Source organism: Pararhizobium sp. IMCC3301, assembly GCF_030758315.1.
In the GTDB taxonomy this organism is placed as follows: domain Bacteria; phylum Pseudomonadota; class Alphaproteobacteria; order Rhizobiales.
This window is the reverse complement of record NZ_CP132336.1, coordinates 3,051,646-3,108,820: the sequence shown is the minus strand read 5'-3', so window position 1 is coordinate 3,108,820 and position 57,175 is coordinate 3,051,646. Positions and strand designations below refer to the sequence as shown.

Here is a 57,175-nt window from a genome sequence, read left to right as displayed (position 1 = left end):
AAACACCCCTACAAGACCGATCAAAAATCCCACGAGCATGGACTTTTGCGTTTTGCTCGCCTCGGCGTTTTGCCCTTCAACATCGAGCATGACGCCGGGATAGCGCTCCAAAAGCTGCGGCACAAAACGCGTCAACGTATCGCTGACAATTGCATTTGCATTGGCGACACGGGTATCGATTGTGCCCTGTACGGTGACAGTACGTACCCCGTCTTCACGGTTGATACGGCTAAAACCCTGACCCATTTCAACATCAGCAACCACAATCAGCGGCACAAACGAACCATCGGCGCGCGCAACAATAAAATCGTCAAACTGGCTGAAACTGCTTCGGTTCTCGGCGGTGAATTGCGCGGTGATTTCCAACAATTGGCCCTTCACCTGCATTTCACTGACCGTGGTGCCAAAATAGGCTGCCCGAAGCTGGTCAGCAACCATTGCAGCAGTGATACCCATGGGGCCGGCCGCGTCATTGAGCCGGATGCGCAACTCGCGTTTGCCGGGGCGCAGATCGTCAAGCACAGAGGTTACGCCCTGATACTGCCAGATCCAGTCCTGCAACTCGACCGACGCGGCCTTGAGCGCTGTCAGATCATCGCCCTTGAGGCGCATGTCGATGGCAATGCCCGCCGGGCCGATGGTTGCCTCGGCAAATTTCAGGCTGAGCACGTCCGGCACCAACCCTACTGCCATGCGCCAACGCTCCATGATCGCGTCCGGGCGGCTGGTGCGTAGCGCCGAAGGCAATAGATCGACGCTGATCGTCGCCACATGAGCGCCCGTTTCAAACGCATCGCGGTTCACTCCATAAAGAACCGACACATGCCGGACCAACACCGCCCCGCCTGGTTGACCAGGGGTTAGCTCGGCGTTCACCGTTTCCAGGCCTGCCGCCAAGGTTGCAACGACCTCCTCGGTCCGTGACAATGGTGTCCCCTGCGGCAACAGAACCCGCGCTACGATGGTGTCGCCGTCAAGCTCCGGAAATGCAGTAAATTTCAGATAGCCGCCCGCGAGCATGGCTACCGCCACAAAGAGAACGGCAAAACTCAACCCCGCCGTGGCATAGCGCCAGCGAATTGTGAAATCGACAAAAGGCCCTACGACGCGGTCTTTCAACCAGTTCATAGCGGTTTCGACACGTGCCCGCATCCCATGCGGCTTCATTGGCCTTTCAAGGCTGTGAACGAGATGATGCGGCAGGATCAGGAAGGCCTCGACAAGCGACACCACCAGAACTAAAAGCATGACGACCGGCACTACGCGAAGCACGGCCCCCAGATCACCGGACAAGAAGGCCAGGGAGCCAAAAACCATGGCCGTTGTGGCAAAGGACGCCAGCACATTGGGAAACACTTGGGTGGCACCCTCAACCGCAGCTTCAAACGCGCTCAGACCCTTTTCACGTAACCGCGCAATATTTTCGGCAATAACGATGGCGTCATCCATCAGCAACCCAATGACAATCAACAGCCCCAGCGTCGTCATCAGGTTCAGCGAGTAGCCGACCAAACCCATCAGTGCAACACCACCCATGAACGCCACCGGCAGTCCCATGGCGACCCAGAATGAGAATCGAAACCCGAAGAACAGCCACAGCACCAGAAACACAAGACCGAGCCCCTGCAAACCATTCACCACAACCAGTGTCAGACGTTCGCGCACCACCGAGGCGGCATCGGAGGTTATCTCCAGTGTTACACCCTGCGGTGACTGTTGGCGCTCAGCTTCCAGGAACCCATTCAGCGCATCGACGATACGCAGAGAGTCCTCAGCGCGTGTCTTGGTGACATCCAACACGGCAGCCAATTGTCCATCAAACAAAATCCTGTCGTCGTCCTGCGCGAATTGCTCGGTAATCTCTGCAATATCACCCAGTCTGACCTGCCCGCCTGTGGCAGAGGAGCGAACAACCAACGCTGCCAAGTCGCTGCGTTCCCGGCGTTCGTCATCAACCCGTATCAACAGGGTCTCCATTGAGGTTTCAATACTACCAGCGGGTAGATCAAGGCTGTTTGCCTGAACCGCTCGGCTGACGTCCGACACGGATATGCCAAATTGCTGCAAGGCTGCAGCGTTCAGTCCGATCCGCAACTCGCGTGTGGAAAATCCGGTGATGTCCACTTTCGGTATGCCCCCCCAGCGGAGCATCCGCGTGCGAACTGCCTCGGCGTAGTCCTTAAGATCTGTCCGTGTCCCGGGGCCGGTTATGGCGACGGAGGCAACAAAATCGGTTTGGCCGAGTGGCTTGATCCGAGGTGCCTCGGCGCGATCCGGAAAATCAGAAATCGCTTCAACTTCGGATTTCACATCAGCAACAAAAGCCTGAAATTCTTCACCTTCGCGCATCGTGATGACGACACGAGCTGATCCTTCACGCGCCTCGCAGGATTGCCTTTCAAGACCGGTCACAGCATCAAGGGCGCCCTCGAGCCGCTCGCAAAGTGCGCTCTCGACATCTTCCGGTCGAGCGCCGGGATAAGGCACCGTCACTTCAACCTCGTTCAAACCGGCACGCGGAAATGTTTCCCGCAACAAGCTGGGACCGACGAAGAGCCCCACTGCCAGAAACAGGATCATCAAAAGGTTGGCAATCGTTGGATGGCCGGTAAAAAACCTGATCATTCCATGTCACCGGTGGTCGCCAGATGCGCCATCAGCGCAGCATCCTCGGTCACTGCCAGCAACATCCCCGCCATAACCGGACTTGGCGCGCTGACAATGACGCGCTCACCGGGTTGCAGCCCATCGGAGATCACAGCAATCTCACCCTGCACAAATCGTGTGCTGACATTGACCAATTGCAGCCGGTCATCAGCGTCGGCGAGCATTAATTGTTCGTTCCGCAGAGCACTTCGCGGCACCACCACCCCTTCAACGGGCGGCGCAGTCATTGCCACTTCAACAAACATTCCTTTGGTAAGCGGCGGGCGACTACCCGGCTCTGCGCTGGTATAGGGCGTGTCCACCCGCACGATCATCCCGAGCGTGCCGGTTTTCTGATCGATCGTGTCACTGATACGGTCAACTGTCGCGGGCCACTGCAGAAATTCCGACCCCAAACGCAACCTCACTTTTGCGGTGAGACCAAGTCCCCGCATGACCTCCGTCATCGCAGACGGATCAAGAGCAAAAGCCTGCGTGTCAGGTTGGGTTGACTGCACAAGAGTTCGCAGTTCGGCGACTGATACCTGCGCATCAATTTCAGCCGCCTCAATCCCGTCGAGCAGCGCAGCGGTTTGGCCCGCGCGCACGAACTGCCCGACTTCTACGGAGACTGACGCAACCCGTGCTGCGAAGGGCAGTGAGAGTTGTGTGCGCTCCAAATTCAGCCTGGCTGTATCGAGATTGACCTGATAGACCGCGATTTGTTCGGCCTGAACGGCATGCTGCGTTGGCAACAATGCAAGCGAACTTTCCACCGACAGCACCTTTTGACGCTGCGCCAGATGGGCCGCCTGTGCGGTGTCCCGAGAAGATTGCGAAACCGTACCGCCTGCGAACAGGGTTTCAGCCCGCTCCAGATCAGCAGTCTTCAGGGCCAGCGTTTCCTTTTCGATGGCAAGCGCCGATGATAGATTTTCCCGGGATACAGAGAGTTCTGCCAGTTTTGCTTCAGCAGCGCGAATATTGGCCTGAATCTGGGCGATTGCGAGATTGAAATCCGCTTGCGCCAAACGCAGAAGAACCGAGCCTGCGGGAAGAATGGCACCTTTTTGCAGCGCAGGATTCACATATTCCGCGGTGCCGCCAACCTGGGCAATCGCCTCATAGGTCCTCGCTGGATGGACAATCCCAAACCCCGTCGCCAATGGCGCTACCGCTTGGCTCCGAGCGATCACCACCCGTACCGCGGTCGCCCGCTCGGCTAATTTGTTGCGCTCTGGTGCCGGACGATAGACCAGAACAAGGGCAACAACAGCCACGCCGAGCAAAATGATAGGCAGCGTGACCAAGAGCAGCTTCAGGCCATTTTTCATGCATTTCCCTCCAATTGTGCGAAGCCCGATAGCAGTAAATTCAACAATCGTTCTCCATCTTGCATCAGCACCTCCGGATCACGTGTCAGCAACATTCGCAGTACCAGGCTTTGGATTATTCCCAGAATGAGCGTGCTCGCATCGTTCGGATTCAAGTCGCGGCGAAATATCCCTTGCGCCACTGCCGCTGCTACATTGCGGGCCAATACTTTGCGGAAGTCGGCCATTGTGGTTAGCATCTGCGATCGCAATGCACCATGCGCGTCCGTCTTGGCACGCATGACCATGATTTCCGGCAATGCCGGATTATCCCGTACCAACTGCAGGTGCTCCATGACCAGCAAGCGCAGACGAGCATCGGGGGTGAGCTTTTCCGTTTCGGCATGGGCAATATTCTTTGCGACACGGGTGGACAGATTATCGGTCACCGTCAGCCAAATATCCTCCTTGCGGGGGAAATGCTTGTAGACGGCGGGTTGCGTCAGCCCCATTCGATTGGCAATCATGCCTGTGGTTACCTGATCGGGCCCGACCTCGAATGCCAGATCCAAAACAACCCGCGAAATCTCCGCCTTCCTGTCCTGCGCTGTTTTCCGCATGCTCATGCATTGCGCTTTGAACGGCACAAGGCAAAGGCAATCGCCGCCCAGAAGCCGGTACGAAGCACAAGCGCGCCAACTGTACGCATTTCAAAAGGTCCGCCGGCGAAAACGTGAAACGCAAAAGGAATGGCCATCAGTGCGGTCGCCAGCGCAATAAGTCCAGAAAGGTGACATGCCCACCTGTAACCCTGCCAAATACCTATCGCCGCAGCGATATACAGAAATCCGGCGGCGAAATTGAACCAGACGATGTAATCCACATAGGCGCCTGCCATTTCCTGAGACATGACAGGGCCGAAAAGAACACTGCCGGCCGAAAACAGTGTCATCAAGCCAAAGATCAGCGCCACAATGGAGGTGATCCTAAGTCCAATTGAGGTATCAGGGCTGTGTGCTGGGTGAGCGTTCATGATCTTTGTACTCCGCAGGGTCAGTTGCTGGTGATATTTTAAGTTATAGATATATAACCTATTATTGACATCGCAAGTACGCAATTTGAAAGTTCGTCGCAATTGTGCAGATTTCGATCCTTCTGCTCCGGTCTAAATCGGCGCGTCGAATGCAGGGCGTTTTCTCTTCCTACCAGATCGGGAGGGGTTTGATCTCCACGGAGCCCGCCGATTCAATCGAGATTTATCATTTGTGCGGCCACACGGAACGTCGCTTCAGCATCGGGAGGAAATCTGAAGGTGGTGAGAAACTGATCGACGCGAAAGCTGGGCAGCGTGTTGCGGATTGAAGCCGCGATGATTTTTGCCTCTTCGACGCGGCCGGCAAGCGCCAGGCAATGCGCCGCAATCGCCAGGATCATGATATGGGCATTGGGTCTTGCGGCGGCTTTGAGGGCCCATTCCGCAGCCTCATCAAAATCACCGAGACGGACATGTGCCAGTGCCCGCGCGCCGAGCATTCCAAACAGCAACGGATCGAACGGGCTGAGATTGCGCGAATGGTCGGAGGCGGCAATCGCGGTCGCCGGATCTCCCGACTGCGAATGCACAAAGGACAGCGCATAGTGGCCGAGGGCAAAATTGGGACTGAGATCCACCGCCTGCTCCAGTTCGGCAATCGCCTGGTCCTGATATGGGCGCAGCCACATCGCCCGCCCCATCGCCCAATGCGCAGCCGGGTCGCGATCATCGGCAAGAAGGCTGCGTGCGGCGGCCTCATAGGCAAGGTCTGATTCCCGCTCGCGATCCGCCCAATTCTGGAAGGCATTTTGCCAATGGGTAAAAGAGATGCCCGAATAGGCTCTGGCAAAGGTCGGATCCGCCTCGCTCGACAGCCGGAAATAGTGCTGCGCCCGTTCATTTTCGGCCTTGGTGAACCGATACATGTGCCACAATCCGCGGTGATAGGACTCCCAGGCATTCAGGGAACTGGGAGGTTTCAGGATCGCGCGGTTCTTTTCAGCGGTCTCGATCTCACTGGCGATAGAAGCGACGATGGTGTCGCCGATCCTGGTCTGAATCAGGAACGCCTCTGCCGGCTTCAGGTCAAATTCGTCCGCCCAGACGATCCGCGCCGTGCGCGCTTCGACCAGTTCGGCGGCAACAATGATGCGGTCCGGATAGCGGCGCACGACCCCGCTGGCGACATAATCGACATTCAGGCTTTTTGCCGCGTCTTCAGCACCGATCCCCCTGGCCGACAAGGCAAACACTGAACCGCGCGCAATGACGAACAGGCTGCGCAATTTGGCCAATCGGGTGATGATGTCATGGGTCAGTCCTTCCGCCAGACCGACGCTGTCGTCGTGTCTGCCAGGTTCCTTGAACGGCATCACGGCGAGTGACGCGCGCTGAGCCTCACGAGTGTCCCGTTGAGCGCTGCGGTCCGGCTGCTGAAGCGCTGCGGACAGCAGCGGCGTTGCGGCCGTCGCGCCTGGAAATGTGGCCGGCTGGGGGCACATTTCGCGCCAGGCCCGGCGGATCGGCTCGAACTCCAGATCCTCAGTTTCGAAAAGCCGGGCAACGGCGCTATAATGCTGGTCGGCCTCGCCGGGTTGATCGCTTTGCATCAGTGTTCTGAGAAGCAGGATCTGCGCACGCGGATCAAACGGCGCAAGTGCGGCCCACCGTTCGACGGCTGCGCCGACTGCTTCGTCGCCCTCGGGAAGCTGCTTGACCAATTGTTCCAGCATAGCGGCATGGCAGACCCGGTAGCGCCTGCGTTGTGCGGTCAGCCAGTGGTCCAGTTGCGCTGAGCGGTGCAGATCGAGGCCTTCGAGGAAATCACCGCTGAACAGCTCGCAAAGCTGGTGCAACCGCTCCGCACCCAGCGTGCCGAGACCGGCCTGCGTCGCCGTTTCGATCTGCACCGCGTCCACGAACCAATCGCGGAGATCGAGCGCGATCGTATCACCCTGTGCTGTCACGCTGCGACGCGTGGGATCGTCCAGCACTGATCTGAGTTTGCTGAGATACCAGCGCAATTCGCCGCGCGGATCGCTGGCCACATCGCCCAGCAGTTCACACAGCCGGCTGCGGCCAACTGGATGCGGAGCAAGGGCCAGATAGGCCAGCAGCCCACACAGCTTGCGCGAGCGCGGCAGTGTTATCTTCGAACCACCGCGGATAAGCCGCAGCCGGCCCATCATCAGTATCGTCAATCCGGCGGATGGCTCGCCGGGAGGTCCAACCAGAGTTTCCATGCGCGTTTCCACGGTTCCTACAACCTGCCTGCCCATGGAAGGAGCATAGCACATCACTCGACCGGCACCGTCCGGTTTCCTGCGCCCGCCTCGTCTGCGCAAGAAGCAGATCGGCTCCTGCCATGAGGTGCGGGGACATAAAAATGGTTCAGAAATGGAGAAAATCATGACTAAATTTCACAATCGTCGGACAGCCTGGCCGGTCCTGGCCGGCATGCTGGCAACCACGGCCCTGCTTGCCACATCGGCATTGCCCGCCTTCGCCGATGGCGACAAACCTATGGTGGTCGCGGTTGACGAGATCACGTTCACAGACGGTCCACCGACATTGCCGCAGGGCGCGCAAATTGCGGTTCTGCAGGGCCATCCCGGGAAGGAAGGCGCGTTCGTCATCCGGCTGAAATTTCCCGGCGGTTACAATATTCCACCGCACCGGCATCCCGAAGAGGAACATGTCACGGTGATCTCGGGCGGTTTTGGGATGTCCGTTGGCGACGTGCATGACCGCAGCGCTGCGGGGCTATTGGCCCCTGGCGGTTTTGTGCGTATTCCCGCCGGTCAGCCCCACTACGCCTGGAGCGATGCGGAAACGGTGGTCCAGATCAATGCCATGGGCCCGTTCGGAATCGAATATATCGACACCAAGGACGATCCCCGGATCAAGTAATTTGTGTATGATCGGACTTTATGTGCTGTCGCCGCACCACCAGCATTTCCTGCAATGCGGCGACAGCGCACCAGATTGGACACTGGCATCTTCATCAACTTCAACAAGAAGGAAGCTCCTCATGCATTCCAATACACAGATCCGTTCGACAGTCGGCAGAGGCCGCCTGTTCGGCGACATACTGGACACTATCGGTGACACGCCGGTGGTCCGGATCAACAATATCGGCGTCAGCCATGCCGAGATCTATGTCAAGGCCGAGTTCTTCAATCCGGCCGGATCGGTCAAGGACCGCCTGGCGCTGAACATCATCGAGGATGCCGAGCGCAAGGGCGTGCTGAAGCCGGGGCAGACGGTGATTGAAGCGACCAGCGGCAATACCGGAATCGGCCTCGCCATGGTCTGTGCGCAGAAAGGCTATCCGCTTGTGGTCACAATGGCCGACAGCTTCTCGATCGAACGCCGCAAGCTGATGCGCTTGCTCGGCGCGAAAGTGGTGCTGACCCCGCGCGCAGAAAAAGGTTTCGGGATGTATCAAAAGGCGGTTGAACTGGCCGAGGCCAATGGCTGGTTCCTGGCCCGGCAATTCGAGACAGAGGCCAATGCCGCGATCCATGAATCAACCACCGCACGCGAGATCATCAATGATTTTGCCGGCTCCCGCCTCGACTGGTTCGTCACCGGATATGGCACCGGCGGCACCGTCACCGGCGTTGGCCGGGTGTTGCGCCGCGAACGGCCCGAGACACGCATTGTGTTGACCGAACCCGCCAATGCGCAGTTGCTGGGCAGTGGAAAAATTCAGGAACGAACAGATGATGATGCACCGGCGGCCAGCCATCCGGCATTCGAGCCGCACCCGATTCAGGGCTGGACGCCTGACTTTATTCCATTTGTCCTGCAGGAAGCAGTCGACGCCGGACTTTACGACGAGGTCGTCCCGGTGGCGGGTGCCGAGGGCATAAAATGGGCCAGGGAACTGGCAATGAAAGAAGGCATATTCGCCGGAATTTCTGGCGGCGCGACCTTTGCCGCCGCGCGCCGGATCGCCGAAACTGCTCCGGAAGGTTCGGTCATTTTATGCATGCTTCCAGATACCGGCGAGCGTTACCTTACAACGCCGCTGTTCGAAGGTATCGAGGCCGAGATGGATGCCGAGGAGCAGGCGCTGTCGCGCTCGACCCCCGGCTTTCAGTTTGCTGCGTAAACCCAATACAGGCGGACATTGCCATGAACGATCTGCCAATGGCTCCGGCGGAAAGTCTCGACCCGGCTGATTGGACGGAAGTTGCGGAACTTTCCCATCGCATCATCGACGACGCCATCGCCCATTCGCGTGACGTCCGCAAACGCCCTCCCTGGCAGGAGATGCCGGAACAGGTGCGGCAAGGTTTCGATGGTCCCTTGCCGCGCACACCGCTTCCTCTTGCGGACGTTTATGAGGAGGTCGTGCATAGCGTGATGGCCTATCCAATGGGCAATGTGCATCCGCGATTCTGGGCATGGTTCATGGGATCGGGCAACTTCACTGGCGCGCTGGCAGACTTTCTGGCGGCGGTTCAGGGCTCCAATCTTGGCGGCGGCAGTCATGCCGCCGTCCTTCTTGAAAACCAGGTTATCGCCTGGTGCAATGAGATTGTTGGATTTCCGGCGACCGCCAACGGAACCCTGGTCAGCGGCGGTTCGATGGCAAATCTGATGGGCCTTGCCGTCGCGCGAAATATCAAGGCCGGCGTCGACGTTCGCACATTGGGGGTCGCGGCCATCGCCAGACCGTTGCGCTTTTACAGTTCCGACCAGGTGCATGATTGTCACCGAAAAGCGCTGGAGGCGCTTGGGCTTGGCAATTGCTCGCTGCGCCGCATTCCTACGGATTGCGACTTTCGCATCAACATTGCCGCGTTGCGGTCAGCGATCGCAGAGGACCGTGCTGCCGGTTTTCAACCCGCCTGCCTGATCGGCAATGCCGGCACGGTGAATACCGGTGCCATAGACGACCTTGAGGCTTTGGCGACCCTCGCCCGGCAAGAGGATCTGTGGTTCCACGTCGATGGCTGCATCGGCGCCCTGCTGGCAATTGCGCCAAAAAATGCGCACCGGGTGGCCGGTCTGCAGCGCGCCGATTCTGTGGCGCTCGATCCCCACAAATGGCTGCATGCTCCGTTTGATGTCGGATGTGTTCTGGTCCGGGCCGGCACAGCGTTGCAGGATAGTTTCGCCACCGCCCCGGAATATCTGGAATCAACCCAGCGCGGACTTGCTTCGGGCAGATGGCTTCACGAATCCGGGCTGCAGACCTCACGCGCTTTCAGGGCGCTGAAGGTCTGGATGGCGCTGAAACAGCATGGCATCGAGAGATTCGGCCGGCTGATCGACCGCAACATAGATCAGGCGCAATACCTCGCCGGGCTGATCAGCGCCCATCGGCAACTCGAAGTCGCGGCCCCCCCCCCGGCAGCGGTATAGTCTGCTTCCGATTTAACCCCGGCACCCGTTCCGCCGCCGCCCTCAAGGCGCTCAATGTGGAGCTCATGCTGCGGCTTCAGGAAGAGGGCATCGCGGTGATCTCCGACACCACGCTGAACGGAAAACACACACTCAGAGTGGCGATCTGCAATCACCGGACCCGCTTTGAGGATCTGGATATTCTGGTCCGCGAAACAGTCCGGATCGGACAAACACTGGCAGACGACCAGGCATAGGCTCATTCCCGGATTGCCGATCCTGCCAGATTGCAAAAGGCGTTTTTGCATGTCCGGACATTCCGATACCTGCCTTCCGAGCCGTTCTGTTGGTCCCTGTTAACTTGAATCACCGTGAATGATCCGCTTTCGATTCAGATCATTTGATGTTTCAATGTAGGCATGAAACGCCCTCCAGGGCGCGGGAAGACTTCCCGCCGGGCGAATTTTACCGCTCAAACGAAATGGTTTTTGTATCTCACTTCTTATTGTTTTGTGCTTTCGATTTTACGCAGATAAAGTTTGGCCCAATGTGACTTTCCTGACGACCATCCGCGTTGTCGGGACCAAGGCAGTTGAGGGGGCGTTGGGAGCAGAATGGACGCAATCAGCTTCCTTGATTTTGAGGTGCGGCCGTCGATCCGCCAACTGACCAAGCGAGGCCAGTCTGTCGCGATTGGCGCCAGAGCCTTTGATTTGCTTTTATGTCTGATCGAAAACCGTGATCGCGTGATGGGAAGAGACGAGCTTTTCGCGCTGGTCTGGGAGGGAATGGCTGTCGGCGACAACAATTTGAATGTGCAGGTGTCGACATTGCGCAAACTGCTCGGCGCGGCTGCAATCGTCACGGTTCCCAAGCGCGGCCTTCGCTTCGGGATGGACGTTATTCATGAACCTGCTGAAAGGTTCGGGCCGCAGTTTCCTGCATTGCCGGACAAACCTTCCGTCGCGGTACTGCCATTTCTTGATCTTGGCGACGATCCCAGTTTCGGGCAGTCATTATGCAGTTGAGCCATTCGGTTCACCGCCAACAGCACACTGGACAGGGTATGACCAAGCCTCCGGCTCCTTCAACTGTCGATGACGCCATCGGCGATCGGTGCACACTTAGTCTGTGAGCTGCCGCCCAGGGGCCACTGATGTGGCATCCGGCATATTCAGGGCATTATTTGTGCTGGACCATGTTAATGAAGTGTGTTCGGCAACGCGACCAAATTGGAACGCTTGATGACCACTCTACCTGACCCATTCACGCACCTTCCCGAGTTGCGCGACAAGATCAACGATCCCTTCAAATCCTTTTTCCGCGATTTCAAAGTCAAGGAGATTTTTGAGCGTCATCCTGAACTGCTCTGGGTTCTTGATGAACTCCACACCGATGCGCAGCGCGATGTGTCACGCAAAGACATTCTCGATGCGCATGGCAACGGCGATCTGTGGATTTTTGCCTATGGCTCGCTGATGTGGGACCCCGCCTTGCAGTTTGCCGAAGTGCGCCGTGCGGTGGCTCCGGACTATGCCCGCCGCTTCATCCTGAAAGACATATGGGGCGGACGGGGAACGCGCGAAATCCCTGGCCTGATGGCAGCGCTTGATACCGGACAGGGATGTGAAGGCCTGGTCTATCGCGTGACACATGACAACATCGAAACCGAAACCGAAATCCTGTGGCGGCGCGAAATGATCGGTCCCGGCTATCTGCCGCGCTTCATAACCGGGCTGGTGGATGACAGGCCGGTTCGCGCACTTGCCTTTGTAGCGGATTATAGCGCTGAAGCCATGAAACCTGAGCTGACCCGCGCTGAGCAGATCGCCTATTGCGCCACCGGGACTGGTGTACTCGGCACTAGCCATGAGTATCTGCAAAACATCGTCAAGCAGTTCGCCGTTCTTGGCGTTGTCGATGAGCATTGCACAGCGCTGCTGCGTGACGTTGAGGATTTCATGCAGGCCGATTCAACGATGGCGACGGAGCTGCAAAATGACAGATCAAATCCCGTTCTTTGATGGTCACAATGATTTCCTGTTACGCCTGATGTTCACGCCGGGGCCGCGCGAAAAACTGGTGCGGTCAGAGGCTGGCACCGGCAGTTTTGCATAGGTCCCGACGGGCGTTTTCGTGGCAATTCTGCGGTGCCGGGTCGCATATACGAACTAATCGCAGAGCGTCTGGAGCAATTGGCCTGATCCGGGGCTGATGCTCCCACAAGCGGTGCAGAGAATGCCTTTGCTGTCCATGGTTTCATCATCGCTGTTTCGAGGCCTGAAGGCCTCACACCGGATCTGCAACGATCTAGCTTTTGTGCAAAATGCGATCGATGTCGCTGCTGGCGTTGCCGACCAGCTTCAGCGCTGCCGCGCGGGCCTGATCCGGCTGGCGGGCAATGATGGCGCGGCAGAGATCCCCGTGCTCCTGGATGGCGCGCGGCCGGTGCGAACCCGTTGCGGCGATTTCAAACATCTGGCGCAGACCGATGCTGAACAATTGTCCGATCGGCCAGAAAAACTCGTTATGGGTGGCAAGATAGATCGAACGGTGGAAGGCAAGGTCGGCCTCGACCCAGGCCGCATCGTCATCGCCGGCGTCGACCATGGCCTGGAAATCGGCCTCAAGACCGATGTGATCTTCCGCCGTCGCCGCCTCAGCTGCAATCGTCGCCGCTTCAGGTTCGGTGGCCCGGCGCAACTGAAACATCTTGCTCAGATAACTGTCGACATCCGACACCTCGATGCGCCAGCGCAGCACATCCGGGTCAAGGTGGTTCCACAGTGTCTCGTCTCGGACAAGGGTACCGCGTTTGGGCCGCGGATCGACGAGCCCCTTGGCAGCAAGACCGCGCACAGCTTCACGCATCGCCGTGCGGCTCACACCCAGCATCTCGCAGAGCTGGAGTTCGGCCGGCAACGCCTCACCGGGGGCAAGATCACCGCGCACGAGCGCCAGACCAAGCCGGTCATGGACGCGCATATGAGGGTTGAGATTGGCGATACGCAGCCCCGAGGAGGAAGCCGGTTTTGTGACTGCTTTGTCGATCTTATGCATCCTCTTTACATGCTGGGGTGTTCATCATCTATCCCAAGTCGGCGTTTGTGTCACGACGAAGCGCCGCAATTTGCAGGTCGATTCCTGTCTGATCTGAGCCAGCTGATACCCCTGCCAAAATTGCGCTTGACAATAATTGTCTTATTGTATGAGATATTATTGTTAATTGCAATCCAAGGGAGGATGCCATGCTGAAGACCTTACTTCTGGCAGCTGCGGCTGCACTGTCTCTGAGCCCGGCGCTGGGACAGGACGTCACCACCATCAAATTCGGATTTTCGTCAGTCGCTGATCTGGAAAACGATAATGGCGCTGCGGCGCTGCTGTTCAAGAATTATGTCGAGAGCAAGAGCGACACTCTGGCCGTCGAAATTCAGGGCTCGTCCGGTCTGGGCAGCGATGCTGACGTGATCCAGGCGCTGCAACTCGGTGCCGGGGCTACCATGTATATTGGCGGCACCGCCACGTTCAACACCTTCATTGCCAAGATCGGTGTCCTCGACCTGCCCTTCTTGTGGAGCGACTATGCCCATGTCGGGCGCGCGCTGGATGGCGAGGTGGGCACAAGCCTGAAGGCCGATTTCGAGGCAGCGGGCTTCAAAACACTGGGTTATGGCTTCAGCTGGGGTTACCGCAATGTGGTGACCAAGGGCGTGGCGGTGACCGAGCCTGAAAACCTGGCCGGTCTGAAGCTGAGAACCATTCAATCACCGATCTATGTTGCGGCGATCAACGCCATGGGCGCAAATGCCACTCCGATGTCGTTCAATGAAGTTTACACCGCGTTGCAGACGGGTGTGCTTGACGGCTTCGAGCACGCCGCATCAATGGTCTATTCGGCCAAACTCTACGAGGTCTCGGACCATCTGGCACTGACCCGGCACTTGTTCGGGCCGACCGCAATGACGTATTCGCTGGCACAGTGGAACCAACTGACGCCGGAGCAGCAGAAAGTTGTGCAGGAGGGAGCTGATTTCGCTCTGACGATTGCCCGCGCGATGGCACCCGGCCGCGAGCAGGAAGCATTGCAGAAGCTGGAAGCGGTGGGTATGACCATCACCGAAGTGGACACTTCGGAGTTCAAGGCTGCGGCACAACCGCTGCAGGATGAATTGGCCGCAGGTATCGGTGCCGGAGATTTGCTGGCGGCGATTCGCGCTGCGCAATAGACTGCGACCGGCGGGCGGCTCGATATAGCCGTCCGCCCGGTTTGCGATGGAGCGCGCCATGAAACGTTTGATGGGCTGGATCGACCGCGTCGTCGAGACGGTGGTGATTGGACTGTTTGCGGCGATGATCGCAGTCGGCACAGCCCAGGTCTTCAACCGCTATTTCCTCAATATGTCGTTGAGCTGGAGCGAAGAATTCCAGCGCTATGGACAGATCTGGCTGGTGTTTCTTGCGATCCCTATCGCCTATCGCCGCGGGATGCATATGGGGATTGAAGGATTGCGCTCCTATCTGGGCGAGTCCGGGCGGCTTTGGTTCGCCCGGTTTATCGATAGTCTGTGGCTCGTCCTGGGCGGATTTATTGCAGCTGGTACATCCCAGTTTCTGGGCGTGCTCAGTACCCAGCGCAGTGCCGGTCTGAACCTGCCGATGAACTGGGTCTATATGGGCGTGCTGATCGGGGCGCTCTACATGATCCTGATTGGTGTCAGGCGGCTGGCGGCCTCGTTCGCAGATGATGCCGCCATCAATTCTGCAAGCGAAGGCTGAAGCCGATGCTGCTCATCATCTTTGTCATCCTTTTGATCATGATCTTCGCCGGATTGCCAATCATACTGGCCATGGGCCTGGTCGGACTTGCCGGCTTTTTGACGACGCCGCAACTGGTGCTGCCGCTGTTCCCGCAGAAAATGTTCACGACGCTGGATTCCTTCAGCCTGCTGGCGCTGCCCTACTTTATTCTTGCCGGTGAATTGATGGCAAAGGGTGGCATCAGCCGAAAACTGGTGGATTTCGCGACGATTGTCGTCGGGCATCTGCGCGGCAGTCTGGCCCACGCCAATATTGTCGCCTCGATGGCTTTTGCCGGGATTTCCGGCTCCTCGACCGCGGACACGTCGGCCATCGGCGGTGTGCTGATCCCGGCGATGAAGGAGCAGGGCTACAAGCCGGGTTATGCCGCCGCAATCACCGCCACATCATCGACCATCGGGGCAATCATTCCGCCCTCGATGACCATCATCGTCTATGGCGCGCTGGCGAATGTGTCGATCGGGGGCCTGTTTCTTGGTGGCATTATCCCCGGCTTTCTGGTCGGGGCTGCGCTGATGAGCGTGGTTTATGTGCAGTCGCGCAACGCGGTGAAATATCCCGAAATGCAGGGCCGTGGTCGATTTCATCTCAAGGCCGCGCTGCGCTCGCTGGTTGCGGTCTGGTCGGCTTTACTGGCGCCATTGATCATCGTTGGTGGCATTCTCGGCGGCATCTTCACTGCCACTGAGGCGGGGGTTGTCGCCTGTGTCTATTCGTTTCTGGTCTCGGTGGTGTTCTACCGGACCATCAAGCTGAGCGATCTGCCGCAAATCCTGCTTTCAGCCGCGCTGACGACGGCGATGGTGGCTGGCATTATCGGCATTGCCGGGAGTTTTGGCTGGTTGCTGGCCTATCTGAATTTCAACCGGATGTTACTGACCTCGATCATGTCGTTGACAAGCGAGCCGCTGCTGGTGTTCGCCATGCTGGTGTTCGCCATGCTGATCCTGACGATGTTCATCGATTCCATGGCGGTGCTGATCATCGCAGTGCCGATTGCCGTATTCATCGGCCAGAGCCTGGGCATCGACCAGTTCCAGCTCGGCATCGCGCTGGTGATGGCAACGCAGATTGGCTCAACCAGCCCGCCAGTGGCGGTGCTGCTGTTTGTCGCGACGTCAATCGCGCAGTGCCGATATGCCGATACCATCCGATATGTCTGGCCTTTTATCTTCGCCGAAATCGCGATATTGGCGCTGGTGATGCTGTTCCCCCCCATTGCCGCCGCGATCCCGCAATGGGTATTCGGCTAGCAGCGGATTTTCAACCCCGGCATGGTGCCGGCAAAAGCAGGACAATTTTCATGTATGACATCGACGGCAAATCCGCCCTCATCACCGGAGGCACCCGCGGCATCGGCCTCGGCATCGCCCGCGCCGTACTCGCGCGCGGCGGCAAGGTTGTGCTCAACGGCCGGGAAAACACAGCAGACGCTGATGCGCTGGTCGAGGAATACGGCGCTGGCCGGGTTGCGATAGAACTGGCGGATGTCTCGGTACCCGAGCAGGCCGCCGATCTGGTCGGGCGCGCTGCGTCGCGCTTCAACCGCATTGACATGCTGGTCCACGCCGCTGGCGGTCCGGCACCTGGCACGGCTCTTGATCTGTCCACCGAAAGCTGGATGCAGGCCTTCGCCATCCACGTCCATGCGGTGTTTCACCTGTTCCGGCAGGCGCATCCCTTTCTGGCGAAACAAGGCGGTGCCGTTCTGCTGGTGTCCTCGGTTGCCGGTCTGCGCGGCTGCCCCGGTACGGTGGCCTACCAGACGGTCAAGGGCGCGCTGCTGCCGATGGCCAGAGCCCTGGCCTTTGACCATGCGCATGAAGACATCCGCGTCAACGTCATCGCTCCGGGGATCATTCGCACCCGCTTTCACGATGCCATGACCGACACCGCCAAGGCCCACAATTTGCAAAACCGAATTCCGCTTCGGCGCGAGGGCACAATCGAAGACGTCGCAACCGCAGCGCTTGAACTGATGTGCAACCCCTTCATTACCGGGGAACTGATGACCGTTGATGGCGGCATGTCGATGCGCATCACCGGATAGAGTGAAAACCCGTTAAAGGGTTTGCCAGGGCGGCCATCCTGTTGCAGATGGAACCTGTTCAGATCGTTGCATGAATACATTGCTCCATGAAACGATCTGGACATCACAGCCAATGCTCAGCTGACTGTCAGATTGCTCCATCCGCCATCAAGCAGTTCAGCGCTCATATGCAGGTCTTCCTCTTTGAAGCGGCATACGGATTTGATGAAATCGACGATGTATTTGGGATGGTGACCGGCAGGAATGGCTTTTCCATTGGCATAATGGCGGTCAAAAAACGCTTCAAATATATCACTGTCAAACGGCACTTCGGCGGCGGCGGCGACATCGCGGAAAATGACCCGGAAATCATCTTCTGACGGGGTCGGAATCTGGATTTTGTAGTATAACCGCCTCAGGGCCCCCGGATCGGCCAGTTCGTCCGGTGGTATGTTGGTCGAAAAAATTGCCAACTGGTCGAACGGCACTGAAAACTTCTTGCCGGTATGAAGGGTCAGAAAATCATAGCGCCGTTCCAGCGGAACAATCCAGCGGTTCAGCACCGCCTGGGGATCCGTGCGCTGCCGGCCGAAATCGTCGATGACAAACACGCCGCCAATGGCTTTCAGATGAATGGGAGCCTCGTAGAAGCGCGATACCGCATTATATGACAGATCCAGCATGTCGAGGGTCAGTTCACCCCCGGTCAGCACAAAGGGCCGTTTGCACCGGCGCCAGCGCTGGTCAAATGTCGGTTTCGAAACCAGTCTTGACTCTTCTTCTTCATCCGGTGTGTGCAAGGTCGGGTCAAACAGATTGATAATCTGGCCACCGACCTCAAAACAATGCGGAATGAAAATCCGGTCACTGAAAGAATTTCCAATGGCTTCGGCAATACTGGTCTTGCCATTGCCCGGCTTGCCGTAAAGCAGAACGGATTTGGCGGAATTGACTGCAGGGCCGAGCAGCGTGACGATATCATCCGGCAGGATGAGGTGGGACAATTGCTTTTTCAAAGCATCCCGTGTGACATGATCATCGGCAATCGTCTGCTGACGGATCTGCGCAATCCAAGCTTCGAGGCTGACCGGTGCCGGGCCGACATATTGTGACTGGGCATTGGCCCGTGCCGCAAAATGAATGCCATCGCCGCCAAGTGAATATCTGACCTCCGAACGCATGTCGTGACCGGCCAGTCCCTTGGATTCGACAAATTGAAGGCGCTGCAAATCTTTCAGAAGCGACAGCACGATGCCGGTGGGAAGGCGCATTTCGCGGGCGATCTGCGAGGGTGCCAGAGTGCCGTGAACCTGGAGGGTCTTCGCCACAAGTTTCATCAGCAGATCGCGACTGACTCCGGTGTCTTCAACCGTCGATGGCACTGGCGGTTCAGTGATGGCCATTATATTCCCCTTGCAAGATTTTGTCGCGTCGAGGTTGTAACGCCATAAATCTTAACACTCCCTAAGCTTTCGATTTAGGGAGTGTTAAGGACTTCGGTCCATGATGAATGCGTAAGAGGTGAATCTTGTATCTTGTACCCTCGCAATCTGTAGACCCGTGGGATTTTCCCACCCGTTCCCGTATGGAACGCGTCTTAGAAAATGGTACAAGTCATGGTCGCAAAACTTCTCATTACTGTTTCAATCGTCAGCCTGCTCAGTGGCTGCGCATCGGTGAGCCGGCAGCTCTCCTCATTCGGCGACAGCGCAGAATCTGTCGATGATCTCGCTTATGTCTCCTACTACGCGACCGATCAGTTGATCAAAGAGGGCAAGGTGCAATTCCGCGAACGTAATTTCGGAAAATCCTATTCCCTGTTCAAGAAAGCGGCAACGGTCTATCCCAATGATCCGATGGCGTGGCTCGGCTACGCAGCGTCAGCCGATCATCTGGCGCGGTTTGACAATGCAGACCTGGCCTATAAACGGCTATCCTCGATGATACCGGATCGCCCCGCATATCTCAACAATGTCGGATATTCCTATCTGCTTCGCGGGAACCTCGTCCAGGCGCGGCGCTATTTCCTGCGGGCCTACGAAATCGATCCGGCGAATGAAACCACCGCCAACAATCTGGAACTGTTGCGCGGCAGCACAACGACAATCCAGCGCGGGTGATGCGGCACAGATTCTGACTGCTTCACGGGTTGATCGAGACCTTGAAGCGGTCTGAACCGCCTCCACAAAGTTTTTTTGGGCGGCAAGCCAGACAATTGTTATTTGTAGTTAACAGACAGTAACGCAAATAATGCCATTACCATTATGACGCCATAGGGCACTTTCCCGGTTTTTCTGATTTCATCAAGACGCATGCCCGGCCATGTGTTGCCGAGGCCGTAAGGCAGAGGCAGACGCAGCAACAGCGTCGCCAGCAGAGCAAATCCGATAAGAAATATCGCATAGGCCATCAGGTTGTTCCAGCCGATAAACAGGCCTACCGGAAACATCAGCTTAGCGTCTCCCGCACCTAAGAGCTTGAATTGCCACAATAAAAACCCTGTCAGAAACAGCAGTGCGCCGGCCCCCAGAGCGCCTGGCCACGAGACAGGAAGCAGCATCGCACCGGGGCCACTGGCGGCTGTTAAAGCATACAGCACGAACAGGACAATCAGCCCTATGACGGTGTGATTATGGATCTTCCAGGAGACGAAATCCGTCACCGCTGCATAGATGAAACACAGGCCCGCTGCTGCCAGAAAAAGGGCTGCCAGAACGCTCATCATGAGATGTGTAAAATTTTAAATATGTGCAACATAACTATTATACTTCTGTGTGGCTATTGTTACGCCAATGGACATTTTCATCCTTCCAAAATGGCATATCCAAAATCTTATGTCTTTGGAAATATCCGGTTGTTAGGGTCCAGTTATGGTGGGTTTTGTCGAAGGAGTTCGAGCTGCAAAAAGGCATTCCGGTTCCGGCTTTTCGACGTCTTTGATGTCGCAGAGCCACATGGCAGGAAAGCCTCAGAACAGTTTCGGCACAACCAACCGCCCTGATGTTTGGGTGCAATGTATATAAAGGTGTAACATGAAAAGTATTCTGAAAAATTTCCGCGTTTTCGCAGCCGAAGAAGACGGCGTCGCTCTGACCGAATATCTGATCCTGCTGGGTCTGCTGGTTGGCGGCGTGATTGCAACGGTCGGGCTTGCAGGTGAAAGTCTGGATGGTGCCTGGAGTTCATGGTCAACTTTCTGGGGTGGTCTGCCAGGACCTGGCGGCGGCGGTGACACCGGCGGCGATACTGGCGGCACAGGCGGCACAGGCGGCACAGGCGGCACAGGCTAGAGATCGGTCACTGATAAATACATTCGCGACGACGCCATCGTCATTACGACAGCATCGTCGCGAATTTTCACCAGATAAGGCAGCCGGTTGCGACCGGCCGCCAAATGGAAGGACATTATGAACAGATCTTCATTGGTAAGCCTGCTGATTGCCTTTGTTCTGGCAATTGTCGCAGTTGTTGGTGTGCAATCCTATTTGCGCAGCCAGCAGGCCGCTTTACTGGCGGTAAAAGAGATTGATGTCGTTCCCAAAAATACCATTGTCGTGGCGGCCCAGCCGCTGCGATTTGGCAAGATTATTGAACCCGGTGGCCTTCGTCTGATCGACTGGCCTTCCGAAGTGGTTCCCACTGGCGCGTTCCGCACAATCGCCGATGTCATCGGTGAAACCGGAGAGCCGCGCTACGTCATGTCATCCGTTGAAACCGGCGAGCCATTGCTCAGCAGCAAGATCACCGGTCCCGGACAGAGAGCTACCTTGTCGGCAGTCTTGTCTCAGGGCATGAAAGCCGTTTCAATCCGTGTCAATGATGTGTTCGGTGTTGCCGGATTTGTCCTTCCCGGCGATCGGGTGGATATCATGCTGACACGCAATTTTGACAATGCGTCCTCAGCCGACGGAAAAGCATTCACTGATGTTCTGATGCAGGGCGTCAAGGTGCTTGCAATTGATCAACTGGCAGATGACCGGGCGGATAACCCCGCTGTTGTAAAGACAGTCACTTTTGAAGTCTCCACGCCTGAAGCGCAGAAGCTCACCCTGGCGCAATCCATCGGCACACTGTCTCTGGCACTTCGCAATGTGGCCTCGTCAGCCGTTGAAACCGTTACGCAGGTGAATATCGGCGATCTGAGCGGCGAGGCCAGCAAAGAATTGATTGCGACCCAGACAATACAAGCAAAGCCGGTCAGGAAACGCGCACCTATGGCGAAGGTGGTGGTTTACCGCGATGCGGAGCGAACTGAATATAACGTCATCAACGAGGTTAAGTGATTATTAACCAATAAAGTGCGATTTGTTTAACAGGACGTAAAGGGATTCGGAGCTGTTAAACAAATGCCGTTGTTGGACAAAAAGCTGAATGTGGGCAGCCTTCGCAGAAGCTTTTTGGCTTTTACGCTGGGTCTGGCGTTGGTCAGTGCAGGACTGCCCACCCCCTCGGCGGCGCAGGAAATGCGTATTACCCTGAATAATGGCACGCCCACACACGCCACCATTCGTCCGGGCACTTCCACCACCGTTATCACAAACAGAAGCTTTTCAGATCTGGTGATCGGCAACCCCGCTGTTGCCGACGCTATTCCCCTGTCGAATTTCTCTTTCTATATTCAGGGCATAAACACCGGGTTCACCAACGTTTCGATCTATGATGACAACAAAAACCTCATGGGTGTGGTGGATGTCAGAGTAGAACGCAGTTCCGACGATATCCGCAGAGCTGTCAGAGCTGTCGTGCCCTATGCCGATATCAGTGTCACCAACCAGGGCGACCGGATTCAACTTTCCGGGATCGTCGCCAATGGTGCTGATCAGTCGCGCGCGCTGAAAGCTGCACAACAGTTCTCCGAAAAACCAATCATCAATGCTTTGAGCATATCAGACGTCCAGCAGGTATCTCTGGAAGTGCGTGTGCTGGAAGCAAAACGCTCCGTCGGCCGTGATCTTGGGATCAAGGTCCGTGGCAGCACCAAAAATTCGGTGTTCGGTTCAGGAGGCGGGGTGTCAGTCAATGCTGACGGGTCCGGCGGTGTGGCAACCTATCTTGAAAATGCGACGGCAGGCTCAAACCGACTGCTCTCGGGAAATACCCCGTTCGGCACCCTGGTAGCCAATGTGCTGGAGAGCGCCGGGGTTCGTATCGATGTGATCATCGATGCGCTGGAGCAGAAAGGCCTCGCCCGGCGTCTGGCACAGCCTAACATCACCACAATCAGCGGAGAACCCGCCAGATTTCATGCAGGTGGCGAGGTTCCGGTTCCCTCAGGCTCCAGCGACGGCGGGGTTTCCTACACCTACCGGCCCTATGGCGTTGTGCTTCAGTTTATCCCTACGGTGCTGGAAGATTCAAAGATCAACATCCGCGTGATGACAGAAGTCAGCGAGTTGGACCGGACCTTGCAGGTCAACGGGTTCCCCGCTTTCACCTCTCGCAAGGCCGAAGCAGTGATGGAATTGCGCAGCGGCCAGAGTTTTGCCATGGCCGGTCTGCTGCAGGTCGTCAATGAGCGGGAAATCGAACAACTCCCCTGGCTTGGAAACCTCCCGATCCTTGGTGCCCTGTTCCGCTCCACAAGTTACCAGAAACAGGAAACCGACCTTGTCATCGTAGTGACACCGCGTCTGGTGCGGCCCTCTTCTCCCGATGAGCAACTTTATTCGCCGCTCGACCAGACGCGTCCGTCCAACGATCCGGAAATGTTTCTGCTCGGTCTGATGGAAGTCGACAAGGATATGCTCCGGCGTTTCAAATCCGGCGAAGGCGTTATCGGCCCGTATGGCCACCGTCTTGACCTTGAATTCGGGGATTCCTATGCCGTCAAGAAATAGAGCCAGATCCGGATTGGCGCTCATCAGTCTGCTGGTTCTGGCTGGGTGCGCCGACTACATGAACAATCGCGACAGCATCACCCTGGGTGCCGGTAATGCGAATGAGGCCAATATGGGTATTCATACGGTCAAACCGTTTCCTGCCAATGCGCATGATACACGGATCAATGTGGAGGCTGAAAAGACCGAACAGGCGCGACAGCGCTATCTGATCCCATGTGATCCCGATGTTGTGCCGTGCGGCACAGCTGGTGAGGGTTCAGTAACCACGTCTCAATAATTCTGTTTGATCGCCGCAAAAAAAACGCTGCGCTTTGTTGGAAATTAATCATAACGACACGGCCAGCCTGTATTCTCGGGAAACCGGCCAGCACAGAGGCGGGATCAGGAAATGATACGAGATGATAACAGGAGCCAAGCACTGTAAACATAGCCCGACGGGCACCCTCTCCCGGCTGGCCCGCGAGCAGGAAGGCTATGCGCTTGCGATGACGCTGGTGGCCTTGCCGCTGGTACTTGCAGTGTCGGCATTTGTCATCGACGGCTCCCGTGTCGCAAACCTTCATACCGATATTCAGAATGCAGTTGATGCGATGGCTCTGGCCGGAGCCCGTGAACTGGATGGCGGCGATGATGCCATCGCCCGTTCTCAGGCGGCAATTGCCGCCATGAATGGCAATCAGGCCTGGTTCGGCGACAATGGCACAGCGCTTGGAATGGGCACCAAAGTCAATCTCACTTTCAGCAGTGGCGACGGTGCAAGCGATGTATCGGTCTCCTTCCTCGGTGCCATTCCCGCGTCCGATGATACGGCTATCGGCGCGGGTGCTTGCGTAGCCGGGCCGGGCAATACCGCTGATTGTCTGGTCAAGGGCAGTTCTGCCGCAGAGCAGTCCGCCAATGCACTGTTTGTGCGCGTAGTGGCAACGCCCCGTGCAATCCGGACGATTTTTCCGCTTCCTGGACTTGGCAATGATACATTGTCCGTTTCGGCAGAAGCTGTCGCCACCTATTCGGCTGTGATCTGCGACATCACACCGCTTTTCATCTGCAATCCGTTCGAGAATTTTCAGGGAAACCCAATAGGCAATGATTTAAGCTTCAACAAGAATTTTGCCCAGGGAAACATGTATGGAAGGCAGATCAATCTGAGTTATGGCAAAAACGGCCAGGTGGGGCCCGGTAATTTCGGTTTTCTGAGAACCCTCGGCAATGGTGCAAGTGCCCTGGCTGAGGCCCTGGCCACAAGTTCCGCCACCTGCTACCGCAAGAAAGGCCTCGATACCAAGCCGGGTGCGAATGTCGGCCCGGTTACAACCGGTCTGAACACACGATTCGGCATTTATCCCAACGGACAGAGTTTTCCCTCGTCCGAACAGGCCTACGCACCGGATGTTAATGTCCGTAAAGGCCAGTCGCAAGGCAGCGGCAACAATGGCAAAAAAAGTGGCGCACAATGCACCAATTACGATCCTGAACAGAACAGCACGACCTTTGGCGCATTGCCGTTTCCGGAAGGAGATGCGGAAGTTGATATTGGCGGCGCTACAATGTCGGCCTCCAGCGATTGGGACATAGAGACCTATTGGGACATTACGCACGGCAATTATTCAGAACCGCCTGAGGTCTCCGGTTATACGCCTCCGGCGCTGCCGGTCACAATTCCGAAAAGTTTCCCGAACTTGCCCGGCTCAACGACGCCGTCGCGCTATGACGTCTACAATTATGAAATTGACAACAATCTGGTGAATGATGCGGGACCCAACGGGGAAACCGGTGCGCCGCAATGTCAGGCGCCGTCAGTGACACCCCAAAGAGACCGACGGACACTCGTCGCCGCCGTCGTCGAATGCAATGCGCTGCAAGGCGAATTGCAGGGCTCCGCGACCAATATTCCGGCTTCGGGTTTTGCACGGATGTTTCTCACCCGACCTGCAGTCGCATCAGGAAATGACCGGACAATTGCAATGGAGGTCATCGATATCGCTGGTGATGATGGTTTGGGTTCGATGGATGACTTCTTCCGCGAAGAAGCCGAGTTGGTGCGATGAAAGCGGTGATTTCACCAATGCTTTGTTCTTTCAAACGCCTGCGCCGAGAGCGCGATGGCGCCGCCATGACTGAAGCCATACTGGCTGTCCCGATCCTCATCATCCTGGCTTTCGGGATGCTGGAATTCGGCTCACTGTTCTGGCAGCGCGAACAGATCGAAACCGGTCTGCGTGATGCCGCCAGATATATGGCGCGCTGCCGCCATGACACGGCGGCCTGCCAGACGACAGCGCGAAATCTGGCTTATTATGGTTCGGTCAGTGCGCAGTCCTCAGCGCGTGTGCCGCAGTGGGAGGCAGACGCCTCACCTATCACCTTCGCCGAGACGGTTGGCGCGACGCAGACTGTTGTCACCGCCACGACGGTACACCAACTGATCAACTCGCCGGTGTTTGGATTTCTCGGTATCGACGAGATCACCATCACCGCGTGGCATGATCAAAGGGTGATCGGATGGTGAAGTTTCCGCTATTCCGGAAGTTCTGGAAACAGCAGCACGGCAGCGCGCTGACTGAGGGTCTGCTGGTCTTTCCAATCATGGTTCTGGCCGTCAGCGCTACCGTGGAATTCGGATTTCTGCTGCACCAGTGGAATCAGGGTGCCAAGGCCATGCAGCTGGGCGTGCGCCAATTGATCGTTTCCGATCCTGTGACGCCGGATTTCGACACAGTATTCGCCTTCGATCCGGACTTGACCGGCAATCTAATCACTGCCAATGCCGGAATCAGCTCCAGCTGCGGTGCCGATACCGGGACTGCCTGCGATGCCACCCAGATGCAGCATATGCTCTCCGGAGGCGGCACATGGCGCGGACTGCAAGCTTATTTTCCCGGGCTCACGGCAGAAGAAATCCGCATTACTTATGAATTGAGTGGTCTGGGCTATCAGGGTCGGCCAGGGGGGCCTGTCGTCAGCGTGCGGATGGAACTGGCCCGTGATGCGATCAATCTGCCGATCAGCAGTGCAATGCTCAACTTGCTGGATATCAGTTTCCCACCCTTTGCAGTGACCGCGACATCTGAAGATCTGCAAAGCTGTCCCGGCGGATGTTCTTCCGGTGGATAAGGCAATGAAAGTTTGGTCATGAATTCAAGTTCCGGCACAATTGGAGGTTCGACCGTTCTGGTCTGCTCTGAAGATCCGCAGGCCAACAATATTATGGAAAGCGTGTTTTCATCACTGGTCTCTTATCAGCTGAAGAAATGCACTCGGAAAGAATTGGCAGACAGCGACGGGATTGATCCTGAAACACTGGATATCGCCATTCTGGATGTCGGCGACGGAACCATTCTGGATGACCCGGAATTTCTCAAAATCCGGAACAAACTCGGCCAATTGGCGATTATCTTCATCTCGGACGAATTGAGCCAGGAGAAAATACGCCAGCTCATCAAACTGGACGGTGCCGACTGGCTGACCAAGCCTCTGCAAAAGCGCGTACTGACCGACACCGTCAATGCCATCTCTCAGCGGCAAAAGCCCGGTGCCAACAAAGTTCATGCTGTCCTGTCATGCGGCGGCGGATCCGGTGGCAGCTGTGTTGCCATCATGCTGGCTTATTTTTTCAGCCGCCGCCGCAAACGCACCAAGCCCACTGCCGCCCTGTTCGATCTTGATTTTTCCAAAGCGGATATCGGCGCCTATCTGAATGTGGAAAATGCCTACAAACTGGAAAGTGTGATTGGCAAATCAGAGCGTGTCGATCTGGAATTCATAAATGTCATCAAGAAAATGCACGATTCCGGCTTCACGCTTTTTTCCTTTGAAAGCCCGCAACTGACCTATTCGGAAACCGGCGTTGAACTGGTTCTGCGGATGCTCGATCTGGTAAGTTACCAGCACGATCATACAGTCCTGGACCTGTCGTCCTATATGACACCATGGCAACCGACCATCATATCGGCTGTCGACACGGTGACCATCGTTTCGGGAACATCGCTGCCTTCCCTGCAAAGAGCCAAGCAGAAGTTCAAGGAGATCTCGACCTTGCGCAAAAGCGAAAAAGGCATCCACGTGGTCGCCAACCGGATGAAGCGGGGCTTGTTGGGTTCCCAATTCGGCAAGAAGGAACTGAGCAAGCTGTTTAATCCATCAATTCTGACAATCCTGCCGGACGAGCAAAATCTCATGCTGGAAGCGCTGAACCGGGGCATGTTGCCAATAGAAGTCAACAAACGCTCCATGTTTTGTTCACGACTGCACGATCTGTCAGAAATTATTGTCCAGGAGGTTCGATAATGTTGCGCGCGCCGATCCCTTTCTCAGCTTTTGCCACTTTTCTGGCCGGCCTGCTTGTGACTCTTGCGGTTGCGAGCATGGGCATGGGGCCGGCTCATGCGGGATCCTACAAGGTTCCCCGCACGCATGGACCGACAACCAAGACCCAGATGCAGATCAGTACCGGTGAAAAACCCGGCACGATCATCATTTCAAACACTGCCAAAACACTGGATGTGGTGATCGATAGCAAAACGGTGGCGCGCTATACAATCGGGATAGGACGCAAGGGGTTCACCTGGACCGGTACGGTTAAAATCGGCCGCAAAGCGGAATGGCCATCATGGACTCCGCCCGCTGATATGCGCGCCAGAGAACCAGGACTGCCGAAGACAGTTGCACCCGGACCGCATAATCCACTGGGCGCACGGGCGCTTTATCTTTTCCAGAACGGCCGTGACACGCTGTACCGCATTCATGGCACCAATGATACCGGCTCGGTCGGCGGGTTTGTCACTGCAGGGTGCTTCCGGCTGACAAATGCCGATGTGCTGGAATTGTATGCGAGCACCCCTACAGGCACCAAAGTGATTGTACGGAATTGATCGAATGACCGGCACAAATCCATATGACGCCAAAGGAATTCTGAAATGAATGAAACAGTCCTTGGGCGATTTTTTACGCCGGCAAAAGCGACGGCGGCACCCGAAAATACAAAGCAAGAGCCAGACGCGGTGAAGGCGAAGGCGACGGCTGAAGCTGCTCCCACACCTGCCGACAAAGACAGCGTTGAGGCGCCGGCCGGCAAAAAAACCGACAATGAAAACCAGGATAAGGTGTCGCTGCGCGTTGCACTGCACCGCCACCTGCTGGATGAAATTAATCTCAGTGTTCTGGATACGATGTATACAGAGGAACTGGTCGAGGAAATTCGACCGCTGGTCAGAGAGTTCATCAAGAAGAATCATTTTCCCCTCAGCGCCCCGGAACTGGACGCGCTGATACTTGATACGACGAACGAAATGCTGGGTCTGGGGCCGCTTGAGCCCCTGCTCAAGGACGACACAATCTCCGATATTCTGGTCAACAGTCACGAGCAGGTTTTTATCGAACGTTTCGGTCAGCTTGAGATTACGGACATCCGTTTCAAGGATGAAGATCACCTGATGCGGATCATCAACAAGATCGTGTCCGCTGTTGGACGCCGTGTTGATGAATCCTCACCGCTGGTGGATGCCCGGCTGCCGGACGGTTCCCGTGTCAACGTCGCGGTCCGGCCGGTTGCAGTTGACGGACCGATGGTTTCGATCCGGAAATTTTCACGCCGCCCCTATACGCTGGAAAGGCTGGTGGAAAGCGGTTCGATGGCCGAGGCGATGAAGATTCTGCTTGCCGCGGCGGTGAAAGGACGCAAGTCGATCATCATCTCGGGGGGCACCGGCTCCGGCAAGACCACCATGCTGAATGCGCTGTCTTCGCAGATATCCAATTCCGAACGGCTGCTGACCATTGAGGATGCGGCAGAGCTGCAATTGCAGCAGATCCATGTCTGCCGTCTGGAAACAAAGCCTGCCACGCTTGACGGGCGCAATGAAGTGCGCCAGCGCGAGCTTTTGAAAAATGCCCTGCGAATGAGGCCAGACCGGATCATTGTTGGAGAGGTCCGCAGTGAAGAAGCGTTCGATATGCTGCAGGCCATGAATACCGGCCACGAAGGATCGATGTGCACGGTCCATTCCAATACACCCAGAGACGCCCTGTCGCGTCTGGAGCAGATGATCGGCATGGCTGGCATGCCAATGTCGCAAAAAAGCATTCGCCAGCAGATCGCCTCTGCGATTGATCTGATTGTCCAGGTCGAACGCATGCATGACGGAACACGTAAACTGGTTTCCATTGCCGAAGTTACGGGCATGGAAAACGATATCATCCAGATGCAGGAGATCATGGCTTACAAGAAGATGGGCCTTGATGAGGCAGGGAACGTGAAAGGCATGTATTTGGCCACTGGAATCCGACCGCGCTTCCTGGAAGATATCGCAGAAGTCGGACTGACAGTTCCTGAAAATCTGTTCGATCCAAGCCGCGAATTGAGTTAGAATCATGCCATTATTTTTCATCTATTTTGCTGTTTTCATCTGCGTCCTGGTAGCCACGGATACGCTGGTGCGAACGGCGCGGGACAAGCTGCAGCGGCGCAGCTATCTGAACCACCGGCTGAGCCTGATTGAACAGAATGCCGACCGGAATGTTGTCTATCGAAACCTGCTCAAGGAAAGAGGCATCGATTCTGAAGCGCAGCAATCGGTCTCAAATTACCTGAGCCGGCTCTATATCCAGTCAGGGCTGCGGTTGAGCACCACCAGAATTGCCAGCTATATGCTGGGAGTGACGGCGGCCAGCTATCTGGCCTTGTTTCTTGCAGGCTTCAACGGATTGATCGGATTGATCATCTCACTGCTTGTCACTGTCTCTGCGGCGTTTGCTTTTCTCTACCGGGCACAGGGCAGCCGAGTGAAAAAGTTCACAGCGCAATTGCCTGACGCAATCGATATCATCGTCAGAAGCCTGTCCGCCGGGCATCCGCTGCCAATTTCAATTTCACTCGTTGCCAGAGAGACCCGCGATCCGATCGGTTCGGAATTCGGCATTCTGTCGGACGAGTTGACCTATGGTATCGACATTGATGTGGGGGTGCGCAACATGGCTTCCAGGGTGGGCGCTGAAGAGCTGAACCTGTTGGCGATTTCTCTCAGCGTTCAGAAAGGCTCCGGCGGCAATCTGACGGAAATCCTGTCCAACCTTGCGGACATGGTCCGCAAACGAGTGATGATGAAATCAAAAATCAAGGCGATCTCGGCAGAGGGCCGCATGACTGCATGGTTCATGCTCGGATTCCCGTTTTTTCTGTATGCAATCATCCGGCTGATGAATGCCGAATACTTCGTGCCGTTGTGGGAAAGTGGGTACGGCGGCCATTTTCTGATTTTTTCCGGCACTCTTTTGGGTATTGGCATGCTCGTCATACGAAAAATTATCAATTTTGACTATTAACTGGTGTCATGTCCGAAAACCTGATCCTTCTTACCACCTTTATCTCAGTGATGATGATCGCTGCGATCATCTTTGGCCTGGTAAACGCCCGCCGCCAGATCAGTGCGCGGTTTGACGACCAGACCGAAGACAAGCCGGATGAGGTCGAGGTTCCTGAGGATATTCGCGGGCTTTCGATTACAGAAGCGACACTTGTCAAACACTACTATGCTGTCATCCGGGCGGACAAAAACCAGAATTCGGTTGATAACCGGCTGATCCGGGCCGGCTATTTCCAGCCGGGCGCAGGCCGCACCTATCAGCTCATTCGCGTCGTCGTCGCATTGGCGTTTTCAAGCCTGATCATGTTCGGCGTGCCGCTGTTCCTGCCCGATCTGCTCAATTCGTCGCTGATCATGCTGGCGCTGATTACGGGCGCTCTGGCGTTTTTTGTCTGCAATATCATGCTTGAAAAAATCGGCGATTCCCGCGAGGTCATGTATCGCCGGCTGTTTCCCGATTTTATGGACACGCTGATTGTGTGCGTCGATTCCGGGCTCAGCGTGGAAGCTGCGATTGACCGTGTATCGAAAGAGTTTCTGAAATCAGTAAACAAGGATTTCGGGCTGCATCTGGCGATGATGATGCTGGAAGTACGCGGAGGAAGACGGTTGCGCGACGCGCTTTCCAATTTTGCCGGCCGGCTTCGTATCGATGAAGCGAAATCACTGGCTGTACTGTTCCGGCAATCAGAGGAACTGGGCGCGAGTGTCACCAAGACATTGAGAGTGTTCAGCGGGGAAATGCGTGAAAAACGCATGATTTCAGCAGAGGAAAAAGCCAATGCGTTGCCTTTCAAAATGCTGTTTCCTCTGGCGCTGTTTCTGTTTCCGATCAGTATCCTGATTGTTGCAGTTCCAATCATCATGAAAGTGATCAGTGTGCTGCAGAGCCTGGCTGGCTGACATCTGCGGCCCGGCACTACCAGCCGAGCACGAAGACTTTGAACGGCATCCAAAGTCCCATGACTATCATCATCAGATTCTCTGTCAGCGAGACAAAGCCGAGCGGGACATTACTGCTGCCGCCGACGCAGGCACATTTGAGTTGACGCTTGTCAATATAGACGGCTTTGACGACCGAGACGGCCCCTGCCGTGCCGATCAACAGAGCAATTGGCGCTGACAGCCAGACCAATGCCCCGGCGGTCATGAGAATTGCGGCAATCGCCTCGCCGAACGGATAGATATAGCCATAGCGCACCCATCTTTGTGCGATCAGATCGTAGTTCAGGAACATGGTTGAGAAACTCTCGACATCCTGAAGTTTCTGAACTGCCAGAAAGGCCATCGACAAGGAGATGAACCATTCAAAGGCACGCAGTGTCAGAAGATCCCCGTGGGCATACCAGCTTAAGCCAAGTGCCAGCAGCGCGGCCATCGCAAAAATTGCGATGACCGGCTGATAAGTGGTCGCATCTTCGTCTTTCACCTCTTCGCCAAAATGCACGCGCAACGCGTCATAGCCGCCGATCCGCTTGCCATCGACCCAGGTCTGCGGTGTGGTTTCCACATCATGGTCCCGCTTGAAGGCATCGGTTTCCTCACGGGTGGTCAAGTGATGATCCTCGACTGTGAAACCCTTGCGCTCCAGAAGATCTTTGGATTTCAATCCGTAAGGACAGGTGTGATCGGGCATCACCATGCGGTGGAGTTGTGCGGTTTTGGCCATGGGACGAAGCTTCCTATTTGCCGTCAAGTTCGGGTGTGGCAGCCGGTCCGCCGTTCAAATCGGCGATCAGCGCTTCCATTTCCCTGATCTCGAGCTTCTGAGCTTCGATGATATCGTCGGCCAGCTTGCGCACTCTTGGATCGGAGATTTCGGCCCGCGAGCTGGTCAGGATCGCAATGGAATGGTGGGGGATCATGGCCTTCATCCAGGCAACATCACCGATCGTGTCCTGACTGCGAACCAGATACAGGCCCAATGCAAAGACAATGAGTGACGTGGCGAAAACAGCCAGATTGACGGCTTTATTGGTATACATGTTGAGCATGAACGCCAGCATGATGATCGCCATCACGCCGCCCATATAGAGCGCCATCCAGGCCCGGGTCTGGCTGAAGCGAACATCGCTCAGTTGCCAGCTGTTGAGATACATCAGCCCGAACATGACAATTGTTGAAGTGACGATCATCGCGATGAAGCGCCCATATTTGTTTTGCATTTCCGTTCTCCGTAGGTTTCTTGAAATTTTGTGTCGGCAGGCTCGATCTGGTTCGATTCAAAGCGATCCAGTCAAATTCTGTCACCCTGGTAACGCAGGTTACCTGCCGAACTGAACTGCTCGCATCGGAACTGCATTCCATCGCAAAGTTCCAGCACCCCCTTCCCTAAATGAGGAAAAGGCGGGTTTGGTTCCGAGCAGATCAACTGTAAAGTGAAATTTTATGTAAGCGAATGCCGGGATGCGGGCGCGAAGACAGGTATTTGTTTTGAAACTGTCGATCCATTGGAGGGAATTTGCAGGCCTGCCGATAAGAATGCAAAATTGACTGAAAACTGCCCGGAAATCGGGTCAGTCGCGTAAAGTAGGCTGCCGCGTTTAGCTGCGCGTTCGTGCTGAGTTCAGCCAGACCGCCAGTGCCCCGGCAAGGCCAAGAGACACAAAAACCGCCTCACCGCCATCTTCGGCAATCAGCAGAAATCCATACAGCGTCTTCGACACGGCCGTGCCATTGTCGATATCCTGAAGATAGCTCGCCGAAGAGATCAGATCGATGCCGATACCGGTGATAACCAGACCAAAGATCACGACCAGAAAGAAGCCACTGCTGCCCATGCTGGAGACCGGGGTGCGCAGCAGGCCGACAATCAGCACCGACAGGGCGATCACACCAAGCACAAGCCACATCACCAACTCGCCCAGATGTTCAGGTTTGATGTTTTGAATCGTGCTGAAGCCCAGGTGCTCTGCGACCCATTCTCCGCCATATTCGTGAAGTCGCAGGGAATCATCGGCAAGCAGCACAACAAAAATGATCGACCAGCTGCACAATATGGACTGTCTTGTGCGCTTGAATGCCATGAATAACAGCGCAGCAATGACGGCCAATTTCGCATAGCCGAAAAATTCCGGGAGACTGTAATCTGCCGCAAGGCTCCAGAACTGGGGAAACTTGGCGGGATTATCACTGATCACCTGCTGGATGCCGTAATAGACGAAAATTCCGATGAACACAGAATCGATCAGCAGCAATCCAATTAGCATCTTCAATGCCGGCGGAGACTGTGTAACCAGTCTGCCCCATGAACGCAGGCTGTCACGAGAGAGAAGCGCCCGAACATGGTCGAACAACAGTCCCGAGGGTGAAGATGATGAGATATACATGCCTTTTACTTACACGAAACTGTTTGCATTTGGTAAATTTACAACGCTTACAGTTAATTTCACTGGCGGCTTCACAGTCTTCGGACCGTCATGGTTGCTTCACACCAAGCGGCAATCAGTGCTGGTCTGATCCGGCCACATCACGATTGAAGGATGCTGGCGCGCATGTTTCAATGGTGAAAATGGTTGCGCAGACACAGCATGAGCGATGAGGTCAAATCCTGCATCCGGGCGATCATGCGGCGGCTGCGTTCGCTGCAGGATGTCAAAGCAGCGTTTCAGGATGTGCGGGATTATATAAGCCGCGATGTGGACGCCATTGGCCCGCAGTGAAAGCAATTATAGGCTTTGCGAAAAGCCTGTTTCTCGTGTAGCTAATCGAATATCTCTTGCTGCAGTGCGGCATTCAACTGGGAGCAGATAATGCGGAAAGTTTACAAATCGGCAGACGAGGCTCTGGACGGGCTGTTATTCGACGGCATGTTCATTGCAGCCGGTGGCTTTGGACTATGCGGCATTCCGGAATTGCTGATAGCGGCAATTCGCGAATCCGGCGTCAAAGACCTGACCGTGGCATCAAACAATGCCGGCGTCGATGATTTCGGTCTCGGCCTGCTGCTGCAAACCCGGCAGGTGAAGAAAATGATCTCCTCCTATGTGGGTGAGAACGACACCTTCATGCAGCAATATCTGTCCGGCGAACTGGAGCTTGAATTCAACCCTCAAGGCACACTGGCCGAGCGGATGCGCGCCGGCGGCGCTGGCATTCCCGGCTTTTATACCAAGACAGGTGTCGGCACAGTGATTGCCGAGGGCAAGGAACACAAGGATTTTGACGGCCAGAGCTATATTCTGGAACGCGGAATTGTGGCCGATATCGCCATTGTCAAAGCCTGGAAGGGTGACGAACAGGGCAATCTGGTCTATCGCAAGACCGCGCGCAATTTCAATCCGAATGCGGCAACCTGCGGCAAGGTCTGCATTGCCGAAGTGGAAGAAATTGTTCCGGTCGGCTCGCTTGATCCGGACATGATTCACACACCCGGCATTTTCGTGCACCGGCTGATCACGGGCGAGCATGAAAAACGGATTGAACAGAAAACCGTTCGTGCGGCTTAAGGAGAGTTACCATGTGGGATCGCAATAAAATGGCTGCCTGCGCGGCGCGTGAACTGGAAGATGGAATGTATGTCAATCTGGGCATCGGCATTCCCACGCTGGTTTCGAACTACATTCCCGACGGCGTCGATGTAACGCTGCAATCAGAGAACGGCATGCTCGGCATGGGCCCGTTCCCGACAGAAGCGGAACTCGACCCGGATCTGATCAATGCTGGCAAGCAGACGATTACAGAACTGGACAGGACGAGCTACTTCTCATCCGCTGACAGTTTCGGCATGATCCGGGGCGGAAAAATCGACATGGCCATTCTGGGCGCGATGGAGGTCTCCGAAAAAGGCGACCTTGCCAATTGGATGATTCCCGGAAAGCTGGTCAAGGGCATGGGCGGGGCGATGGATCTCGTTGCCGGTGTGAAGCGTGTCATTGTTGTCATGGATCACACCAATAAAAGGGGCGAAACCAAGCTTCTGACCGAATGCACCCTGCCCCTCACCGGACAGGCTGTAGTTGACCGGATCATTACCAATTTTGGCATATTTGATGTGGTTGAAGGCGGTCTGAAAATCGTCGAACTGGCCGCGGGAGTTTCGGAACAGGATGTGCGCGACAAGACGGAAGCCACAATCGTCGGCTGATTTCGTCAGTCGCGGCGCACCCAGGTTTACAGCCGCGGCTTGAGCTTGCGAAGGGCCTCTATGACTGCATTCGGCAGGGCGCTGTCTGCGCCTCGCGGCGCGGCGTCAAGCGCGCTGCTGATGTCCTTTTCCAGAATGCCGATTGTATTGTCCGGCGCATGGCCGTCGCGGGCAAATTCAATATCCTCAAAGCCGCTGGCGAACCAGTTCCGGCCGGAGCTTTTGTCGATCAGGGCAAGCAGCGACTTTTCATCCAGTCCCAGTTCATCGGCCCAATCGAGCACCAGCCGGGTCATCGCCGTGGACGAGACCGCCAGCAAATTGTTCAGAACTTTGGCTGTCATCCCGGCCGCAAACGGACCCATTGTGTGGAATGAGGTTCCCATTGCTTCGAACAGCGGCCGCAAGGCGGTCAGGTCCGCCTCCTCGCCGCCCATCATGAAGGACAGACGCCGTTCGCGCGCGGCGATAGATGCACCTGACATTGGTGCGTCGACCAGATTGATATGCGAGGGCAGCCTGCCCTTGAGGGTCTGGAGATAGCGCGGCGAGAGGGTGGAGCAGATGATAATGCTGCGCAGCCCCGGTGCTGCCGCCGCAAGGGCCTGAGTGTCAAACAGAAGAGCTTCCGTCTGCTCGATATCGCGAACCACACTGATGAGGATTTTCAGATGAGCGGCAAATCGCGCCACATCATCGCTCATGGCGGCGGCGAATTCGCCATAGCTTTGCGGTGCCCGGACATCAAAGCCGACGGCATCAAAACCGGCATCGCGCAATGCGGCCAACATCGGCTGACCCATGCGGCCGCACCCGGCCAGGCCAATTCCAGATAACTCCAAACCGCTTTTCCCGCCAGTTCAACTGCGACCATCCGTACCAATCAGGCTTGAACGCAGACCCGGTCGCCTGTCAACCCGTCACCCCGGGCGGTTTTCATAGTTACCATTTGCGCTCCAGTTTTTTGCGCAGGAAGATGGCAATGGCATTCATGCTGATCAGGAAAACGAGCAGGACCAGAATTGCCGCCGATGTGCGGCTAACAAAGCCGCGTTCCGGGCTGTCGGCCCAGATGAAGATTTGTGTCGGCAGCGCAGTGGCACTGTCGAAGGGTGTGGATGGTGCCGAGGTGATGAATGCGTTCATGCCGATCAGCAACAAGGGAGCGGTTTCGCCCAGCGCCTGTGCCAGCCCGATAATTGTGCCGGTGAGAATGCCTGGCATGGCCAGCGGAAGCACATGGCCGAAAACAACCTGTTGCCTGGATGCCCCGATGCCGAGGGCGGCCTCGCGGATGGACGGTGGTACCGCCTTCAACGCCGCACGGGTTGCAATGATGATTGTCGGCATAGTCATCAAAGCCAGGGTCAGACCACCAACGAAGGGAACAGACCGCGGCATTCCAAACCACCCGATAAAAACGGAGAGTGCCAGAAGGCCGAAAACAACAGAAGGAACCGCGGCAAGATTATTGATATTCACTTCGATAAAGTCGCTGATGCGGTTCTTGGGGGCAAATTCTTCGAGATAGAGGGCAGCACCAATTCCCAACGGGAACGAGATCAGGAAACAGACCAGGAGTGCCCAGAAGGAGCCGATAATAGCGCCTTTCAGTCCGGCCAGTTCCGGAAAGCGGCTGTCCGCGTTGGTAATAAGACCTGTATTGATCGGAGATGAAATCATGCCGGCATTTTCGAGTGTGTCGAAATATGCCAATTGATCATCTTTCAACCGGCGCAACTGCTCGGGCGTGTCCCGGTCAATCAACTCCTTGTTCAACTGGTCATAGGGGTCAGACACCGGGACTGACAGCGAAACGGTCTTGCCGATAAGGTCCGGATTGGCGACCACCATATCGCGTAATTTAAATTGTGCTCCGTTGGAGAAAATCTTCTCGACTGTCCGCATTGCAGCCCTGTCACCGGTCGCCACACCAGGAAGCGACCTGGCTAGTGAGGCGGCCAGGACATCATCAAAACCGCCGCGCGGCAGCCGGTCCGCCGGCACTTCCTCGGGGTCAATAAAAACATCCAGAGTGACATGTGTTTGCGTGAAGGCCTTATGGCCGGTGGATACCAGCGACGCGATCAGGGTGAAAAGCATCAAAAAGGCAATGCTGATCGCGGCAATGCCAAGACTTTGCAATATGACCTGCTTGCGCTTGCGCCGTGGGAGACTGCGCCTGATGGCCTCGGTTGCGCCGGCTGCCGAGACGCTGGCCTGTTGGGAAGTGATGGCGGTCATAAACGAGCTCTAGTCATAGGCTTCCCGGTACTTGCGGACAATCCGAAGCGCGAGAATGTTGATGATAAGGGTAACGATGAACAGCATCATCCCAAGTGCGAAGGCGGCCAGCGTTTTGGGATTGTCGAAGGATGTGTCACCGATGAGCAACGTCACGATCTGGACCGTAACGGTTGTGACGCTTTCGAGCGGATTGGCGGTCAGATTTGCGATCAATCCGGCAGCCATGACCACGATCATGGTCTCGCCGATCGCCCGGCTGACCGCAAGCAGAATACCGCCGACGATGCCGGGAATGGCCGCCGGAAAAAGAACGTTCAGTACGGTCTCGGCACGCGTGGCACCAAGCGCCAGAGCGCCATCACGCAAGGAGCGCGGCACGGCGGACAGGGCATCATCGGCAAAGGATGAGATAAATGGAACCAGCATGATACCCATCACACTGCCCGCCGCAAGCGCCGTATTTGGCGAAACGCCAATGCCCAGCGATGCACCCAGGCTGCGGATTGCAGGGGCAACGACCAGAATGGCAAAGAAGCCGTACACAACCGTCGGCACGCCTGCGAGAATCTCAAGAAATGGCTTTGCCACCGAGCGCACACGGGATGGCGCGAATTCATTCAGATAGATGGCCGAGAACAGACCGATCGGGATTGCAAGAATCAGGGCTACGGCGGTGATCACAAGGGTTCCGACGATAACCGGTATCCAGCCAAAGGCACCGGCCGCAGCTACCTGGTCCGCTCGGATTGGAATTTGCGGCTCCCAGTTCAGACCGAACAGAAATTCGGTCAAAGGAACCAGCCGGAGAAATTTGACGGTCTCAAATGCAAGAGACGCGACAATGCCAACCGTAGTGAAGATCGCGGCGACCGAGCAGAAAATCATCAGGCCCGAAACAATCCGTTCGACACCCTGACGGGCACGGAAAGTGGCTGTGACCCGGCGCCGGGCGAACCACAGCAGAGCCAGCCCGCCAATGGCGACAATAGCGATCAGCATCATCGATGCAACGGCCTGAAGCAGGTTCAGCTGTTCTGCTGCGGTAATCTTCCACTCTTCCGGGGTGCCGAATGTCTGGCCCCTGGAAAGAGACCTGATTTCGGTCAGAACCAACTGACGCTGCCCCGTGCCTAAACCATTGAGCACACCATTTGGCAATCCGCCCATGACAATTTTGTCGACAACAGAGCCCTGCAGCGCCAACCAGACAATGGTCAGGACGAAGACGGGCACCAGGATCGACAGAAACGAAAACAGACCGTGATATCCGGAAAGCGAGTGCAGTCGCGCGCCGTCGCGGCGCATGGCCCGCGCGGCCCGCCGGTTAAGCCAGTATCCAAACAGGCTGATGACGAAAAGGGTCGCGAATGCCAATGTGGTCATCTCTACACTCTTTCAAAAAAACTGTCTCGAGCCGCGACCGGCTCGAGACTTCGCAAGGGCCGGAAATTTGGCTTATTCAGGGGCATCCATCTGCTTGCCGTTCAAAATCGCATCCTGAAGGGCAGTGCGACGGTCGTCGACCAGCGTCACCAGGCCACGCTCGGACAGGTAACCACCCGATTCCAGGGCATCTTCAGACATGTATTCTTCGATGAACTCATTGAGGTTGGGGATGACACCGCGGTGCGCGTTCTTCACGTAGAAGTAAAGCGGGCGCGATACCGGATAGGATTTGTCGGCAATGCTGTCGGTGGTCGGCTCAACGCCTTCGATCTTGACACCTTTCAACCGGTCGAAGTTTTCATAAAGGAATGAATAACCGAAGATGCCGACGGCATTGGGATCGGATTCGAGCCGCTGTACGATCAGATTGTCATTTTCACCGGCTTCGATGAAGGGTCCGTCAGTACGCATGCGCGAGCAGTTCTCTTTAACCCAGTCACCGTCGAAACCACCATTGGCAACATAATCCAGTTCTTCACAACCGGCATGCATTGCCAATTCGACAAAGGCATCCCGTGTACCGGAGGTTGGCGGAGGGCCATAGGCGAGGATTTCTGTATCCGGCAGATCGGCGTTGATTTCAGACCATTTCTTGTAGGGATTATCGGCCCATTTACCATCAACGGGAACCTGAGCGGCCAGCGCCAGATAAATCTCGCCAAGGGTCAAATCCCAGTCAAAATCATTGCTGCGCGAAATTGCAAGCGACAAACCGTCGAAGCCGATCAGCGCTTCGGAAATATCCGTAACGCCATTTGACTGGCACAATTCATACTCGGATGCTTTCATGGCGCGGGAGGCACCAGTGATATCAGGGTGTGCCTCTCCAACACCTTCACAGAATATTTTCATCCCGCCGCCGGTGCCGGTCGATTCTACAATCGGCGAAGGCGCGCCGGTATTGTTGGAGAATTGCTCGGCGACAGCTTGTGTGTATGGAAACACAGTGGACGATCCGACAATCCGGATTTCGTCGCGAGCGATGGCAGACGTCGCGGATAACGCTGTGATAGCCAGGGCAGAAGTCGCGAGTTTAAGATAGGACATGGAAACTCCTTGGGTTTCATTAGTGATCGTCTGTCTACGACCTGACTGTTCGAGTACTCCTGCCGAGTGTCATGGATGTAACAGTTTTGTTACAGATTTATGACACCAGGCCGCGTGTGATAAAATCGACTGACCTGATGCAGCCGGTTGTCGGTAACGGGCACCGACTTCTTGTGTTTTGCGGCTCTTTGCCTGCGGTTGCGGCGTTTGCTGGCAACGATCAGCCGCGCCTGAACGCGCTCTAGTCCCGGAACTGATCATCCAGTGAATAACCGGCCCCGCGCACGGTTCGGATCGGGTCTTTGGCGCGGCCTTTATTGATGGCTTTGCGCAAGCGGCCGACATGGACATCGACGGTGCGCTCATCGACATAGACATCATGGCCCCAGACGCCATCCAGAAGCTGCTCGCGCGAAAAGACGCGGCCGGGGCTTTGTAAAAAGAATTCCAGCAATTTGAATTCTGTCGGGCCCAGGTGGATTTCGCGTGTCGCGCGATGTACGCGGTGGGTCTCGCGGTCCATCTCCAGATCGCCCGTGCGCAGCAGCCGTGAGACCACTTCCGGCTTGGCGCGGCGCAGCATCGCTTTCACTCGTGCCATCAGTTCGGGCACGGAAAACGGCTTCACCACATAATCATCGGCCCCGGTGGACAATCCGCGTATGCGCTCGGTTTCCTCGCCGCGTGCGGTCAACATGATAACAGGCAGATTGCGTGTTTCATCACGCGCACGCAGGCGGCGGCACAATTCAATGCCCGACAGGCCCGGCAGCATCCAGTCCAAAAGCAGCAGATCAGGAACTGCCTCGCGCAATTTCAGTTCGGCATCATCGCCGCGTTCAGACACGTCGACCTGGTAGCCTTCGCTTTCCAGATTGTAACGCAAAAGCAGACTGAGTGATTCTTCGTCCTCGACAACAAGGATATTTGGGGCAGCCATTGCGGGGTCTCCTCAGGCAAAAGCAGGTTGCGGCAGGTTCTTTTTCATGGCTGCTCCACCACGTGGATTGCGCTGTTGTCACCCTTGGGCCGCTCATCCTCCAACTGGACGCCGGTAACCTGATAGATGACTGTCTCTGCAATATTGGTGGCGTGATCGCCGATCCGCTCGACATTTTTGGCGCAGAACAGCAGATGGGTGCAATATGAGATATTGCGCGGATCTTCCATCATGTAAGTCAGCAATTCGCGGAACAGCGAGGTATACATGGCATCGATTTCGCTATCGTTCTGCCACACCATTTCCGCTTTGCCGACATCTCTGGCGACATAGGCATCCAGAACTTTTGTCAACTGGGCCTGGGCCAGTTCCGCCATATGTTCAATGCCGTGAATGAGTTTTGAAGGCTGAACAACGCCCTCGATTGCGATGGCGCGTTTGGCGATATTCTTGGCCAGGTCTCCGCAACGCTCCAGATCATTGGAAATGCGCAGGGATGCAATAATTTCGCGCAAATCGGATGCCATTGGCTGGCGTTTGGCGATGGTGCGGATTGCGTCATCCTCGACCTTGCGCTGCAGATTGTCGAGGTCCTTGTCATCTGTGATGACTTTGCGGGCGAGAACAGGATCAGCGCGCAGCAATGCCTGCAACGCATCCACGATCATGCTCTCTGCAATCCCACCCATCTCGGCAATATATTTTGCCAGTGCCTGCAGTTCCTCATCATATGCTGTAACTGTATGATCAGCCATTTTAGCGTCCTTACCCAGTGTTACCCGAACCGGCCAGTGATGTAATCCTGGGTCCGCTTGTCCCCTGGATTGGTGAAGATATCGTCGGTCACACCTTCTTCAACCAGATTGCCAAGATGGAAAAACGCGGTCCGTTGAGACACCCTTGCGGCCTGTTGCATGGAGTGAGTAACGATGACAATCGTGTAATTATTACGCAATTCATCAATCAGCTCTTCCACTTTGGCCGTGGCAATGGGATCGAGTGCGGAACAGGGTTCGTCCATCAGGATGACTTCGGGACTGACAGCAATGGCGCGCGCAATGCACAGGCGCTGTTGCTGGCCGCCGGAGAGGCCGGTTCCCGGTTCGTCAAGACGGTCCTTCACCTCTTCAAACAGGCCTGCCTTTTGCAGGCTTTCGACCACCATTGCCTCCAACTCCTCCTTGCTGCTTGCAAGCCCGTGAATCTTCGGGCCATAAGCGACATTTTCAAAGATGGATTTTGGAAACGGATTCGGTTTCTGGAAAACCATGCCGACCCGTGCGCGCAGTTCAACCACGTCCACGGCGGAATCGTAAATATCCTTGCCATCAAGCGTGATATCGCCCTTCACCCGGCAGATATCGATGGTGTCATTCATGCGATTGAGGCAGCGCAAAAATGTGGATTTGCCGCAGCCTGACGGTCCGATCAATGATGTGACCCGATGCTCCGGAATTTCCAGATCAACGTCGAAAAGCGCCTGCTTTTCACCGTAGAACACGTTGACCTTCTCACCCTTCATCTTGACCCGCGGCGCATTGGTCAAAGCGGCGCTTTCATTTTTGCTGCTCATGGTTTGCACAGAAGTCTCCATGTCCAAGGTTCCTTCTTAACGGGTTACCGGCTTAACAGGCTACCGGCTTAACAGGTTACCGGACGTGCTCAAAGATGCGGGCTTGCCGGGTATAGAGCAACAGCGCCTATTATATTCATTCAAGTGACCTGCCATCCAGTAATCAGCCAGCCAGTAATCTGCCAAGGACTTGCCAGCGACCCGGCCAGGCTCGTGTCAGCCAGGCTCTGAAAACAAGAATTACGCAGGACAGTGGCGGTCCGTGCATAATGATCGGACAACTGCCACCTGCCGCCCAGCAATCTAGCCAGACGCAGTGATGCTTCTATGGCATTTTTGTATCAATTAGATGACAATCCATACCCTTGAAAAATATCAGTTTTCCGAAATGCCATCGCTTTTGGCCATTTTTTCAGCCGCCGCTGACGCTGTCCGGCGGGGAAACTGCACTGTGAAGGCCGCGCCCTTGCCGGCTTCGGTTTTTATGTGAAGGGTGGCGCTATGACGGTTCAGGATATGCTTGACGATGGCAAGTCCAAGTCCGGTGCCCTGTTTTTGCCGGCTGGTCTCCACATCGGCGCGATAGAATCGTTCTGTCAGACGCGGCACATGTTCGGACGCAATACCGGGGCCGAAATCGCGGATGGTTGTGGCAGGTCCCCTGGTTTCTGTTTCTGCAAGGAAGTCAATCTCGACACGCTGGCCTGATGCGCCATATTTGATAGCATTTTCAATCAGATTGCTGAAAACCTGAACCAATTCGTCCTGAGCACCAGACACGATGACAGGATCATCCCAGGTACCAAGAACCAGCTTGACGTCATTGTCACGGGCCAGCGGTGCCAGCGTATCCGCCACATGACCAATCAAAGGTCCAAGGTCGACCGGATCAGTTGGCTTTAAATGTGCCTTCATTTCGATTCGGCTGAGCGACAGAAGATCATCAATCAGCCGAGACATGCGCTGAGATTGCTCGCGCATAATGTTGAGAAAGCGCAGTCTCGCAGTCTCATCATTCCGGGCCGGTCCCAGCAGCGTTTCGATGAACCCCGACATGGACGCCAGCGGCGTGCGCAATTCATGACTGGCATTGGCAATAAAATCCACCCGCATCCGCTCTATGCGCTTCTGTGCGCTTAAATCCTGAAACTGGACCAGCAGAAATTGCGGCGTCGCGGTTAGCGGAACTGCCGCGTCAGTGTCAAACCGCAATGGGCTTAAATCGACACTGAACCAACGCTCGACCGGGAAGCGTTCAATGTATTCCAGTTGCTCGGGCTGATTGGTTTCCATAACCCTGGCCAGCGCAGCGACGAGATTGCGCTGGCGAAAATGCAGAGCCATGGGCTGGCCGGGCCTGATGTCACCCAAGTTTGATATGGTGGCTTTATTGAGAAAACGTACGACCCCTTCGCTGTCGACCAGCAGCGTGGGCACCGTCAGCGATGCAATGACCCGTTTGGTCGATGGATCCGGCCAGACCGACTGCTGTGCCACTGCGCGTGCGGTCCGCAAGGCATTGAGGCGGCGGCGGCGCTGGCTTGCGACCGGCTCCACCATGGTTGCCGCGCCCAGCGCCAAAAGAAACAGAATGCCGGCAAAAGGGGTTACATCGCCGCGCAGCCAGAAGGCCAGCACTCCGACACAGGCGACGATCACAGCCCAGCGCTGATCCAGCAGCCGGGTCAGGAGCGCATTGTTTTCGATTTCCGCATCTGAAAGCGGGGGCTCGGCAGCCATGATGGCCAATCCTCCATGAATGGAAACTTGCAACAGACATTGAAGGAAAACTCTATTGTGGCAAAGTTATTTCAGATTTATGACACTCACCACCGCCGCACCGACGGTTCAGGCCTCATTGTGACAAACCCGACAATCCGCTAGCGTGGCAAAGCTGACATTATTCGAGGACCCATATGGCTAACGATAAATCGTCTTCCGGTGACCCCCTTCGGGACAATTTTGATCTGGACAATCCCAAGCTGGCTTCGCAGATCAAAGGCGCTGCGATGCAGAGCGGCAATTATCCCTACAGCGATAAATTATCACGCAAGAAATATGAGCGTGCGTTGCGGGTTTTGCAGATCGAACTCGTCAAGGTCCAAGCCTGGGCACAGGATACCGGAGCCAGACTGGTGCTGGTATTCGAGGGGCGCGATGCTGCCGGAAAGGGTGGAACCATCAATGCCATACGGGCTTACCTCAACCCCCGGAACGCCCGCATTGCAGCGCTTCCAAAACCGACAGAGCGGGAGCAAGGACAGTGGTATTTTCAGCGATACATCGCGCATCTGCCGAGTAGCGGAGAACTGGTTCTGTTCGACCGCTCCTGGTACAACCGCGCCGGTGTTGAACCGGTGATGGGCTTTTGCACACCGGAACAGCACCGGATTTTCCTCCAGGAAGCGCCGAAATTCGAGCAGATGCTGGTTGATGAAAACATTCATCTATTCAAATTCTGGCTGAATATCGGGCGCGAAATGCAGATGAAACGGTTTCACGACCGGGCCCATGATCCGCTGAAGCAATGGAAATTGTCTCCCATGGACGTGGCATCGCTCGACAAATGGGGTGACTATACCGAAAAGCGCAATCTGATGCTTAAAATGACCCATACAGCATCGACACCATGGACAATTGTGCGCTCCAACGACAAAAGGCGGGCGCGGCTCAACAGCATCCGGCACGTGCTGGCCAATCTTGATTATGATGGCAAGGATTTGTCAGCGATTGGCAAGATTGACCCGCTCATTCTTGGCCAGGGGCCAGATTTTCTGCGTCTGCATGAAGCCATGGATTTTGACGATTAAAGCAGGCTTTTCAAATGGGCTTTAAAGGTCCAGTGCCGAGCGGTAAAGTTGCATAATGTGCTGCTCCATAAGGCGGATCGAAAACCCGTTCGCGACCCGTTCATGGAGCGGCGCGATCTGATCGGAGCGGAATCCGGCTTGCTGTAATGTACGCATCGCCTTTGTGATGTCGGGCAATTCCGGATTGACCAGAGCATCGGCCTGTTCGCCGTAAATTTCACTGATGCCGCCGACATTCGTGCAGATCATCGGAATGCTGGCGCCGGCGGCTTCCAGAACGATATAGGGCAGCGATTCGGCACGCGATGGCACGACAATCGCGCGGGCCATGGCAAACGCCTGGCGTGCAGGCATTGAGGGATGGAACGAGACAAGATCTGCCAGTCCGCGCTGTGCGACCATCTGGCGGTAGCGCGCTTTGTCCTCCTCAGCGCCATCTCCGACAATCCAGGCTGTAGCGGGTGCCTGGCGGTTCAATTCATGCATCGCATCGATATACAGATCGACGCCTTTCAGATCGCGCAACATGCCGATAAACAGAAAATCCCGCGCGTCGCTACCAGGGGTAACGGGCAGCAGTTCCGGCTCGCCAATGCCGTTGTGAATCACTGCCGCCCGGCATGACGGGGCGCCGACTTTTTCGCTGTAGGTGCGCTGCTCATAGGCGCTGACATGAATCAGTGCGCTGGTCCAGCGCTCCAGCAACCGTTCCATAGCAAAATAGAGCCGGCCTTCCCGGCTGGCTTTGGGATAATGCAGACTGCCGCCATGGGGGGCGTAAAACACCACCGTTGGTTTCCCAAGCCCACCGCTGGCGCGGGCAAAGCGGCCGTAGACGCCGCCCTTGGATCCATGACAGTGCAGCACATCCGGCCTGACCTTGCGCAGGGCTTTCAGGACACTGATGAAAGCGCGCAGGTCGGATGGTCCGACCGCGCGCGGCATTGCCAGGCGAGTGACGCCGAGCGGAAGCAACGCCTGCAACTGTTCAATGTGGGCGTCCTCGAATGGACCACCGGTGAGGCGGTCACAGACAATTCCGACCCTGTGCCCCTGCCCGGCCTGTGCCAACGCCAGATCGGCCAGATGCCGGAAAATTCCGCCAATCGGCGCACGCACCAGATGAATGATGGTTAGGGGGTTCTGCGTTGACATTGCGCCTGATTTGATGAATTGACTGTTTCAATCTTATATAAGACAGGTTAACAGCTTCTTCAGATCCCTATCTGACGAACTGTCAATTTGTCTTTTTCTGCCATTTTATGAGACTGTAAGTCTTAATAATTGGCAATTAAATGTTTGATATTCCAACCCGGTGCAGATAACACTTGGGCAGGGAGGAAGAATTTATATGAGCATGCGCGAGACCGCCCCACAACATCTGACCGGTGGCGTCGGTGACCGGACCATCACCACAACGGCCCCCGTGGGCGAGGATATGCGGCAGACCACCTGCTACATGTGTGCCTGCCGCTGCGGCATCAATGTGCATCTGCGCGATGGCAAGGTGCGTTACATTGAAGGCAACCGCGATCATCCGGTCAACAAGGGTGTGCTGTGCGCAAAGGGGGCTGCCGGGATCATGCAGCACATGTCTCCGGCCCGGTTGAAAAAACCGCTGCTGCGCACCGGTCCGCGCGGCTCCAATGAATTCAAGGAAATTTCCTGGGAGGAAGCTCTCGACAAAGCCGCCGAATGGCTCGGCCCGCTGCGCAAGGACCCGCAAAAACTGGCCTTTTTTACCGGACGCGACCAGTCGCAGGCCCTGACCAGTTTCTGGGCACAGAATTTCGGCACACCAAATTATGCCGCCCATGGCGGGTTCTGTTCCGTCAACATGGCTGCCGCCGGCATCTATACAATCGGCAGTGCATTCTGGGAATTCGGCTCTGCGGACTGGGACCGGACAAAGCTGTTTCTGCTGTTCGGTGTGGCAGAGGACCATGACAGCAACCCGATCAAGATGGGCCTGTCGAAACTGAAATCCCGTGGCGCGCGGTTTGTCTCGATCAACCCGGTGCGCACCGGTTATTCCTCGATTGCCGATAATTGGCTGGGCGTAAAGCCGGGCACCGACGGCCTGCTGATCCTGTCGCTGATTCACGAATTATTCCGGTTGCGCAAAATCGATCTGGATTATCTCAACCGCTATACCAACGCCGCCTGGCTGGTGGTGCAGGCCCCGGGCGACAAGGATCATGGTCTGATTGCGCGCGATGGTAACGGCACACCGCTGGTTCTGGTCGCTGACGGCTCGGTGCAGCCGACCAAGACAAAAAATGTCAAACCGCGCATGGGCGGTTCTGTGACTCTGCCGGACAGCTGCACAATTGGTGCCGGCAAACAGGCCGTGCCGGTCCTGGAATTGATGGCGCAGAAGTATATGGTGCCCGATTACGCGCCGGAAGCGGTTGCCGCCAAGACCGGCATTGCCGCCGAGACGATCCGCGATCTGGCAGCCGAAATCGCCCGCGTTGCGTTTGAAGAAGAAATCGTCATCGACCAGCCCTGGACCGACATGACGGGCGAGCGTCACGACAAGATCATCGGCCGCCCGGTTTCGATGCATGCGATGCGCGGTATTTCGGCCCATTCGAACGGCTTCCAGACGACTCGCGCGCTGCATGTGTTGCAGGTTCTGATCGGCTCGATTGACTGTCCCGGCGGCTTCCGGTCAAAACCACCCTATCCAAAACCTATGGCAGCTCATCCCAAGCCGCATGGCAAGCCTGAGCACATGAGTGCGAACGGGTTTGAATCTGATCCCAAGCAGGGCCTTGCCGGTCCGCATCTTGGTTATGTGCGCGGCCCGGAGGATCTGCTGATTGACGGCGAGGGCAAACCGACACGCATCGACAAGGCGTTTTCCTGGGATGCGCCGATGTCGGCCCATGGTCTGATGCATATGGTGATCGCCAATGCCCATGCCGGTGATCCCTACAAGATCGACACGCTGTTCATGTATATGGCCAATATGGCGTGGAATTCGTCGATGAACACCAAATCCGTCATCGACATGCTGACCGACAAGGATGAGACCGGCGCGTACAAGATTCCGAAGATTATCTATTCCGATTCCTATGCCAGTGAAATGGTGGCCTATTCCGATCTGGTGCTGCCGGATACGACTTATCTGGAACGCCATGACTGCATTTCGCTGCTGGACCGACCGATTTCGGAACCGGATTCGGTGAATGACAGCATTCGCTGGCCGGTGGTGGAACCGGACCGGGATGTGCGCGGGTTCCAGTCCGCGCTGATTCAGCTTGGCGGAAAACTCAATTTGCCGGGTTTTGTCAATGACACCGGGGAGCCGCTCTACAAGGATTATGCGGATTATATCGTCAACCATCAGCGCCGGCCGGGTATCGGGCCTCTGGCGGGTTTTCGTGGCGAGAATGGCGATCAGGAAGGCCGCGGAGCGCCAAATCCGGATCAGATCAATGCCTATATCAAAAACGGTGCTTTCTGGTCGAAGGAGCTGCCGGAAGAGGCACGGTTCTACAAACATGCCAACAAGGCCTATCAGGACTTTGCCGTGGAGATGGGTTTCTTCGATGCACCGCAACCCGTAACCTTCCAGCTTTATGTGGAGGAACTGCAGAAATTCCGCCTCAGTGCCGAAGGGTTGCGCCAGCCGATTGCCCCGGCACACCACAGGGAGCGGATCAAGACCTGTTTCGACCCTCTGCCCGTCTGGTATGCGCCATTTGAGGAAGACGGTGTGGATCTGGCGGATTATCCCTATCACGCCATCACCCAGCGACCGGCAGCAATGTATCATTCCTGGGGGTCGCAGAATGCCTGGCTGCGCCAGATTCACACCAAAAACGTGCTGTATGTTCCAGGCTCGATTTGCGATGCGGAAGGCCTGGTCGATGGCGACTGGGCGAAGGTTTCGTCCTGGCATTCCTCGATCCGCGTGCCGATCGCGCGGATGGAAGCGGTCAATGACAAGACCTTGTGGACCTGGAATGCGATTGGCAAGCGCAAGGGTGCCTGGAATCTGTCGCCGGACTCGCCGGAAGCCACCAAGGGCTTTCTGCTCAACCACCTGATTCACGAATTGCTGCCGCCAAAAGGCGACGGCCTGCGCTGGGCCAACAGCGACCCGATCACCGGCCAGGCGGCGTGGTATGATCTGCGTGTCTCGATCAGCAAACATCCTGACCAGTCGAGCCCGGAAAGCAGTCCCGGCTTTGACGATCTGGCAGCCCGCAAGGTGCTGGGCGAGCCGCCCGAGGATCTGCGCTATGGCCAGGAATGGACCAGGGACACTTCATCATGACCAGTCTGCCAACCGCCACGACAGGCAAGAAACTCGGGCTCGTCATCGATCTGGATGTGTGCGTGGGATGCCATGCCTGCGCCGTTATCTGCAAGGAATGGAATACCGGCGGCTATGGCTCGGCCCTGTCGGACCAGGACCCTTACGGCAAGGATGTCAGCGGTGCATGGCTGAACCGCATCCACACATTCGAAGTGACGCCGGGGGATGTGACACCGGGTGATGTCATCCCCGGTTACGGCAAGAAGCCGAAAGGCCAGGGTATTGGCGAAATCATTGCCCAAACCGACGAAGCGCGGGTTGTCCATTTTCCCAAATCCTGCCTGCATTGCGACGATGCGCCCTGCGTCACGGTGTGCCCGACAGGGGCCAGTTACAAACGCGGCGAAGACGGCATTGTCCTGGTCGATGAGGACAAATGCATCGGCTGTGGCCTGTGCGCCTGGGCCTGCCCATACGGAGCACGCGAAATGGATGAGGATGCCGGGGTGATGAAAAAATGCACCCTGTGCGTCGACCGGATTTACAATGAAGCTATTCCTGAAATTGACCGCCAGCCCGCCTGTGTGCGCACCTGCCCGGCCAATGCCCGGCATTTCGGCGATCTTGGCGACCCGCAGTCGGATGTTTCGGTTCTGGTGAGAGAGCGCGGCGGAATTGATCTGATGCCTGAACAGGGCACACGACCGGTCAACAAATATCTGCCACCACGACCGCGCCAGACCTTGCCGAAGGCGGATGCCTCTTCTAACCCCATCGCCGTTGCTGAAAGCACTGACGGAGCGCAGGGCTTCCTGAAATGGATCGACACCGCGCTATCCAAACTCTGAGATTTGAGACAAAATCATGCATCCCGCCCTGTCCGTTATCATCTTCACCACCCTGTCCGGCTTCGGCTACGGCCTTGCGGCAATGCTCGGCCTGTTGCAGCCGGACCCGGCGCTGGCCGCCGTCAAGATCGGGCATGTGCTGGCTTTTGTTGCCATTGCCGGCGGTCTTGTGTCCTCGACGCTGCATCTGGGTAATCCGCAACGGGCCTGGCGGGCGTTTTCGCAATGGCGCTCAAGCTGGCTGTCCCGCGAAGGCGTGCTGGCTGTTCTGACCTTTGTGCCGCTGACGGCGCAGACCGGTTTTGCGGTGCTGTTTGACCTCAGTTTCGGCTGGCTGGGGTTCCTAGTGGCCGTTATGGCCGCAATAACGGTCTACGCCACCAGCATGATTTATGCCTCGCTGAAAACCGTCCATGCCTGGCACAATCCGGTAACAAACACCTGCTATCTGCTGTTCGCCCTGTCCGGTGGTTTACTTGCCTTGGCCACGCTCAACGCCTTTAACGGCCTGGAAGCCAGTCTTATCGTTCTGACAATCGTGGCGCTGGCAGCCGCCTTCATGGCCAAGACTGCGTGGTATCGCGCGCTTGACCAGGAATCCGGCCCGTCGACCCCGGAAAGCGCGACGGGTCTGGGCTTTCTCGGCAAAGCACGGCTGCTCGAGCCTCCGCATATGGGCGAGAATTACCTGACGCGCGAAATGGGCTTCAAGGTAGCACGCAAACATGCGCAGAAACTGCGGCTGCTGAGCTATGTTCTGGGATTGATCCTGCCCGTGCTGCTGCTGCTCATCATGGCGGCCTCAGGCATGGTGTTTTTCGGTCTTGCAGCCCTGATCAGTCATCTCGCCGGTGTGCTGACGGAACGCTGGCTGTTCTTCGCCGAAGCAAAACACGCTGTCTCGGTCTATTACGGGGCAGACCGCGCCTGAGCAGGGCAGCACCAAATCGATTACAATTCAGTGCCAGAATTTCAGTGTCCGGCCCCCAGAATGCCGGTCTTGACGGAATAATCTGCGGCCAGCCCGTAATCGGGATCATCATCTGAATCGACCATCAGCTGACCGGCCCGGTTGAGCAATCTGTGGCAGTCCCGCGACAGATGGCGCAATTGCAGAGTTTTGCCGAGCGCCTCGTATTTCATGGCAAGGGATTCAATGGCCTGAAGGGCTGACTGATCGACCACACGGGAGTTCATGAAATCCACAATGACCAGTTCAGGATCATCCTGCGGGTTGAAAATCTCGGAAAACCCGTCAGCGGAGCCGAAGAAGAGCGGTCCTTCGATCTGATAGACTTTGGCACCGTCCGGCGAGATCTGCGCCTTGGCATGGATGCGGGTGGCATTGTTCCAGGCATAGGCCAGAGCCGACATGATAACGCCGACGACCACGGCAATTGCCAGATCGGTGAGAACCGTGACCACCGTCACCAGCACGATCATCAGCGCATCTGTCAACGGAATGCGGCGCAGGATGGTCAGGCTCTGCCAGGCAAAGGTGCCGATCACCACCATGAACATCACGCCGACAAGCGCCGCCAGCGGGATCTGCTCGATCAGCCCCGAGGCGACCAGAATGAAGGCCAGCAGAAACAGCGCCGCTGCGATGCCGGACAGCCGGGTGCGGCCTCCGGATTTTACATTGATCATCGACTGGCCGATCATGGCGCAGCCGCCCATACCGCCGAAAAAGCCGGTCACCGTATTGGCAACGCCCTGAGCCATACATTCGCGCGATGCACCGCCGCGCTGCTCGGTGATTTCGCCGACCAGGTTCAGCGTCAGCAGACTTTCAATCAGGCCAATGGCGGCGAGAATGACCGCAAACGGCAACACAATTTCCAGGGTCTCAAGGGTCAGCGGCACCATGGGAATGCTGAATTGCGGCAGGCCACCCTGAATCGAGGCCAGATCGCCGACGCGCGGCACATCGACGCCGAAGAAAATAACAATGGCAGCGACGACGCCAATGCCGGCAAGCGGCGCAGGAATGGCTTTGGTCAGCTTTGGCATCAGCCAGATAATGCCCATCGTCAGCACCACCAGACCCAGCATGTTGGCCAGAGGCCAGCCGGTCATCCAGATTTTGGTGCCGTCAGCTCCGGCCACCTTGAACTGGGATAATTGAGCCATGAAGATGACAATCGCCAGACCGTTGACGAAGCCCAGCATAACCGGGTGCGGCACCAGGCGGATGAATTTTCCCAATTTGAAAACGCCTGCAAGAATCTGCAGGATGCCCATCACCACCACTGCGGCAAACAGATATTCCACGCCGTGAACGGCGACCAGTGAGACCATTACCACTGCCAGCGCGCCGGTAGCGCCGGAAATCATGCCCGGACGGCCGCCGAAAACGGCAGTAATCAGGCCGACAATGAAAGCTGCATACAGCCCGACCAGCGGATGCACGCCGGCGACAAAGGCAAAGGCAACCGCTTCGGGCACCAGCGCCAGGGCGACAGTCAGCCCCGACAACAACTCCGTCTTGATGCGGCTCGGCGTAAAAACAGTTGGCGTGTTGTTTTTCCAGTCAGGAAAAGACAGGCGGTCGGCAAAGGCAGCAAGCGTGGGCTTGTTCACGTGGGATCAATCCGTTCGAAAAATCATCGGGGGGTTTTGTGCCCCTTACATAACGGAGTTGCGCGGGATGACAACAACAAAGGGTTTACGGAGCGGAAATGAAGGAAATCCGAATAGGACGCCGGAGCAGATAGAAATTTGGTTGGCTCAACTCTCGCTGTCGGGGTGATATTGTTCTATCAATTTCACCACCGGGCGAAATCGATCTTCGTCCCCATAGAATTTTACCATACCGACGGCTTGGACCAAGCCGGCATACAAGTCTTTACGGTCTGGCTCGCCAGTGGGACTTGTATCTGCTTTGTTTCGTGCATAATCGTAAAGGCTGTTGGCGAAGGTCTGAAGCAGCGCCACGTCGTACATTGCGTTTTCCCAGTCCGGCGAGTCCGCTTTGAATTCGGATGAATCTGAAATACGAGCTTGCAGACGCGCATTGTGAACCTGGTAGTGACTCAAAAGTTCAAATGTTCGTCTTGAAGCATCAGCCGCGATATGCTCGATTACCAGCTTTAATGTGTCTATTGCCCGCTCAGGCAATGGCGGCATTTCGAGCGGGGTCTGGTCAAGCTGCGAGACAACGGCGCGACAGAAGGTAGATATCTCTGACAATGCGTCAGGCATTTGTGCGCGTGCCGCCCAGCTCTTTTTGCGCTCGGTTTCCTGATGGCGGGTTTTTTCGTCCGCGCGTTGCCGTCTTATTTGCCACACGGTTTTGGCCGCATAAACCACAGCCAGGATTCCGACTATTGCTGTCTGCCATTCTTTCAATTCATTAACGAACGGCTCCACATACACCCAGAATTCATTCATTTTTTTTCCTTCATCTGCAATTTTTAAAGCACGTAACGGATATGCGGATGATTGCGTTTCAACGCAGGCTATACCAAGCACCGCGGCCTTTGCCGTGTAAGTCAAGATGCCCGTTCTGATGAAGCGATCTGAAATGCTCTTTCAGCGTGTTTCTGCTAGCCCCGGTCACAATGACCATCTCCCGGACTGTCACCCGGCCATGGGCGCGCGCATGATCCAGGATTTGGACGGATAATGCCGGCAGAGCAGACAGAAGCAGCTTTTCGCGCTCGACCTTGTGCGCCAGACGGCGCATTTGCTGCTGGAGCGCACGCAGGAAGAAGACAATCCAGGGCTGCCAGTCCGGCGTTTGGGATCGGATGGTTCCCTGAGTTTGACGTAGTGCCGCATAATAGGTTTCCCGGTTCTGTTCAATCACACTTTCAAGCGAGCTGTAGGGCACATAGACATACCCCGCCTGCAGCAGCAGCAAGGTCGTCAACGCGCGGCTGAGACGGCCATTGCCGTCTTGAAAGGGATGAATTTCAAGAAAAACGACCACAAATACAGCAATGATCAACAGTGGATGAAGCACTTTTTCGGCGCGTGCCGTCACAATCCACGAGATAAGTTCCCGCATTAATGACGGTGTATCGAAAGGAGTGGCGGTTTCGAAGATGATTCCGAGTTGGTTTCCGGCTTCATCGAATGCCGCGATGCTGTTTGGTGCCGTTTTATAGTTTCCGCGATGCCACTCATCTTTCTGGCTGTAAACCAGCAGGTCGCGATGCAATTGTCTGATATAGTTTTCCGAAACCGGAATGTCGGGCCAGGAGTGGAAAATCAGTTCCATGACTTCGGCATAACCAGCGACTTCCTGTTCATCACGGGAGTCAAATTGCCGGTTTGCCAGGTTACTGAGAAGCGTTTCAACCTGCCGATCGGACATATGGCTGCCCTCAATGCGGGTGGAAGACCCCACGCTCTCAATCGTGGCGACATGGCGCAGAGCTGACAACCGCTCTGGTGCCAGTGTTCCCAACGCCCTCCACGCTCCTTTGAATTCATCGATCTCGGAGATGAGGTTGAGTATGTCAGACGTAATGACAAGGCTTTTGAGTTGGATCATAACATCCAATAATACACCCAATTACACCCATTTTGTCAATCCATTACTGCATTCGATTTCATCCAAATCGGGATGCTGAGTGCTTAAATTCCGCCCGAACAATTTTTCCGACAAGGAAAAGCGGAACCTTTCAGTCCCTGGCGGGCTTGTCCTACGCAATTCGACGCTACAGGCCTTTACAAAAACTGGTAGATACTCCATATACCATCCAATCAGATGGTTTATAGATGGTTTTGGCAATGCGAGTGTCGGACAGCGAAAAAATCACAATCAATCTTGGCCATGTCGATCTGGGACGGATCGACCTGCTGGTGCAGGAAGGTTTCTACCAGAACCGGACCGATTTCATCCGCACCTCGATCCGCAACCAACTGGCCACGGAAGCAAGTGCTATCGCAAATTCCATTGAGCGCCACACTTTGCAGCTGGGGCTGCGTGACATCACCCGCGACGAGCTTGAAGCGGCACGCCAGGCCGGCGAAATGCTGCACATCAAAGTCGTCGGGCTGGCCCGGTTTGCAGATGATGTCGCGCCTGATCTGGCCAGTGCCACGATCGCAACGATCACGGTTCTTGGCGCGCTGCATGCCTCGCCTGACGTTAAAACAGCGCTCGCCGGGCGCATCAAATAGGGCGAAGCCCGCTAATTCTAAGGATCTCAATATGACTTTCAAATTTCCGACGGCCATGCGGCAGGCGCTGAGAGAAACCTGTGCGGGTGATGTTGCCACTGCCACCTCGACGATACAGGCCGCGCTGGCAGCGCATTCCGAAAATACCAGACCCGGCACGTGGGCTGATAAAACGCCACAGACCCTGCTGATCGGAAGCAACGCCTCCGGTGCCGCCAGGCCAAGCGGCGAAACCGGCGCTGCAGCCACGTCGAAGTTTGATACGTCCGGCAACCGGCTCCGGCGCGTTGGCACCCCGAACGGCACACCTCGCCAATCGTTGAAATCTGTCCTTCATGGCTTGCGCCACAGTCGGCCCGACTTCACTGTACCGGCGGCGCGGAAAACCACCATCCTGCCCCGGATTGCCGATGGCGCGCGCTATGAGCAGCGGCATTTCTCCTGTAGTGAGGGTGCTCGCGATTATCGCATTTACGTGCCGGGCGGGCTTTCGCAACCGGCAGAAGGTCTGTTGCTGATGCTTCACGGCTGCACCCAGACGGCAGATGATTTTGCCTGCGGCACCGGCATGAACCAGCTGGCTGAACAGCACAATCTCATCATACTGTATCCCGAACAGAACCGGGCAGAGAACCCGTCTGTATGCTGGAACTGGTTCCGGCCGCAGGATCAGCGCCGTGGCGCAGGCGAACCTTCGCTCCTGGCCGCTCTCACCCGGCAGATAGAAGAAGAATTCAAGGTGAAGCGCGGGCGGGCTTTCACCGCCGGCCTTTCTGCCGGTGGTGCCATGGCCGCAACCCTTGGTGCCGTTTATCCGGATGTCTATTGCGCGATCGGCGTCCATTCCGGACTGGCGCATGGTGCGGCCCATGATGTGCCATCGGCCTTTGCAGCGATGCGCGGCGACATGACATTTGCGTCCGGTTCGCCAGCCGATCAGAGCTGGAGTGATACAGGCCGGACGCCAAGGATTGTATTTCATGGCAGCGGCGATGGAACCGTGCATCCCTCAAATGCAGACCGTGTTTTTGGTGCCTCTGACGATGCGTCCGCCGCGTCAGCCGAGAGTGGCATTTCCGCTGGAGGACGGCGCTACCACCGTACAATCGTCGCATCTTCAAAGCAGGTGTCGGCGCGCGAATTGTGGATGATCGAGGGCAGCGGCCATGCCTGGTCCGGCGGCTCCGCAACAGGTTCCTTCACCGATCCTGTCGGGCCCGATGCCTCGGCTGAAATGGTGCGGTTTTTTCTGCAGGCCGAGAGCCGGGAGTTTTCGAAATGACGTCAATGCTGGCATTCGATGCGATAGAAAAAGCCCGGCCCGGCCCGAAATGACGGGCGCGACGGGACCGGTCATGGCCGGACAAGGAAGTCTGA

The 57,175-nt window shown here is 56.2% G+C and carries 56 protein-coding genes (1 of these 56 cut by a window edge); 33 read left to right on the top strand and 23 right to left on the bottom strand.

The genetic code is table 11. The annotated features are described in order from the left end of the window. The 5 genes from RAL88_RS15010 to RAL88_RS14990 all read right to left on the bottom strand — a co-directional run. Positions 1–2,625 carry the 5' portion of an efflux RND transporter permease subunit gene (locus RAL88_RS15010; protein ID WP_306264661.1) on the bottom strand. The gene continues 501 nt to the left of window position 1, outside the view, so 2,625 of the gene's 3,126 nt are visible here — the first part of the coding sequence; its start codon is at positions 2,623–2,625; its stop codon lies off the left edge, out of view. Beyond that, complete coding sequence (locus RAL88_RS15005; protein WP_306264659.1) at positions 2,622–3,980, bottom strand: efflux RND transporter periplasmic adaptor subunit; 1,359 nt, start codon at positions 3,978–3,980, stop codon at positions 2,622–2,624. The genes RAL88_RS15010 and RAL88_RS15005 overlap by 4 nt, the downstream gene beginning before the upstream one ends. Beyond that, on the bottom strand, positions 3,977–4,585 hold the full coding sequence (locus RAL88_RS15000) for a TetR/AcrR family transcriptional regulator (protein ID WP_306264657.1): 609 nt from the start codon (positions 4,583–4,585) through the stop codon (positions 3,977–3,979). The genes RAL88_RS15005 and RAL88_RS15000 overlap by 4 nt, the downstream gene beginning before the upstream one ends. Then, on the bottom strand, positions 4,582–5,076 hold the full coding sequence (locus tag RAL88_RS14995) for a hypothetical protein (protein WP_306264656.1): 495 nt from the start codon (positions 5,074–5,076) through the stop codon (positions 4,582–4,584). The genes RAL88_RS15000 and RAL88_RS14995 overlap by 4 nt, the downstream gene beginning before the upstream one ends. Positions 5,077–5,204: 128 nt before the next feature. Then, complete coding sequence (locus RAL88_RS14990; protein ID WP_306264654.1) at positions 5,205–7,235, bottom strand: transcriptional regulator; 2,031 nt, start codon at positions 7,233–7,235, stop codon at positions 5,205–5,207. Positions 7,236–7,401: 166 nt separating this feature from the next. Between RAL88_RS14990 and RAL88_RS14985 the strand changes: the two genes are divergently transcribed. The 7 genes from RAL88_RS14985 to RAL88_RS21720 all read left to right on the top strand — a co-directional run bounded on the left by RAL88_RS14985 (position 7,402) and on the right by RAL88_RS21720 (position 12,551). Further along, positions 7,402–7,902: a cupin domain-containing protein gene (locus RAL88_RS14985; RefSeq protein WP_306264652.1), complete on the top strand. Its 501-nt coding sequence runs from the start codon at positions 7,402–7,404 to the stop codon at positions 7,900–7,902. Positions 7,903–8,023: 121 nt separating this feature from the next. Next, positions 8,024–9,109: a cysteine synthase A gene (gene cysK / locus RAL88_RS14980; protein WP_306264650.1), complete on the top strand. Its 1,086-nt coding sequence runs from the start codon at positions 8,024–8,026 to the stop codon at positions 9,107–9,109. Positions 9,110–9,132: 23 nt separating this feature from the next. After that, on the top strand, positions 9,133–10,368 hold the full coding sequence (locus RAL88_RS14975; RefSeq protein WP_306264648.1) for a pyridoxal-dependent decarboxylase: 1,236 nt from the start codon (positions 9,133–9,135) through the stop codon (positions 10,366–10,368). Positions 10,369–10,433: 65 nt separating this feature from the next. Further along, positions 10,434–10,604, top strand: coding sequence for a hypothetical protein (locus RAL88_RS14970; RefSeq protein ID WP_306264646.1), 171 nt, complete (start codon positions 10,434–10,436; stop codon positions 10,602–10,604). 357 nt (positions 10,605–10,961) lie between these two features. Beyond that, a complete protein-coding gene (locus RAL88_RS14965; RefSeq protein WP_306264643.1) occupies positions 10,962–11,375 on the top strand; it encodes a winged helix-turn-helix domain-containing protein in 414 nt (137 codons plus the stop codon). A gap of 216 nt (positions 11,376–11,591) precedes the next feature. Next, positions 11,592–12,371, top strand: a complete 780-nt coding sequence (locus tag RAL88_RS14960; protein ID WP_306264641.1) for a gamma-glutamylcyclotransferase — start codon at positions 11,592–11,594, stop codon at positions 12,369–12,371. Between the two features lie 90 nt (positions 12,372–12,461). Further along, positions 12,462–12,551: a hypothetical protein gene (locus RAL88_RS21720; protein ID WP_371932185.1), complete on the top strand. Its 90-nt coding sequence runs from the start codon at positions 12,462–12,464 to the stop codon at positions 12,549–12,551. Between the two features lie 106 nt (positions 12,552–12,657). Here RAL88_RS21720 and RAL88_RS14955 read toward each other — a convergent pair whose 3' ends face one another. Then, positions 12,658–13,407, bottom strand: coding sequence for a FadR/GntR family transcriptional regulator (locus tag RAL88_RS14955; RefSeq protein WP_306264639.1), 750 nt, complete (start codon positions 13,405–13,407; stop codon positions 12,658–12,660). Between the two features lie 188 nt (positions 13,408–13,595). Here RAL88_RS14955 and RAL88_RS14950 point away from each other — a divergent pair, with 188 nt between their 5' ends. The 4 genes from RAL88_RS14950 to RAL88_RS14935 are packed head-to-tail and all read left to right on the top strand — an operon-like array spanning position 13,596 to position 17,218. Continuing rightward, entirely contained in the window at positions 13,596–14,576 is a 981-nt protein-coding gene (locus RAL88_RS14950; protein WP_306264637.1) for a TRAP transporter substrate-binding protein, read from the top strand. 58 nt (positions 14,577–14,634) lie between these two features. Beyond that, positions 14,635–15,126 carry a TRAP transporter small permease gene (locus RAL88_RS14945; protein ID WP_306264636.1) on the top strand — a complete coding sequence of 164 codons (492 nt, stop codon included), beginning with the start codon at positions 14,635–14,637 and terminating at the stop codon, positions 15,124–15,126. A gap of 5 nt (positions 15,127–15,131) precedes the next feature. Further along, a complete protein-coding gene (locus tag RAL88_RS14940; RefSeq protein WP_306264634.1) occupies positions 15,132–16,421 on the top strand; it encodes a TRAP transporter large permease in 1,290 nt (429 codons plus the stop codon). Positions 16,422–16,471: 50 nt separating this feature from the next. Further along, positions 16,472–17,218, top strand: a complete 747-nt coding sequence (locus RAL88_RS14935) for an SDR family NAD(P)-dependent oxidoreductase (protein WP_306264632.1) — start codon at positions 16,472–16,474, stop codon at positions 17,216–17,218. A gap of 116 nt (positions 17,219–17,334) precedes the next feature. Here the strand turns inward: RAL88_RS14935 and RAL88_RS14930 are convergent, their stop codons facing one another. Then, a complete protein-coding gene (locus RAL88_RS14930; RefSeq protein WP_306264630.1) occupies positions 17,335–18,600 on the bottom strand; it encodes an AAA family ATPase in 1,266 nt (421 codons plus the stop codon). Between the two features lie 213 nt (positions 18,601–18,813). Here RAL88_RS14930 and RAL88_RS14925 point away from each other — a divergent pair, with 213 nt between their 5' ends. Beyond that, positions 18,814–19,317: a tetratricopeptide repeat protein gene (locus RAL88_RS14925; RefSeq protein ID WP_306264629.1), complete on the top strand. Its 504-nt coding sequence runs from the start codon at positions 18,814–18,816 to the stop codon at positions 19,315–19,317. Positions 19,318–19,415: 98 nt separating this feature from the next. Here RAL88_RS14925 and RAL88_RS14920 read toward each other — a convergent pair whose 3' ends face one another. After that, complete coding sequence (locus RAL88_RS14920) at positions 19,416–19,919, bottom strand: prepilin peptidase (RefSeq protein WP_306264628.1); 504 nt, start codon at positions 19,917–19,919, stop codon at positions 19,416–19,418. Positions 19,920–20,229: 310 nt separating this feature from the next. Between RAL88_RS14920 and RAL88_RS14915 the strand changes: the two genes are divergently transcribed. From RAL88_RS14915 to RAL88_RS14860, 12 genes are all read left to right on the top strand, one after another. After that, positions 20,230–20,487: a hypothetical protein gene (locus tag RAL88_RS14915; protein ID WP_306264627.1), complete on the top strand. Its 258-nt coding sequence runs from the start codon at positions 20,230–20,232 to the stop codon at positions 20,485–20,487. Between the two features lie 117 nt (positions 20,488–20,604). Continuing rightward, on the top strand, positions 20,605–21,480 hold the full coding sequence (cpaB, locus tag RAL88_RS14910; protein ID WP_306264626.1) for a Flp pilus assembly protein CpaB: 876 nt from the start codon (positions 20,605–20,607) through the stop codon (positions 21,478–21,480). Positions 21,481–21,543: 63 nt separating this feature from the next. Further along, the gene (locus tag RAL88_RS14905; protein WP_306264624.1) at positions 21,544–23,034 is read left to right on the top strand and encodes a type II and III secretion system protein family protein; all 1,491 of its coding nucleotides are present in this window, start codon (positions 21,544–21,546) and stop codon (positions 23,032–23,034) included. After that, positions 23,018–23,314, top strand: a complete 297-nt coding sequence (locus tag RAL88_RS14900; RefSeq protein ID WP_306264623.1) for a hypothetical protein — start codon at positions 23,018–23,020, stop codon at positions 23,312–23,314. Before RAL88_RS14905 ends, RAL88_RS14900 begins: the two co-directional genes overlap by 17 nt. Positions 23,315–23,435: 121 nt before the next feature. After that, positions 23,436–25,085, top strand: a complete 1,650-nt coding sequence (locus tag RAL88_RS14895) for a TadE/TadG family type IV pilus assembly protein (protein ID WP_306264622.1) — start codon at positions 23,436–23,438, stop codon at positions 25,083–25,085. A gap of 65 nt (positions 25,086–25,150) precedes the next feature. After that, a complete protein-coding gene (locus RAL88_RS14890) occupies positions 25,151–25,546 on the top strand; it encodes a TadE/TadG family type IV pilus assembly protein (RefSeq protein ID WP_306264620.1) in 396 nt (131 codons plus the stop codon). Further along, complete coding sequence (locus RAL88_RS14885) at positions 25,540–26,151, top strand: TadE/TadG family type IV pilus assembly protein (RefSeq protein WP_306264618.1); 612 nt, start codon at positions 25,540–25,542, stop codon at positions 26,149–26,151. Before RAL88_RS14890 ends, RAL88_RS14885 begins: the two co-directional genes overlap by 7 nt. Positions 26,152–26,169: 18 nt before the next feature. Continuing rightward, positions 26,170–27,324: a hypothetical protein gene (locus tag RAL88_RS14880; RefSeq protein WP_306264616.1), complete on the top strand. Its 1,155-nt coding sequence runs from the start codon at positions 26,170–26,172 to the stop codon at positions 27,322–27,324. Then, positions 27,324–27,908 carry a L,D-transpeptidase gene (locus RAL88_RS14875; protein ID WP_306264614.1) on the top strand — a complete coding sequence of 195 codons (585 nt, stop codon included), beginning with the start codon at positions 27,324–27,326 and terminating at the stop codon, positions 27,906–27,908. Before RAL88_RS14880 ends, RAL88_RS14875 begins: the two co-directional genes overlap by 1 nt. 45 nt (positions 27,909–27,953) lie before the next feature. Continuing rightward, entirely contained in the window at positions 27,954–29,402 is a 1,449-nt protein-coding gene (locus RAL88_RS14870; RefSeq protein WP_306264612.1) for a CpaF family protein, read from the top strand. Positions 29,403–29,406: 4 nt separating this feature from the next. Beyond that, complete coding sequence (locus RAL88_RS14865) at positions 29,407–30,357, top strand: type II secretion system F family protein (RefSeq protein ID WP_306264610.1); 951 nt, start codon at positions 29,407–29,409, stop codon at positions 30,355–30,357. Positions 30,358–30,365: 8 nt separating this feature from the next. After that, on the top strand, positions 30,366–31,301 hold the full coding sequence (locus RAL88_RS14860; protein ID WP_306264608.1) for a type II secretion system F family protein: 936 nt from the start codon (positions 30,366–30,368) through the stop codon (positions 31,299–31,301). Positions 31,302–31,317: 16 nt separating this feature from the next. Here RAL88_RS14860 and RAL88_RS14855 read toward each other — a convergent pair whose 3' ends face one another. The 3 genes from RAL88_RS14855 to RAL88_RS14845 all read right to left on the bottom strand — a co-directional run bounded on the left by RAL88_RS14855 (position 31,318) and on the right by RAL88_RS14845 (position 33,607). Then, positions 31,318–32,067: a glutaredoxin gene (locus RAL88_RS14855; RefSeq protein ID WP_306264606.1), complete on the bottom strand. Its 750-nt coding sequence runs from the start codon at positions 32,065–32,067 to the stop codon at positions 31,318–31,320. A gap of 13 nt (positions 32,068–32,080) precedes the next feature. After that, a complete protein-coding gene (locus RAL88_RS14850) occupies positions 32,081–32,563 on the bottom strand; it encodes a DUF305 domain-containing protein (RefSeq protein WP_306264604.1) in 483 nt (160 codons plus the stop codon). A gap of 378 nt (positions 32,564–32,941) precedes the next feature. Further along, positions 32,942–33,607 carry a hypothetical protein gene (locus tag RAL88_RS14845; RefSeq protein WP_306264602.1) on the bottom strand — a complete coding sequence of 222 codons (666 nt, stop codon included), beginning with the start codon at positions 33,605–33,607 and terminating at the stop codon, positions 32,942–32,944. A 321-nt stretch (positions 33,608–33,928) separates the two neighbouring features. Here RAL88_RS14845 and RAL88_RS14840 point away from each other — a divergent pair, with 321 nt between their 5' ends. The 3 genes from RAL88_RS14840 (at position 33,929) to RAL88_RS14830 (ending at position 35,484) form a co-directional block, all read left to right on the top strand. Continuing rightward, complete coding sequence (locus RAL88_RS14840; RefSeq protein ID WP_306264600.1) at positions 33,929–34,060, top strand: hypothetical protein; 132 nt, start codon at positions 33,929–33,931, stop codon at positions 34,058–34,060. Between the two features lie 90 nt (positions 34,061–34,150). Further along, entirely contained in the window at positions 34,151–34,846 is a 696-nt protein-coding gene (locus RAL88_RS14835) for a CoA transferase subunit A (protein ID WP_306264598.1), read from the top strand. 11 nt (positions 34,847–34,857) lie between these two features. Continuing rightward, positions 34,858–35,484 (top strand): CoA transferase subunit B, encoded by a 627-nt coding sequence (locus RAL88_RS14830; RefSeq protein WP_306264596.1) that lies wholly within the window; start codon positions 34,858–34,860, stop codon positions 35,482–35,484. 26 nt (positions 35,485–35,510) lie between these two features. Here the strand turns inward: RAL88_RS14830 and RAL88_RS14825 are convergent, their stop codons facing one another. From RAL88_RS14825 to RAL88_RS14790, 8 genes are all read right to left on the bottom strand, one after another. Further along, positions 35,511–36,326 carry an NAD(P)-dependent oxidoreductase gene (locus RAL88_RS14825; RefSeq protein WP_306264594.1) on the bottom strand — a complete coding sequence of 272 codons (816 nt, stop codon included), beginning with the start codon at positions 36,324–36,326 and terminating at the stop codon, positions 35,511–35,513. A 100-nt stretch (positions 36,327–36,426) separates the two neighbouring features. Further along, positions 36,427–37,728, bottom strand: a complete 1,302-nt coding sequence (pstA, locus tag RAL88_RS14820) for a phosphate ABC transporter permease PstA (RefSeq protein WP_306264592.1) — start codon at positions 37,726–37,728, stop codon at positions 36,427–36,429. Positions 37,729–37,737: 9 nt separating this feature from the next. Next, positions 37,738–39,114: a phosphate ABC transporter permease subunit PstC gene (pstC, locus tag RAL88_RS14815; RefSeq protein ID WP_306264591.1), complete on the bottom strand. Its 1,377-nt coding sequence runs from the start codon at positions 39,112–39,114 to the stop codon at positions 37,738–37,740. A 72-nt stretch (positions 39,115–39,186) separates the two neighbouring features. Continuing rightward, a complete protein-coding gene (locus RAL88_RS14810; protein ID WP_306264589.1) occupies positions 39,187–40,224 on the bottom strand; it encodes a substrate-binding domain-containing protein in 1,038 nt (345 codons plus the stop codon). Between the two features lie 241 nt (positions 40,225–40,465). Beyond that, positions 40,466–41,164: a phosphate regulon transcriptional regulator PhoB gene (gene phoB / locus RAL88_RS14805; protein WP_306264587.1), complete on the bottom strand. Its 699-nt coding sequence runs from the start codon at positions 41,162–41,164 to the stop codon at positions 40,466–40,468. Between the two features lie 44 nt (positions 41,165–41,208). Then, a complete protein-coding gene (gene phoU / locus RAL88_RS14800) occupies positions 41,209–41,919 on the bottom strand; it encodes a phosphate signaling complex protein PhoU (RefSeq protein ID WP_306264584.1) in 711 nt (236 codons plus the stop codon). A 20-nt stretch (positions 41,920–41,939) separates the two neighbouring features. Continuing rightward, on the bottom strand, positions 41,940–42,737 hold the full coding sequence (gene pstB, locus RAL88_RS14795) for a phosphate ABC transporter ATP-binding protein PstB (RefSeq protein WP_306264583.1): 798 nt from the start codon (positions 42,735–42,737) through the stop codon (positions 41,940–41,942). A 375-nt stretch (positions 42,738–43,112) separates the two neighbouring features. After that, positions 43,113–44,477 carry an ATP-binding protein gene (locus RAL88_RS14790; protein ID WP_306264581.1) on the bottom strand — a complete coding sequence of 455 codons (1,365 nt, stop codon included), beginning with the start codon at positions 44,475–44,477 and terminating at the stop codon, positions 43,113–43,115. A 176-nt stretch (positions 44,478–44,653) separates the two neighbouring features. Here RAL88_RS14790 and ppk2 point away from each other — a divergent pair, with 176 nt between their 5' ends. Then, positions 44,654–45,547, top strand: coding sequence for a polyphosphate kinase 2 (gene ppk2 / locus RAL88_RS14785; RefSeq protein ID WP_306264579.1), 894 nt, complete (start codon positions 44,654–44,656; stop codon positions 45,545–45,547). A 21-nt stretch (positions 45,548–45,568) separates the two neighbouring features. Here the strand turns inward: ppk2 and RAL88_RS14780 are convergent, their stop codons facing one another. Further along, on the bottom strand, positions 45,569–46,702 hold the full coding sequence (locus RAL88_RS14780; protein ID WP_306264577.1) for a glycosyltransferase: 1,134 nt from the start codon (positions 46,700–46,702) through the stop codon (positions 45,569–45,571). Between the two features lie 283 nt (positions 46,703–46,985). Here RAL88_RS14780 and RAL88_RS14775 point away from each other — a divergent pair, with 283 nt between their 5' ends. The 3 genes from RAL88_RS14775 to RAL88_RS14765 are packed head-to-tail and all read left to right on the top strand — an operon-like array spanning position 46,986 to position 51,596. Next, the gene (locus tag RAL88_RS14775; protein WP_306269712.1) at positions 46,986–49,835 is read left to right on the top strand and encodes a molybdopterin oxidoreductase family protein; all 2,850 of its coding nucleotides are present in this window, start codon (positions 46,986–46,988) and stop codon (positions 49,833–49,835) included. Next, complete coding sequence (locus RAL88_RS14770; RefSeq protein WP_306264575.1) at positions 49,832–50,665, top strand: 4Fe-4S dicluster domain-containing protein; 834 nt, start codon at positions 49,832–49,834, stop codon at positions 50,663–50,665. The genes RAL88_RS14775 and RAL88_RS14770 overlap by 4 nt, the downstream gene beginning before the upstream one ends. A 16-nt stretch (positions 50,666–50,681) precedes the next feature. Beyond that, positions 50,682–51,596 carry a DmsC/YnfH family molybdoenzyme membrane anchor subunit gene (locus RAL88_RS14765; RefSeq protein WP_306264573.1) on the top strand — a complete coding sequence of 305 codons (915 nt, stop codon included), beginning with the start codon at positions 50,682–50,684 and terminating at the stop codon, positions 51,594–51,596. Positions 51,597–51,637: 41 nt separating this feature from the next. Here RAL88_RS14765 and RAL88_RS14760 read toward each other — a convergent pair whose 3' ends face one another. The 3 genes from RAL88_RS14760 to RAL88_RS14750 form a co-directional block, all read right to left on the bottom strand. Then, positions 51,638–53,248 carry a SulP family inorganic anion transporter gene (locus RAL88_RS14760; RefSeq protein ID WP_371932102.1) on the bottom strand — a complete coding sequence of 537 codons (1,611 nt, stop codon included), beginning with the start codon at positions 53,246–53,248 and terminating at the stop codon, positions 51,638–51,640. Positions 53,249–53,395: 147 nt separating this feature from the next. After that, positions 53,396–54,163 carry a hypothetical protein gene (locus RAL88_RS14755; protein WP_306264571.1) on the bottom strand — a complete coding sequence of 256 codons (768 nt, stop codon included), beginning with the start codon at positions 54,161–54,163 and terminating at the stop codon, positions 53,396–53,398. Next, entirely contained in the window at positions 54,117–55,166 is a 1,050-nt protein-coding gene (locus tag RAL88_RS14750) for a Fic family protein (RefSeq protein ID WP_306264569.1), read from the bottom strand. Before RAL88_RS14750 ends, RAL88_RS14755 begins: the two co-directional genes overlap by 47 nt. A gap of 239 nt (positions 55,167–55,405) precedes the next feature. Here RAL88_RS14750 and RAL88_RS14745 point away from each other — a divergent pair, with 239 nt between their 5' ends. Next, positions 55,406–55,798 (top strand): CopG family transcriptional regulator, encoded by a 393-nt coding sequence (locus RAL88_RS14745; RefSeq protein WP_306264568.1) that lies wholly within the window; start codon positions 55,406–55,408, stop codon positions 55,796–55,798. A gap of 31 nt (positions 55,799–55,829) precedes the next feature. After that, positions 55,830–57,080, top strand: coding sequence for a PHB depolymerase family esterase (locus tag RAL88_RS14740; RefSeq protein ID WP_306264567.1), 1,251 nt, complete (start codon positions 55,830–55,832; stop codon positions 57,078–57,080). Positions 57,081–57,175 lie beyond the last annotated feature (95 nt).

Excerpts from the sequence above, each read along its gene's own strand:
- RAL88_RS14855 (WP_306264606.1), bottom strand. The coding sequence starts at position 32,067 with ATGGCCAAAACCGCACAACTCCACCGCATGGTGATGCCCGATCACACC.
- RAL88_RS14750 (WP_306264569.1), bottom strand. The coding sequence starts at position 55,166 with ATGATCCAACTCAAAAGCCTTGTCATTACGTCTGACATACTCAACCTC.
- RAL88_RS14905 (WP_306264624.1), top strand. The coding sequence starts at position 21,544 with ATGCCGTTGTTGGACAAAAAGCTGAATGTGGGCAGCCTTCGCAGAAGC.
- RAL88_RS14835 (WP_306264598.1), top strand. The coding sequence starts at position 34,151 with ATGCGGAAAGTTTACAAATCGGCAGACGAGGCTCTGGACGGGCTGTTA.
- cysK (WP_306264650.1), top strand. The coding sequence starts at position 8,024 with ATGCATTCCAATACACAGATCCGTTCGACAGTCGGCAGAGGCCGCCTG.
- RAL88_RS14965 (WP_306264643.1), top strand. The coding sequence starts at position 10,962 with ATGGACGCAATCAGCTTCCTTGATTTTGAGGTGCGGCCGTCGATCCGC.
- RAL88_RS14960 (WP_306264641.1), top strand. The coding sequence starts at position 11,592 with ATGACCACTCTACCTGACCCATTCACGCACCTTCCCGAGTTGCGCGAC.
- RAL88_RS14990 (WP_306264654.1), bottom strand. The coding sequence starts at position 7,235 with ATGGAAACTCTGGTTGGACCTCCCGGCGAGCCATCCGCCGGATTGACG.
- cpaB (WP_306264626.1), top strand. The coding sequence starts at position 20,605 with ATGAACAGATCTTCATTGGTAAGCCTGCTGATTGCCTTTGTTCTGGCA.
- RAL88_RS14810 (WP_306264589.1), bottom strand. The coding sequence starts at position 40,224 with ATGTCCTATCTTAAACTCGCGACTTCTGCCCTGGCTATCACAGCGTTA.
- RAL88_RS14890 (WP_306264620.1), top strand. The coding sequence starts at position 25,151 with ATGACTGAAGCCATACTGGCTGTCCCGATCCTCATCATCCTGGCTTTC.
- pstA (WP_306264592.1), bottom strand. The coding sequence starts at position 37,728 with ATGACCGCCATCACTTCCCAACAGGCCAGCGTCTCGGCAGCCGGCGCA.
- RAL88_RS14955 (WP_306264639.1), bottom strand. The coding sequence starts at position 13,407 with ATGCATAAGATCGACAAAGCAGTCACAAAACCGGCTTCCTCCTCGGGG.
- phoU (WP_306264584.1), bottom strand. The coding sequence starts at position 41,919 with ATGGCTGATCATACAGTTACAGCATATGATGAGGAACTGCAGGCACTG.
- RAL88_RS14865 (WP_306264610.1), top strand. The coding sequence starts at position 29,407 with ATGCCATTATTTTTCATCTATTTTGCTGTTTTCATCTGCGTCCTGGTA.
- RAL88_RS14830 (WP_306264596.1), top strand. The coding sequence starts at position 34,858 with ATGTGGGATCGCAATAAAATGGCTGCCTGCGCGGCGCGTGAACTGGAA.
- RAL88_RS14930 (WP_306264630.1), bottom strand. The coding sequence starts at position 18,600 with ATGGCCATCACTGAACCGCCAGTGCCATCGACGGTTGAAGACACCGGA.
- RAL88_RS14885 (WP_306264618.1), top strand. The coding sequence starts at position 25,540 with ATGGTGAAGTTTCCGCTATTCCGGAAGTTCTGGAAACAGCAGCACGGC.
- RAL88_RS14775 (WP_306269712.1), top strand. The coding sequence starts at position 46,986 with ATGCGGCAGACCACCTGCTACATGTGTGCCTGCCGCTGCGGCATCAAT.
- RAL88_RS14780 (WP_306264577.1), bottom strand. The coding sequence starts at position 46,702 with ATGTCAACGCAGAACCCCCTAACCATCATTCATCTGGTGCGTGCGCCG.
- RAL88_RS14935 (WP_306264632.1), top strand. The coding sequence starts at position 16,472 with ATGTATGACATCGACGGCAAATCCGCCCTCATCACCGGAGGCACCCGC.
- RAL88_RS14880 (WP_306264616.1), top strand. The coding sequence starts at position 26,170 with ATGAATTCAAGTTCCGGCACAATTGGAGGTTCGACCGTTCTGGTCTGC.
- RAL88_RS14765 (WP_306264573.1), top strand. The coding sequence starts at position 50,682 with ATGCATCCCGCCCTGTCCGTTATCATCTTCACCACCCTGTCCGGCTTC.
- RAL88_RS14945 (WP_306264636.1), top strand. The coding sequence starts at position 14,635 with ATGAAACGTTTGATGGGCTGGATCGACCGCGTCGTCGAGACGGTGGTG.
- RAL88_RS14925 (WP_306264629.1), top strand. The coding sequence starts at position 18,814 with ATGGTCGCAAAACTTCTCATTACTGTTTCAATCGTCAGCCTGCTCAGT.
- RAL88_RS14985 (WP_306264652.1), top strand. The coding sequence starts at position 7,402 with ATGACTAAATTTCACAATCGTCGGACAGCCTGGCCGGTCCTGGCCGGC.
- pstC (WP_306264591.1), bottom strand. The coding sequence starts at position 39,114 with ATGACCACATTGGCATTCGCGACCCTTTTCGTCATCAGCCTGTTTGGA.
- RAL88_RS14875 (WP_306264614.1), top strand. The coding sequence starts at position 27,324 with ATGTTGCGCGCGCCGATCCCTTTCTCAGCTTTTGCCACTTTTCTGGCC.
- RAL88_RS14900 (WP_306264623.1), top strand. The coding sequence starts at position 23,018 with ATGCCGTCAAGAAATAGAGCCAGATCCGGATTGGCGCTCATCAGTCTG.
- ppk2 (WP_306264579.1), top strand. The coding sequence starts at position 44,654 with ATGGCTAACGATAAATCGTCTTCCGGTGACCCCCTTCGGGACAATTTT.
- RAL88_RS14915 (WP_306264627.1), top strand. The coding sequence starts at position 20,230 with ATGAAAAGTATTCTGAAAAATTTCCGCGTTTTCGCAGCCGAAGAAGAC.
- RAL88_RS15000 (WP_306264657.1), bottom strand. The coding sequence starts at position 4,585 with ATGAGCATGCGGAAAACAGCGCAGGACAGGAAGGCGGAGATTTCGCGG.
- RAL88_RS14970 (WP_306264646.1), top strand. The coding sequence starts at position 10,434 with ATGCTGCGGCTTCAGGAAGAGGGCATCGCGGTGATCTCCGACACCACG.
- phoB (WP_306264587.1), bottom strand. The coding sequence starts at position 41,164 with ATGGCTGCCCCAAATATCCTTGTTGTCGAGGACGAAGAATCACTCAGT.
- RAL88_RS14790 (WP_306264581.1), bottom strand. The coding sequence starts at position 44,477 with ATGGCTGCCGAGCCCCCGCTTTCAGATGCGGAAATCGAAAACAATGCG.
- RAL88_RS14940 (WP_306264634.1), top strand. The coding sequence starts at position 15,132 with ATGCTGCTCATCATCTTTGTCATCCTTTTGATCATGATCTTCGCCGGA.
- RAL88_RS15005 (WP_306264659.1), bottom strand. The coding sequence starts at position 3,980 with ATGAAAAATGGCCTGAAGCTGCTCTTGGTCACGCTGCCTATCATTTTG.
- RAL88_RS14850 (WP_306264604.1), bottom strand. The coding sequence starts at position 32,563 with ATGCAAAACAAATATGGGCGCTTCATCGCGATGATCGTCACTTCAACA.
- RAL88_RS14870 (WP_306264612.1), top strand. The coding sequence starts at position 27,954 with ATGAATGAAACAGTCCTTGGGCGATTTTTTACGCCGGCAAAAGCGACG.
- RAL88_RS14845 (WP_306264602.1), bottom strand. The coding sequence starts at position 33,607 with ATGCTAATTGGATTGCTGCTGATCGATTCTGTGTTCATCGGAATTTTC.
- RAL88_RS14895 (WP_306264622.1), top strand. The coding sequence starts at position 23,436 with ATGATAACAGGAGCCAAGCACTGTAAACATAGCCCGACGGGCACCCTC.
- RAL88_RS14860 (WP_306264608.1), top strand. The coding sequence starts at position 30,366 with ATGTCCGAAAACCTGATCCTTCTTACCACCTTTATCTCAGTGATGATG.
- pstB (WP_306264583.1), bottom strand. The coding sequence starts at position 42,737 with ATGAGCAGCAAAAATGAAAGCGCCGCTTTGACCAATGCGCCGCGGGTC.
- RAL88_RS14975 (WP_306264648.1), top strand. The coding sequence starts at position 9,133 with ATGAACGATCTGCCAATGGCTCCGGCGGAAAGTCTCGACCCGGCTGAT.
- RAL88_RS14740 (WP_306264567.1), top strand. The coding sequence starts at position 55,830 with ATGACTTTCAAATTTCCGACGGCCATGCGGCAGGCGCTGAGAGAAACC.
- RAL88_RS14920 (WP_306264628.1), bottom strand. The coding sequence starts at position 19,919 with ATGAGCGTTCTGGCAGCCCTTTTTCTGGCAGCAGCGGGCCTGTGTTTC.
- RAL88_RS14950 (WP_306264637.1), top strand. The coding sequence starts at position 13,596 with ATGCTGAAGACCTTACTTCTGGCAGCTGCGGCTGCACTGTCTCTGAGC.
- RAL88_RS14745 (WP_306264568.1), top strand. The coding sequence starts at position 55,406 with ATGCGAGTGTCGGACAGCGAAAAAATCACAATCAATCTTGGCCATGTC.
- RAL88_RS14770 (WP_306264575.1), top strand. The coding sequence starts at position 49,832 with ATGACCAGTCTGCCAACCGCCACGACAGGCAAGAAACTCGGGCTCGTC.
- RAL88_RS14840 (WP_306264600.1), top strand. The coding sequence starts at position 33,929 with ATGAGCGATGAGGTCAAATCCTGCATCCGGGCGATCATGCGGCGGCTG.